Source organism: Chryseomicrobium imtechense (assembly GCF_041475995.1).
Lineage (GTDB): Bacteria > Bacillota > Bacilli > Bacillales_A > Planococcaceae > Chryseomicrobium > Chryseomicrobium aureum.
On record NZ_JBGOBM010000005.1, the window covers coordinates 115,343 to 172,799 of the forward strand.

Genomic DNA, 57,457 nt, shown 5'->3' on the forward strand with positions numbered 1-57,457 from the left:
AGATGTTTTCCATTACAGATAAACCTTCTGCACGGTTGAAGTTCGCTGTTTGTTTTGCAACGACATCTAGTTGGTCTGCTGCTACTGAGTTAAATCCTTCTCCACGCTCACGTGCTGCAGAAGAACCTGGTACACCTTCAAGCTCTGCTACTTGTGCGCCTTCACCAACTAGAGATACCAAGTATTCTCCAGCCATTTGGCCACCTGCTGCGTTATCAGATGCTACGTGTGCAACAACTTCTCCACCTTCAGCAGAACGATCAAGCGTGATTACTGGAATACCTGATGCGTTTGCAGATTCAACTGCCGCTGCTACTGCTGCAGAATCCACTGGGTTGATCAAAATAAAATCAACGCCTTGTTGAATCAAGTCTTCCACGTCAGAGGCTTGCTTCGAAGCATTGTCTTGTGCGTCTACCACTGTCATTTCCGCTCCAAGTTCTTCTGCTTTTGCTTCAGCGCCATCTGTTAACGTGACGAAGAATGGGTTATTCAATGTAGATACTGAGAAACCAATCGTTGGTGTTTCATTCGTTGATTCTGTGTCTCCTGATTCGTTCGACGATGTTGGTGAATCCAATGAACATGCTGCAAGGAATAAGACTGCTGCAAGACTTACTAGTACCCAAATTTTCTTCATAGTGTTCTCTCCCCTTAAATAAGTTTTTTGCGATCAATCAAGACCGCGAATAGTATGACAAGTCCTTTTACAACTTGCTGGAAAAAGGACGAAACCCCAATAAGATTTAACCCGTTGTTTAGAACACCAATGATCAGTGCTCCGATTAATGTACCGACGATCCAACCACGCCCGCCTGTTAGACTTGTGCCTCCAAGAACGACTGCTGCGATTGCATCAAGTTCAAACATTTGTCCGGCTGTTGGCTGTGCAGAGTTTAGACGTGACGTCAAAATAAGGGCTGCGAGTGCCGATAAGAAACCTGTTAAAGAATAAACATAAATTTTGATACGACCTGTTTTAATTCCTGATAGTTTTGATGCCTCTTCGTTTCCACCAACTGCATAGACGCGGCGACCGAATGTTGTTTTCTTTAAAATGAAGTAAAGTATTCCAAAGCTGATCAACATTGTGACGACTGGTACAGGAATTCCTAAGAAATAGCCTTTCCCAAGCATTTGGAATGTCAATGAATCACCCAATCCTGAAATTGGACGACCTTCTGTATACACAAGTGTCAACCCACGATAGATGGTCATCGTTGCAAGTGTTGCGATAAAGGGTGCGACATTCCCTTTTGCAATTAATACACCGTTCACTGCACCGAGTAGTGCACCTAGAATCAATCCGAGTAACATTGCTAAGATTGGGTCCGTTCCACCTGCCATCATTCCAGCAGTCACTGCGCCTGTTAGGGCTAAAATCGAACCGACCGATAAATCAATACCACCAGTCAAAATAACAAATGTCATCCCAAACGCGATAATCGCATTGATTGATACTTGGCGAAGAACGTTCAATAAGTTGCTCACTGACAAGAAGTCAGGATTTAAAATCGTGATAATGGTAACAATCAAAAACAGTCCAAGGAACGGAACCAATTTTTGAATCAACCCTTGTTTCGATGCGGTTGTACTAGACACGTGTTCCACCTCCTGTTGCGTAATTCATAATCGTTTCTTGCGTCAGGTCTTTGTTGTCGAGCTGCGCTGTGAGTTTGCCTTCATGCATGACGAGCACACGGTCCGCCATTCCAAGAACTTCCGGAAGTTCGGAGGAAATCATGACAATCGCGACTCCCTTTTCAGCAAGTTCATTCATAATCGAATAAATTTCTTTCTTCGCCCCGACATCCACACCTCGTGTTGGTTCATCCAAAATTAAAATAGAAGGATTCGTCCCTAACCATTTCGAGAGAACAACTTTTTGTTGGTTCCCCCCACTGAGTGACTTCACAGGCAGTTCCGGGCTTGATGTGCGAATACCCAACCGTTCTTTCATTCGATCAAACAGTGCACGCTCTTTTTTCGCCGACATCAATCCATTTGAAGAAAGGGTGGGAAAATTCGAAAGACTAATGTTTTGTTCCACGCTAAAATCGAGAATCAAGCCTTCACTTTTCCGGTCTTCAGTCACGTACGCGAGCCCGTGTCCAATTGCATCATGCGGTGTTCGAATTTTGACGGACTTGCCGTTGATTTTGACTTTTCCAGCCGTCGCTTTTTTGTAGCCAAACAAAGATTGGACGATTTCTGTGCGACCTGCTCCCATAAGACCAGCAAGTGCGACAATCTCTCCTTGTTTCACTTCAAAACTCACGTCTCTAAAATACGGATCTCGAGTCAGTCCACTTACTTCTAAAATTGTGTCACCTAGAGTTGCAGCACGTTCTGGAAAACGATCCCCTAGGGCACGGCCGACCATCATCTGAACAATTTCATCGAAGTTTGTCTCCGCAATTCGTTTCACGCCAACCCACTGGCCATCACGAAGAACTGTGATGCGGTCACAAATCGCAAAGATTTCTTCCATGCGGTGGGAGATATAGATGAATGCGACACCTTTGTCTTTTAGTGCGCGCACGGTTTTAAAGAGTTGTTCAATCTCACGGTCTGTAAGTGCTGCTGTCGGTTCATCCATGATGATGACTTCTGCATTTGAAGACAGCGCACGGGCGATTTCCACGATTTGCTGCTGACCAACGGACAATGTCGCTGCTTCAGCAGATGGATCAATGTTTAGACCGAGCTCAGCAAGACGTTGCTTCGCTTCTGTTTCCATCTTCTTCGTCTTCAAGATGCCTGTTTTCCCTAGTGTTTCTTCTTTTCCTAAAAACAAGTTTTCAGCAATGGATAGATAAGGCAAGATGTTAAGTTCTTGGTGAATAACTGCGATGCCTGCCTCTTCTGCTTCTTGAGGCGATTTGAAAGCAACTTCTTGGCCCTTCCACGTAATCGCTCCCTCATCTTTAGGGTGAATGCCTGTCAACACCTTCATCATCGTCGACTTCCCAGCCCCGTTTTCTCCCATCAGTGCGTGGATTTCTCCAGGCTCAAGGTCGAACTCGACATCTCGCAAAACGGTGTTACCGTTAAACGCTTTTGTGATTCCCTTCATGTGAAGCATACTGTTCACCTCCGCTTAAAAAATGACTCCGGACTGTAAAATGATATTGGCATACGGCGTTGCTTCGCCGGTGCGAATAATGACTTTGGCGTGTTTGGTTTGTTCTTTAAATGCTTCATGCGAAACGTATGTTAATTCAAATTGACTGTTTAGTACGTGAAATACATCCTCATTGAATTGAGGTAGCTCATTTGCCACTATGGCTTTTTCAGTTTGGAAGTCTTCAGTGACCGCTTTCACGATATCAAGAAACGCTGGTTTTCCAAGCGTGTAGGAAAGGTCAATACACTTCACACCATCTGGAATGGGTAGGCCACAGTCTGCGATAACGAGTTGATCCGTATGTCCCATCTGCGCTAACATTCCAGCTAGCTCACGGTTTAAAATTCCTTGCTTCTTCATCGTGTCATCCTTTCATCTACAGCGGCTCGTTTTGGCATTCCTGTTTGTGCACCAAGCGCTTCAACCGAAAGTGAGGCAGCTGCGTTTGCGAATTCGATGGATTTGGCGAGTTCCCAGTTTTGACTCAGTCCATATGCAAGTGCTCCATTAAACGTATCCCCTGCTCCGGTCGTATCAACCACTTCGACTGGGTAACCGGTTACATATACAGCATCCGACTCCCCAGGATACATTGCCCCGTCTTTCCCAAGTGTTACAATGACTTGGTTTTGGAAGGATTGGATTGCTTTTTTCCACTCTGCTCCCCAAATAGTTTCAGCTTCTGATTCATTTGGTGTAAGTAGAGCTCCGTACTGTAGTAAACCTTCATGAAAGACGTCAGTTGGTGCTGGGTTTAAAATCGCTTGGACGTTATGTTCTTTGCAGATAGCAAGACCTTTTTCCACCATTCCCACTGGAATCTCTAATTGGAAGACAACCACTTTGCTTTGAGGAATGATTCGTTCCATCTCTAGGACCATTTCTTGTTCCCATTCGTGATTCGCTCCAGGTACTACGATGATGCGGTTGTCTTGATCAGAAACTAAGATGTTTGCAATGCCTGTTGGCTTGTCGACACGTTTAATAGAAGCAGTATGAATACCTTCGTTTTGAAGATTCTCTGTTAGTTCCCTGCCAAATGCATCATTCCCCACAACACCGAGCATCGTTACGTCTGCTCCAAGCCTTGCTGCTGCCACTGCTTGATTCGCACCTTTCCCTCCTGGAATCGTTGCAAACAAATCACCGAGACGCGTTTCGCCTTGTTTTGGAAAATTATCTGTGCGGACAACGAGATCCATATTAATGCTTCCAATGACTGTAATCATGATGTCTCACTCCTTGTTGTTCCGCGGTGAACAATTTCAACCGGAACTTCGTAATACATTTTTTCGAGTGGTTCGTTTTCCACTTGTTTAATCAGTATCCGAGCAGCCATCGCGCCAAGTTTATAAATATCTTGTCTGACAGTCGAAAGCGGCGGGGACAACATTTCGCCCAGTTGAATACCATCAAATCCAATAATCTGAATATCCGAAGGAATGTGTAGCCCAAGTTCCGTACACGCTCGAATAGCTCCAAGTGCTGCTACATCACTACTTGTGACAATCCCATCCACTTCTTTATGCGGTGTTAGATAGGCTTTCACTTTCTCATAGGACTCATCAAAATGGAAGTTTGCTTGAATATGGTGATGCGCAACATCTGTCACACCGAGCATCGCTTCTTCAAATCCTTGTTTTCGTTCACTCGCAGATTGAATGTGGTCTGGCCCTTCTACAAAAAGAAGCTCTTTGCAACCGGAAGCAATCAAGCTTTTCGTGCTATCTTTTACTCCTTGGCGGTTACTAGAGATGACACATGGAATCGAAGCATCAATCGGGCGATCGAGTGCGACCATTGGTTTTTTTAATTTCATGTAGAGGTCACGGTTTTGCTGACTTGATGTCACAATGAAACCCGCAACATACTTTTTTTCTAGCGTTTCGATATAATTGCGTTCTTTTACTGGGTTTTCATCTGAGTTACATAATACGACTGTGTAGCCATAAGTAAGTGCAACGTCTTCTACTGCTCGCGCGAGTTCTGGGAAGAACGGGTTAGTAATGTCAGGTAAGATCAAACCAATCAGGTTGGATTGTTTTGTCGTCAAGCTTCGTGCAACCGCATTCATTTCATAGTTCAGTTCGCTGATCGCTTTTTGAACCGCTTGTGCCGTTTCGACGCTGACGTATCCTTTTGCATTTAAGTAGCGAGAAACCGTGGCGACAGATACCCCCGCATGTTTTGCTACGTCTCGTATAGTCGCCATTTGGTTGCCTCCTTCTAAAATCACTGTATGTGTAACCGGTTACACATAGAATAAAGCGTCCCATCTTACGTGTCAAGAGGAGAAAATTCTGGATATAATGGAAGTTGAACAAAGTAAGAGGACTACCTGAAGGAATCTCATGAAGTTTGAAAGGAGTTTTCATGACTAACTTACTTTTAATTAGACACTGCTCAGCAACAGGGCAACAATCTGATGCTCCACTGACTGTTGAAGGTTTTCAACAAGCAAAAGAACTTAGCCAGCATCTTGAAAGCTATTCGGTTTCGAAAATCATTTCTAGTCCGTACCTTAGAGCTGTTCAAACGATTGAACCGTTTGCGAAACATTTTGATATTCCTATTCACCTCGACGCTCGTCTACAAGAAAGAATTTTGAGCTCATCAGATTTACCAGATTGGATGGAAAAACTGGAAGAGACATTCAATAATTTTAACTTAAAATTTGAAGGCGGAGAGTCTAGTGCTGAAGCTTTAAATCGTATTGAACAATGCTTGAAGGAAATCAAAGTGGAAGATAATAGCTTCGTAGTAGTTGTTACTCACGGAAATCTAGCATCCCTCTTACTCACTTCACTCGATACGAACTTTGGTTTTGAAGGATGGCGTAATATGCCTAACCCTGCCATTTATAAACTAAGCCAAGGAAGTAGCTCTAAAGTACATTTAGCTACAAAATGAGACAACCACTGGGGTTGTCTCATCAATTCACTCTGCCCAACGAACAATGCTGGCACGTAAAAACTCCGCAGCTCCTGGTGCATGTTGATTATAATAGGAAGCAAACCGTTCATCTGCCACATACATTTCACCTAAGCCTTTATGGGCATCGGCTGTATACTGTGGCCATGTATAACTGAGCCAGGATTTGTGAAGTGCAACCAGTTCCTTTGCATCCTCAGATTCGACAGTGTGATTGTTAGCTGCTCGTTTTAGTGTCTCAAAAATCTTTTGCTCCACTGCTTGCATCTCTGCAAACGATTCTTCTGATAAGCCCATCACCTTCGCATTACTCGCATCCACCAGCTCATCGCCATACTTTTCTCGAATTTCTTCCCCATAGTGGTGTTCATTGTCTTCAAGTAAACTCTTTTTCAACCCTGTGAATTTTTCACCGTTCGTCATACTCGTTCCTCCTCGTTTCGCTTCGATTGTTTTATCAAGAGTTTCAAGCACTTCCGCGATTCTTTGCTGTTTTTTCAAAAGCAACTCCCTATGACCTTCAAATGCTGAAAGGTCATCAAACTCTGGAGAATTTACTAGCTCAGCAATCACTTGTAGCGGAAATTCAAGTTCTCGAAAAAACAGAATTTGCTGAAGGCGATCCACTTCGAAATTTGAATATAGACGATAGCCAGCTTCTGAAACCGTCGCTGGCTTTAACAACCCGTGAAACATACCAACATTAAAAGTTTTCTATACCATGGCCCTCCCACTTCAAGAACAAAAAGTCCAGGAAATGATGAACCACCTACTAAAAAACCAATTACGAACACTACCAATAAAAATAATTGCACAATAGAACTCCTCTGTTTGTGATGAAATAAATGTGTACTCTTATTCTACCGTGCGATTTCTATCTAGACCAGTATTCATATAATCAATAGACATCGTTTCTAATATGCGTCAGTGCTGGGATGTTTGTCCGTGCAGACTCAACGAGTTCCCATTTTAAGTCGGCAATCGTAACACCTTCTCCTTCGGAAGCCCTTGCCACCACTACTCCCCACGGATCGATAATCATACTATTACCAAAACACTCTTTCCCAGGATGATACGTCCCGTGCTGACCCGCCGCAATCACATAGCATTGATTTTCAATAGCGCGGGCACGAAGAAGTGGTTCCCAGTGAAGCATGCCCGTATAACGTGTGAAAGCTGCGGGAACAAACAAAATCTTTGCCCCCTGTTTCACATACTGCCGGTAAAGTTCCGGAAAACGAAGGTCATAACAGATACTTAGGCCAGCTTTGCCAAACGGAAGTTCCACAGTTTCAAGAGTTGATCCTGCCTCAAAAAAATCTGACTCTTTGTGTGTAGATACACCTGGAATATCAATATCGAACAAATGAATCTTTCGGTAACGCCTCGAAAGATCTCCGTCCGGAAAAACAACATAACTTGTATTATAGGACTTCGTATCAGAATAGGTTTCGGTTATACTGCCGACATGAATGAAAAGGTTCAACTCTTTTGCGAGCTGTTGAAACAACTGGGTTGTTTGCCCAGTAGGAATTTCTTCTGCTGGATGAATCTTTTCAGCATCTTGCCCTAAGAAATTGCAATTTTCGGGAAGAGATACGAGTTCTGCTCCAGCGGTTGCTGCTTCTCGAATGAATCTCTCAATTTTTTTTAAATTTTGTTGTTTATCTTGTCTCGAATTCAATTGGATGACTGCTACTTTCACCAACTCACACCTTTCCACTCTATTTCGTCACACTATGCCATCGGTCGGGGGGGCGAATCCCTCCAGGGTCGTAATTCTATTACAGCTTATCTTGGTTTCTCTGATAAGGCTCTGCTATTTCAATTGATTCTTCATACGGCGTTGAATGTCGTGTATCTTCAAGCGGAAATTTTTGATCCACATCGGGTTTGATGCCCATCGTGAACTCATCGACAGGTGAGAACGTGCTTGGTGGAACAGATTTTTTGATAAGAACTTTGTACAAAATATAACCGACCAGTCCAAATACTACGAGTGCATAGATAGCGCCCATTTGCCTTCTCCCCTTTACAGAATATGGTGCTTTAAGTTTACCATATTTGCTTTATGAAATAACCCCTGGGGTTGTCTCACATACCGGAATACTCATCACTGTCAGCTGTAAATAATGGCCCGTCCATATCACGGTTCGAAACGTCTTATTCTCAAGAGTGGCTTCTTCAATGTTTAACACAAGTGGCTCAGGACATGAGTTATAATGGTGCATCAAGTCATTCCTTTCACGTATCATTAGTGTAGTGTATGCAGATGCATAGTTTGTGTCAGGGCACTTGCAACATTTCACGGATTTCGTCGTCTAAATTTCACATCACGAAAAAGGAAGGTGCTTGTATTATGAATGAAAACTTGGAGTCTACTCTTAACGCGCTTTCCACAATTCAAATAACAGCCAACCCAAATAATGAGCCTGTTACAGTTCTTGGATTCGCTGAGGGCATGAGATGCATTGGCGTGGGAACAGACGCAGCTGTCTTTCATTCTTCTGAGACACCGGAATATGCGTTTAAAGTGTATGCGAACGAAAAGAGGGAAAAAATCGCGGTGGAAGCTGAGGTCTATAAACAACTTGGCGATTCTCCGTATTTTCCGACGTGCTACGCCGCTACTGCCTCTGTCTTAGTAGTAAGTTATGAACCAGGCATTACGTTTTTTGACTGTATTCTGCAAGGTATTTCGATTCCTAAAGAAGCAGTTGAGGATGTAGAGAAGGCACGAGAGTATGTTCGGAGCAAAGGTTTAAACCCTCGAGATATCCATCTTAAAAATGTTTTATTACAAGACGGCCGCGCAAAAATAATTGATGTATCGGAGTATGTGCTACCTGGTAATGACAATCGGTGGGAAGATTTGAAGCGTGGTTATGAAGACTATTATCATCTTTTTGAGGGGCGTGCAGTGCCGTTTTGGATCGTAGAGACGGTTCGAAAATGGTACAACAACCGTTCTGAAGGGTTTTCATATGAGGACTTTGCGAACAAAGTAGTGCGATTTTTTATAAAAAAATAAGTGTAGTAGAGCCTTCCATCTCGAACTTTGATGGAAGGTTTTTTCATTCATATAAAAAAGCATAGTGACAGTTAATTCAGCCTAGTGCTATACTTATCCTCGAGTTACTAATTCAATATTTTGTGGATGTTTTGTTCAGGTACTACAACATGTAGTTTAAAAGGGAAGTTAGTGAAAATCTAACGCTGTCCCCGCAACTGTGATGCTGACGAAAGCTCAATAACCACTGTGCACGTGCATGGGAAGGGAGCCAGAGGATGACGCAAGCCAGAAGACCTGCCGAACAAAACCGATTCAGACGTTTCTTCGGGGATTGGGAAATGGAGACTTTCTTCATTTCTTTTTTGTGAAACGTTTCCATTTCTCAGCTGTCTCTTCGGAGGCAGCTTTTTTGATTATAAGGAACGTCTACCCAAAATGGAAAGGAGATTTATGACCAAAACTACATCAAAAGCCCGCTACTCGTGCTATCCATTTATGCGTGAAAAGAGCTGCCTTGTTGATTACGAGATTCGTACAGACTCTCTGACAACTCGAATTGGGGAGGCTATTGCCGTCCTTCGGCTTGAAGAGCAACGCGAGGAAATCGCAATTTTAGAACGAGTCCAACCGCTTGCCTACCACCTGAACGGATCAGTTCGAGGTCGCATGGCTATCACCGAACAAGACCTTGCGTGGTTGGATGACATTTATGATCTGTATATCGAACGTCGTGATGACTGGAAGAACTTCTACCTTCCACAAGGTACACAGGGTGCCGCGCTGCTTCATGTTTGCAGAAGTGAAGCAAAAAAGTCCTATCGTGCATTGCATAAGGTGTCACAAGAACGTCCTGTCGATGAATTGTTATTTTCCTTTCTTGGATTACTCGCGAACGTCTTCTTCGTGCTAGCCGTCGCCGTAAACCAGAACCAAGGAATCGAAGAAATCGTCTTTCACTCAAAATCATATGGAAAAGGATGAATACTCACATGAAAAAATGGCTTTCTGCAGCAGCATTTCTCACACTTGTTTTAGCTGGCTGCCAACAACAAGCTTCAGATGCAACTGAAACACCAAACGAACAAACAGAGGAAACTACTGAATACACCGTGACAGATGACCGTGGCGAAGATATTATACTTCCAGAAGTACCTGAAACCATCGTCTCTCTTCAACCAAGTAATACAGAAATCCTTTTTGACCTAGGAGTTGGTGAAAAAGTGATTGGTGTAACGGAGTTTGATACATACCCGGAAGAAGCAGCAGACATCGAGCGCATCTCCGACTCGATGACGATTAATGCCGAGCGCATCATTGAAATGGATCCAGACGTTGTCATTGCGTATACAATTGGCGATGACTTGCAAATCGCTCCACTCGAAGAAGCAGGCATTCCAGTGGTTGTTATCGAAACCGCTTCTACTTTTGAAGATGTTTACGGAGACATCGAACAAATTGCAACTGTAGTGGGCGCTGAAGAACGTGGTGAAGAATTAATAGAAGAAATCAAAGCACAAATTGCAGGCGTGAAAGAAAAAGTAGCAACCCTCGACACACCAAAACGCGTGTACTTTGAAATTTCTCCTGCTCCAGATATCTGGTCAACTGGAGAAGGTTCATTCCAACAAGAGATTTTAAAAGCTGCTGGAATTGAAAACATCTTTGCAGATCAAACTGGCTGGTTCAATGTCTCGAGCGAAAGTATTATTGAAAAAGATCCAGAAGTTATTTTGACGACGGTCAACTATGTGGACGACCCAATTGGTGAATTGATGAGTCGCCCAGCATGGGAATCTATCACTGCTGTAAAGAACGAAGCCATCTATCAAGTAGATAGCGATATTATGAGTCGCCCTGCAACTCGGATCGGTGAGGCTGTTGAGCTTGCTGCCCAAACGGTGTATCCAGAGTTGTTTGCGCAATAAATTCAAGTAAGATTTCCGGAATCGTACGGTTCGTTGATCGAACTACCTGAGCAGTTGTATATAGAGGAAAATCATAGCCAGTTAGACGATAGCGACTGATGGCGACTTCAAAGCGCTCATCACCAAAAACATCTCGCCCTCCAATTTGGAGCTGTGTGATACGTTTGCTAACAGGACGTGTGATATCTACCGTATAATCGATTCCACCCCACACATCGTGTACATACGGAGCGGGTGCTAGTTCTCTGATTTCAGATGAAAAACAGGGCACACCCGTTTTTGGATGAACAGTAAATACAGCGGCACTTTCTTCAAGTAAAGTTTTGACCTGACTTCCCGTCAATTCGATGATCTGGAGAGGTGCTGCATGTGGTGTGTGACGCAAGACATCCCTGCGCGTAATAGAACCAAAGAACCCGCCATTTTCTAGATAGGGCATTTCAAATACGGTCAACTGAGCACCTGTCGCTAGTTGAAAGACTTCATGCATCAAGTCATGAAATGGGTGCCTATGCAGTCTGGATGAAAGCATTCCGGAAAACCGAGTATCCTGTGGCCACTCGGCAATGACTGTATCAAGCCATTCATCTGCTTCCGTCGGCTCGTTCAAGTTGTTTTCAATTGTACGAAACGCACTGGAGAACTGATTCGATGCAGTTTCTGTGTCAATCATCACTTCGGTATAGCCAATTGCGTGAGATCCCGGTTGAACAATGTGTACACCATTGACCTCAGTATTCATTCGCAGATGCTGATGACCTGTGATCAATAGATCAATTTCAGGGAAAGCGTGCGCGATTCGGAGCGCCTCATTTTCACTCTCAGCACCGTGAAATGGCCAGTCACTATCTGGATCTCGTTCAAAACCACCGTGATAGCTAACGATTAGTAGATCAGGTGACTCACTAGCTAAAATAGAAGGTATCCATTTTTTCAAAGCTTCCACCGGGTTACGAATGTCAAGGTGACTAAGCTCACTAGTCTCGTCCCACTCCCGAATAAGTGGCGTCGTTAGTCCAATAATCACGAGTTTTATCCCTTTGATATGTTTGACTACATAGGGTATAAAGCCAGATACGTTGGCACAAATCCACTCATAGGGCATATCATTTTGTGCTGTTTTGAATGTTCGATAGGAATGTGTGAATTCATGATTTCCAGGAACAGCAACAGAAATCAATTCTTTTGCTAGATCCAAAATTGGTGGCCGTTTCTTCATCATCTCGTAATAAAAAGCTTCCGGACTTCCATAGAAAAAGTCTCCATTGTCGATAATGAGATCCGGTTGTTTTTCTTCCAGTTCATGGGCAAGACGCTTAAACTGTCGCTCTTCACCATGTACATCACTAATCACTGCAATCTTGATCATTTCAACACCTCTTTGACGAGTAGTATACAAAACCACAGGAGGAATCTCTATGCTTATTTTTGTTTCAGGCGGCGCACGCAGTGGAAAAAGTCAGTTTGCAGAAAAACTGGCCACTTCCCTCATAACCACCTATCCCCCTCTTTATATCGCTTCTGGACAAGCAACCGACTCCGAGATGATGGAACGCATTCAACATCACCAGCGGCTCCGAACGTCAAGTGGGGTCGCATGGGAAACCATCGAAGTCCGCGATGCCCTCACGCCACTCGAGCGACCGTTTCCAACTGAACAGCCGATTTTGTGGGATTGCTTGACGACATGGCTCGGCAATTTTTGGTTTGAGAATGTCGACAAAACAACACTAGTTGCTTCATTGAAACAACAAATTTCGATGTGGAAAAAGACTGGGACCCCTGTCATTTTAGTGTCGAACGAGGTATTTGACGAGCCCACATCCGTATACCCGGAAACGGAGGAATACAGAAAGTGGCTCGGCGAACTTCATCAATGGATTGTAGCAGAGTCAGACTGCAGCATAGAAGTGACGTTTGGAATCCCAAAGGTCTGGAAGGAGCCTCAAGATGAAAGAACTACTCAGTGGCTTGCCACTTGCCTTACAGTTTTTTAGTAGCGTTCCTGTTAAAGCCACCTTGCCTATGACAAAACGGTCTATCACTTCAATGTTCGCCGTTTTTCCTCTCATCGGATTGCTTGAAGGAACACTTCTTTTCGGACTTTATACACTCTTATCGAATGAGCTTCATGTCGCACTTCTTGCAGCTTTGTTGGTTGCAGCGCATCTTGCCTTTACAGGTGGTCTCCATTTAGATGGTCTGACAGATACTGCAGACGCTTATTTTTCTTACAAAGACCAAGCAAAACGTCAGGAAATACTAAAAGATCCTCGTGTGGGAGCGTTTGGTGCGATGACAGTTGGTGTCTCGTTACTGATGCGGTTCGGAATTTACGTGCAGTTGATAAGCTTAGAGCTTTCCATACTTTACTGGCTAGTGATTCCGATTTTAATTCGGTGTGGAATGGTGTTGTATTTAGTTGGAACAAATCCATCTAAAGAACACGGCATGGCACATTTTTTCAGACAACATTTCTCATTCCTTCCCCTGACATTTATCCAACTCTTTATTCTGGCTACTTTGATTGTATTGATTCCAGTTAGCAGTGCACCTGTTGCGGTTCTTTTCATTGGGATTTGGTATTTCAAAGTTTGGACGAGAAAGCATTTTGGTGGAGCTTCCGGTGATATGTGTGGGGCATTTATAGAAGGAGGCGAGTTAGTCGTATGGCTCATCTTGTTGATCTTATTATAATGCGACATCTACCAACTTATGGAAATCAACAAAAACAGTATATCGGGTGGACAGATCAAGAAATTTTGGATGCAGAAGTTCCTTCACTCACTAATCAGGAGATTCAGGTCTATTCCAGCGACTTGATTCGATGCATTCAAACCTCAACACTTTATTTTCCAAGAAGCACAGTACATACAGATGCAAGCTTCCGGGAGTTGCATTTTGGTGACTGGGAACAAAAGACGTATGCAGATTTGCAGTTCGATACAGCTTATAGAAACTGGATTGATCAACCACTTGAATCCACACCACCAAAGGGTGAATCGTTTTGCGAGTTTGAAATACGCGTACATCAAGCTTTGTTTAATTTACTAGACACTTCAGATAGTCCATTGATTTTAGTAGTCCACGGTGGTGTGATTCGATTAATAAAGTCTTGGTTTACTCTAACGCCTTTCCAGCAAGCAGTTGCTGGGCACACCACAGTTTTTCACTTCACATTAGAAAAAAAGGAGAGCTGGTCATGCATATCGTATTCGGAGGTGCCTATCACGGCAAGCGAGCCTTTGTTCGCGCGTATCTTGAAAGAAACGATGTAACAGTTCAATGGATTCATGCAGATGAAATAGAATTCGATCATACAAAAGATGTACTTGTCTTTGATGGTATCCAAGCGGCGTTATTTCCTCTTACAAAAGAACAGAGATCCGAATGGCTAGATACCTTACAATCTGCTGCTTCGAACCAAACAATCATCTGGATTGTTGAAGATATTTCCCGGGGAATTGTCCCTTTACAAAAAGAAGATCGTGTATTGCGTGATGAATCAGGGCGAATCACACAATACCTTGTCGCAGAGGCCACTTCTGTGACACAAATCTGGTACGGACTACATGAAATGAAGAAAGGAGTGTCACTATGGGAATGACGAGAAAGCTTACACTAGCCGCACTTTTTGTGGCTCTTTGCGGAATCGGTGCACTTATTAAGTTACCTGGTCCATTTAGTAGCGTTGCCCTTGATTTGACCCCTGCACTTTTAAGTGTGGTATTTCTTGGTCCTTTATGGGCAGGAGCGATTGCAGGCATCGGTCACATCGTGTCAGCACTCAGTGGCGGCCTTCCACTTGGGCCGTTTCATTTCATCGTAGCACTCGAAATGGTAGGAATAGTCCTGATATTCGGATGGTTTGTCCGACGAAACCGACAATTACTCGGGTATATATGGGTTACGTTGGCTACAGGCCTTCTTGCGCCTCTTCCATTCTACTTTCTGATCAGTCCCGCTCTTTATAGCGCTTTGGCTCCTCTTCTTTTATTAGCTACAGCAATCAACTGCTTGCTTGCCTCTATTGCGTCACCTTTAGTAAAACGTGCAGGACGACAGGAGATGATTCGGTGAGAGATGCAATTTTTTTAGGCAACGAGTTGTGGATGGGTGTTGATAATTCTGCGGGAATTGGTGAAAAACCTGGAGATATGCTAAGTGCGAGTGAGAGTTTAGTCGCGGAAATGGCAGCAAGAGTGGCTTTATTAGAATTATGGTGTGTTGAGGCAGAAGCGCAGCGAATTGTCGTAATCAATTTTACGGGAAATGCTGCTTGGAATTTCTATAAACTCGGTATCGAACGATTATTCCAAAACATTGGGCTAGACTGCCCTCCTATTGCCGGATCAACAGAGTCGAACATGACCACATTACAGTCAGGAATTTCCGTACAAATTATAGGAAGCCGACAGAAAAAATGTTGGTATCAGACAAAGAAAAAACTGACACCTGTCGAGCAACCAGGCAACTGGTTTCTAATCGGAAAACCCTTGGTGGGACAAGCGGTTTTAAACACCCCAACTGAAGTTGTTGCACTAAAAGAGCTTTATTTGGCACGACTTTCGGATTCCATTTCGTATTGTCATCCGTGTGGTTCTTCTGGTGTCGATGCAGAACTGTCTCGTTTAGGAGTTCGTGCATCTAATCCTATTCCACCCGGAAGCGCAGGGCCATCAACCTGTGTACTTGTAAAGTCGCCATTATCTTTAGATGCGTTGCAACGACTATTCACTGCAAGTGTGATGGAGATTTGAGACAGATGAGACAACCCCTGGGGTTGTCTCATTTTTTGAGTTAACTTTATTTTGAGATAACCCCTGGGGTTGTCTCACTAACAAGTTTCACGAAATAGTTCATGAGACGGTGATCATCGGTTAATTCAGGGTGGAACGAACACCCGAGGAAGTTGCCGTCACGTACAAGCACGATACGACCGTCGTGTTCTGCTAACACTTCAACAGACTCTCCTACTTCCACAATATGAGGTGCTCGAATAAACACAGCAGGAAATGGTTCTCCAAAACCTGCGATATCAAGACCAACTTCAAAACTATCGACTTGGCGACCGAATGAATTTCTCTCGACCGTCACGTCCATCACACCCAAATGACTCTCTTGTCCTACGACATTGCGTGCCAGCAGGATTAAACCTGCACACGTGCCGAACATCGGAATACCCTCTTCCGCAAGTTTACGAATCGGCTCAAGTAATTCGTAGCGATCGAGTAACTTGCGCATTGTCGTACTTTCCCCACCTGGCAATACGAGAGCATCGAGTCCTTCGAGGTCTTCAAGCCGTTTCACTTGAACAGCAGTTGCTCCACTTTCTTCTATAGAAAGAACATGTTCACGGACGGCACCTTGTAAAGCGAGAACACCAATTCTCAACATTTCACAGCACCCGGTCCTGCATCCGGTCACTTGCTTCTAAACGACCAATCTCAATACCTTTCATCGGAACCCCTAGGTCTTTTGAAATTTCAACGAGTAGTTTGTAATCTTGGTAATGTGTCGTGGCTTCCACAATCGCGCGGGCGAAACGTTCTGGATTGTCCGATTTGAAAATACCAGAACCGACAAATACTCCGTCTGCGCCAAGTTCCATCATAAGAGCTGCATCCGCAGGTGTCGCAATGCCTCCTGCAGCAAAATTCACAACAGGTAAGCGCCCTAAATGTTTGATTTCCAGTAATACATGATAAGGTGCACCTAAGTTTTTCGCTTCCGTCATCAATTCATCGTCGTTCATATGAATGATTTTTCGAACTTGGGCATTTAATTTACGTAAGTGACGAACCGCTTCTACGATATTCCCTGTCCCCGGTTCTCCCTTTGTGCGGAGCATGGATGCGCCTTCTCCAATTCGGCGAGCCGCTTCACCTAAATCTTTATTTCCGCAAACAAACGGCACCGTGAAGTCGCTTTTGATTAAATGAAACTCTTCATCTGCTGGTGTTAATACTTCAGATTCATCGATGTAATCGACACCCATAGCCTCAAGCATCCGCGCTTCCGAAATATGACCGATGCGCGCTTTTGCCATGACCGGAATTGTCACGGCCTGCATCACTTCTTCTGTAATGCGTGGGTCAGCCATACGCGCAACGCCGCCCGCAGCACGAATATCCGATGGTACACGCTCTAACGCCATAACGGCCACAGCTCCAGCTGCTTCTGCAATGCGGGCTTGCTCTGCATTGACGACGTCCATAATGACGCCACCTTTTTGCATTTCCGCCATTCCTCGTTTCACTCGATCTGTTCCAGTAAATTGTTTCGTCATTCAATTCAACCTCCAGTACTAGTATAGATAGAGGATACTATGAATCTGACATCTACAAAATAGTCAGTTTCTTATAAATTCGAGTGGTCAGGAGAATCATTTATATCCAATTAGTTTCCATAATATGAATTCGGTAGAATAAACCCCATTTACTGTAGAAGAAATTCGAATTTGGGTTCAATAAATCGGGTTTAGTGTTCAAGAAAACGCCTCTTCGTCCGATGAACGACTGCTCAGCGCCACGAGTTGATCTCCTCCACGCCTTTGACCAGAAAAACATTTTGAAAATTAGTGAAACAAAACATCTCCTAATACGTTACCATTAATTAGATAGAAATAATTAGAAAATTTAGGGGGAACAATTGATGAAAAAAGTACTAGGTACACTCGGGCTATTCACAGTCCTTGTGTTGACAGTGCTCCTTATTCCGACCGCGGCTTTTGCGAAATCAGACATTACAATTAAAGCGACCGCGGGTTACGACAATAAGGTGCTCTATGGAAGTGGCGTGCCTATAACGCTCACACTTCAAAATAACGGAGATGACTTCTCTGGTGATATCGTGATTGATGCGCCGGAATCCTATGAAGTCGGCTCTGCTCGCGCATTACCTTTAACACTCGCTGCCGGTGAGACCAAAACCCTTACACTCCGCTTATCGGCGCTTTCAGAGGACTATATGTACTCAGGTACGAGCATGCAAATGTTTTATTTATATGAAGGCGGCTGGGAAAAAGGAAAAGAAGTCACCTATAAAGGCGACAAAGCCGTTCGCCCTAGCTTCTTCATGGGAGACTCGGTATTTGTATTCACATTGACAGAATCGACGGACCGTCTGACAGCACTTCGTAACATTAAATTCAATCAAGGCCTTCGTGCTGAAGTCATTTCATTGAATCATTTAAAAAATGGAGTTTTACCTGCTACAAAGCAAGACTGGGAAATGGCCAGCATTGTTGTGGTCGATGAATCTTCTATTGCAGACTGGCCAGACGCTCAGCAACAAGCATTAGTCGACTGGCTACACGCTGGTGGAACAGTGCTTGCAGGAGCGACTTCAAAAGGCGACGCGGAATTTGGTATGCTCGCGGACTACCTGCCTTTAAAAGCAACGAACGAAACAATGACTATCACACCTGAACAAGCGCAGGACTATGCCAAAACTTCTGACCTTCCAAACGCAATTTCCGTACAAAAAAGTACATTAGCAGAAGGTGCGACAAGTGTTTGGAGCTTAAACAACACGCCTGTAACCGCAATGAAAAAAGTAGGAAGCGGAACCATCATGCAAACTGCGTTTTCACTTGGGGATCAACCGCTCTCTGCAGAAAAAGGTTATGACGAACTGCTTTCTGTATTGATCAAAGATGCAAAAGTAATCGACACGGGCTCTCAAATTTATTACGGTGGACCATCGACTTTAGACTCTATTGGCTACGAATCTGTATCAATCAATGAATTGTTCCCGTCATTTGAAGTATCTGTTCTCGGTATTGGATTTATTATCTTTATCTACTTTTTATTAGTCGGACCACTTCTTTACTTCGCGCTCAAGCGCAAAGACAAACGGGAATATTCGTGGTGGATCATACCTTCGATTGCCATTTTAACGTCTGTTGCGATTTTCGCATATGGAGCACGTGACCGCTTGGCCAAACCACAAGTCCACCAAATGAGTTTTTATGAAATGCAGGAAGATGGCATGATGAACGGTTACTTTGTCGAGACACTCCTTTCAAACCGCAGTGGCGATTATAAGCTAGTGGCTGGTGAAGGGACCACCTTGTCTTCTTGGACAGGACAAAGTTTCTCTGGTAATCAAATGGATACTCGTATGAAAGCGATCATTGAAGGAGAGCCAGAAAACCCGACCATGACATTGCGTAACGTCGGCTATTGGTCAACAGCTAGCATTATCGGACAATCTACTGTGGAAGCGACTGGAAAGCTCCTTGTCAACATTGAAAACAATTCGGAACTGATCAGTGGAACTATCGAAAACACTTTCCCATTCCCACTGACAAATGTTCAGATTTGGACAGGTGCGAAACAAATTGATCTTGGTGATCTCGATGCAGGTGAAACCCTTCAAGTCAATGAACAGCATAAAGCAGGCATCTTGCTTCCTGCGAAATCGACTATGGGTGGTTCAGGTGGTTACTACGGTGGTACACCTACGGGGATAACTTCTGAAAAGCTTCCGGAAGAACGCAAACGTGCCATCAAACAGGCATTTGATATGTATTTAATGAATCAACCACTAAAGACACCGGTTGTTATTGCGATTTCGAAAGAGCCAATCGTGCCAATCACGGTAGAGGGTGAGCGTGCGGAACTGGATGCAACGAACTTACTCATTCAACCGTTTGAGTCCTCTACATTATTTAAAGGAGAATTCACTCTCCCGTTCGATTCATTCGAACTTGAAGTGTATTCCGATAAAGGATTGTATTCCGAACGCACACCAGGACAGGTGAATGAGTGGTATATGGAAAACGGTGAATTCATCTATCTCGCAACGATTCCGCAAAATATTACGGATGAGCCCCCTGTTTGGAAAGAACTCGCTATTAAAAATACCGTCGCAAATGTCATGACCTACGAGATTTTAAACCAAAAAACTGGTGAATTTGAGCCTGTCACAGATTCGCCTGCCTCTTTCACTGAAAACATCGCGGACTATATCTCGAAAGAACAAACGATTGAATTACGCATCAACAAACAAGACAGCACAGGCAACGATTACACAAAAGTTCCTGAAGTCGAATTGACTGGGGAGGCAGCTCAATGATTGAAATCAAAGGACTGACAAAACGATACGGTAATTTTTATGCATTGAAAGATTTGAATTTGACGATCGGAGAAGGCGTTGTATTTGGTTTTGTGGGAGCAAACGGAGCTGGGAAATCGACGACATTCTCCATCTTGTCCACTCTCCTTCAACCGACAAGTGGGGAAGCATTCATCAATGGTAAGTCTGTACGTAGACAGCCTCATGAAGTACGAAAACAGATTGGCTACATGCCGGACTTTTTCGGAGTGTATGATCAATTAAAAGCAGACGAGTACCTCGATTTCTACGGTGCGAGTTACGGAATACCTGCTGAAGAACGTGAAAAGCTAATTCCTGAACTTTTGGAACTCGTGAACTTATCCCACAAACGGTATGAATACGTGGACTTGCTATCGCGCGGGATGAAGCAGCGCCTTTGCTTGGCACGGTCACTGATCCATGATCCAGCCGTATTAATTCTCGACGAACCTGCGTCTGGACTCGATCCACGTGCACGTATCGAGATGCGCGATATTTTGAAACATTTAAAAGGCATGGGCAAGACGATTTTGATTTCGTCGCATATTCTTCCAGAGCTTGCAGAGATGTGTGATGAGATCGGTGTCTTAGACGGAGGACAATTAGTCGCCCACGGTAGCGTGGCTGACATTCATGAAAAATTGCAAAACGAGCGTCCGGTAACTGTCCACCTGCTCGGAAGCCTTCCAGAGTTTGTGGCATTTATCGAAGAACAACCGTTTGTGTCAACGGTTGAAACGGATGAGAAGCGAAACCTTGTAACATTCTCATATCGTGGTACGAATGAGCAGCAGCGTGAACTGTTAAAAACAGCAGTTTTAAAAGACCTACCGATTATCACATTCTCACAGACGGAAACAGATCTTGAAGATGTCTTCATGGAAATCACGAAAGGAGTGGAGACAGTATGAAAGCACTCCTCTACAATCCGGTACTCATTAAAGAATTAAAATTACGCTTTCGTAGTGTGAAAAGCTCTGTCGGTTTGTTGTTTTATCTATTGGCCTTAAGTGTATTTGTGTTCGGTATGATTTTCATTGCTACAAACTTTACCGGGACAGGCTTCTTCCGACCAGAAGAAAGCTATTATATGTTTATCGTATTGACGTATATCCAGCTCGGACTGATCTTATTTATCACGCCTGGTCTAACAGCTGGGACTATCAGTACGGAACGGGAGAAACAAACGTTGACCATTCTTTTAACGACCTCTCAAAAATCTTGGCAGATCATCTTTGGAAAACTGGCGTCTTCTCTTGCTTTTTTAGTGTTGATGCTGATTTCTGGTCTTCCAATTTATAGTTTAGTTTTCTTATTTGGCGGAGTTTCACCCATCCAACTCGTTCAGATTTTCTTGTTTTTCCTACTGACGGTTCTTGCAATCGGTAGTCTTGGAATCATGTTCTCGACGATTACGAAAAAGACGATTGTTTCGATGATTGCGACGTACGGTTCAATGATGTTCTTAGCAGGCGTCACAGCATTTTTCATGATTTTAGCAATCCAAGCAAGTTATGGATTCGGGATGGGAGCCCCATCTCCATCTTTCATGGCTCACTTCTGGGCAAGTATTAACCCAGGAATCATGGTGTTCTCACTTGTCAGTCCGGACGGCATGGTATTTTTAAAAGACATGACACAGGTGGACTTCCCCATCTGGATCACATACGTTAGCTTTTACATCTTATTGACTGTATTTGCATTGTTTATTGCAATCAAGAAACTGCGTGTCAACATGGGCAAAATGCGCTAAAGGAGGATTTGTATGACCCACTCTAAATGGCAACCGATGATACGACGGGCTCACCAGCGCGTCGTTCGCGTGTTTGCTGTCGAGCAATTGCAACAAGCACTGGTCGCTGCTGCCATCACATGGTTCTCTCTTCTCCTAGTATCGCGTTTCTTTGTTCTTCTTTATTTTCAGTGGATTGCAGTAGGGGCTGCGCTTTTGGTGGGAATCGGGTATTTCGTGTACTTGATGCGCAAACGGCCGACACAGCTTGAGTCATTGCGTCTATACGATGCAGCATTCCCAGAAAATGAATTTATCACAGTAGCTCAAGCTACGACCCCTTCCCCACTTCTTGAGCATTTAGAGAACAAAGTCACACCACTTGTTCCGTCTGCGACTGAGCGGTTTAAAAAAGCCGTTCGTGTGAAATGGTCCATGCGTAGCTTGCTTTTGGCACTAGTATTCCTTGTATTAGGATTTGTCAGCGTGATGATTCCATCGGATGATCAGATTGCGGCAAAAGATGCAGAAGTAGAGAAAGCAGTAGTTGCTGAGCTTGAGAAAGAAGTTAAGAAACTTGAGCAGCAAGCGAAAAAGCCAGATGTGAAAAAGAAAGTGGCAGAACTTGAGCAAGAGCTAAAGAAAGCGGATACTGCGAAAAAAGCGTGGGAAGACGTCACGAAAACGAAAAAAGAGCTTGAGCTGCAAAAAGCGAAACTTGTGAAGAAACAACAACTTGCAGAAAATGATGCAACCAAGTCTGGGCTTACAGCAGAAGAAAAAGAGAAACTTGAAGAGCTGACAGCATCGATTGAAGGACTCAATGAACAGATGAAGTCCGCCCAGGCAGCGATGGCGAAAATCGGTCAGCCGCTCTCTACACCGACGCAACTGGCAACAACGAGTCAAAATCAAACAGCTACCGGGCAAAACCAGTCTGGACAGCAAGGACAAGGACAAGGGCAAGGACAAGGACAGGGGCAAGGACAGGGGCAAGGACAAGGTCAAGGTCAAGGCCAAGGTCAAGGTCAAGGCCAGGGGCAAGGACAAGGTCAAGGCCAAGGACAAGGCCAAGGCCAAGGGCAAGGCCAAGGGCAAGGTCAAGGGCAAGGGCAAGGTTCGGGGCAAGGCGGTGGTCAAGGCGGTACACAAGGTGGAAAAGGCCAAGGTGACCGCTCTCTTATCGCTACACCTAAACGAATCGGCACGCCGGGTGCTTCCACAACAGATGGTGGTCAACTTGGCGAGGGGCAAGCGATTGGAGAACAGACCGGCGAGACGCCTGTAACAAAAGGTACCGTTCGACCGTATCAAGATGCTGTTGGCGACTATGCTCCGCTCTATCGTGACAGCGTCGACCGACTGCAACTCCCTTCTGACCTGCAAAACTATGTACAGTCTTATTTTTCATCCATCCAAACAACAGATTAGTGGAGGCATTATGAACTATACACCAGAACATTTCGAACAGATGAGTGCAAAATTTGCACAAGCAAAACAAGAGATCAGCACGTTTATCGTCGGGCAGCATGAAGCTATCGATTACACCCTTCTTGCAATGGTTGCAGGGGGGCACACACTTCTCGAAGGACTTCCAGGTCTCGGGAAGACGATGCTCATCCGCACGATCGGAGAAGTATGTGATTTGTCATTTTCTCGTATTCAATTCACACCGGACTTGATGCCTGCTGATATTACAGGAACGAGCATGATTGAGCGCAGTGAAGACGGAAAGACCGATTTTGTGTTTAAAAAAGGACCGATCTTCCATCAGCTTGTACTTGCCGATGAGATCAACCGCGCGACTCCGAAGACGCAAAGTGCGTTACTCGAAGCGATGGGTGAACACACGGTAACCGTGCTCGGTGAAACACGCAAAATGGAAGAACCGTTCTTCGTTCTAGCAACGCAAAACCCGATTGAAATGGAAGGAACGTATCCTCTTCCTGAGGCACAAGTTGACCGTTTCTTATGTAAAGTCGTGTTACCGTATCCTTCGAAATCTGAACTGAAAGAAATCATGGTGCGTACGACAGGTACCACTTCGCATGACTTACAACAAGTCCTTTCCGCACAGGAAATTCGCGAAGCGCAGGCGATGGTGAAACATGTGTTAGTGGCAGATGATTTGATGGACTACGCAATCACGTTGATTACGTCCACGCATCCCGAGAGCTCAACACTCGAACCAATTACACGCTTCGTTCAGTTCGGAAGTGGTCCACGTGGGTTGCAGAGTTTGATTCGAATCGCTAAAGCGCGGGCATTTTTAGCAGGTCGCCTGCATGTATCGATTGCAGATTTAAAACAGTCTGTTAAACCCGTACTCCGTCACCGCATTCGCCTAAACTACGAAGCGGAAGCACTTGGCTACACACCAGACTATGTACTCGACTTGATGATCGAAGAACTTGCAAAAGCGTAAGGAGGAAACACTATGCCGTTACTGACGACATCGACTATGAATAAACTTGCCAACTACCGCATCGTCAGTCGCAAGCGGCAAGCAAACGGTCGGCGTGGTACACATGCTTCCCAACGTTTTGGCTCATCGCTTGATTTCTCTGACTTTCGTGTGTACGAACCAGGAGATGATGTACGACAGATCGACTGGAACGTGTATGCTCGAACGGATAAACTATTTATCAAGCGCTTCTTAGACGAACAAGAGATGCGTGTACATATTGCGCTCGATACGACGCCGTCTATGAACGACGGGGACAAATGGCTTCACGCGCAACAAGTAGCCGCTCTCTTCGGCTACCTCGTACTGACGCATGACGACTCATTGTCGTTTACTGCCAAGCAACCCGAGCGACTCCATACATTTCGTAAAAAAGGGGCCATGTACCGGCACGTATTCCAAGCCAAAGTCGAAGAACTCGAGACGACGAAAGCCGATGAACCATTTCTAAGCACCATCGCTTCACAGATTCCAAAAGACGCAAACAGCGTGTTCGTTGTAACTGACGGGCTTGAAGCACTAAGTGAATTTGAAAAAACGTGTCAACTTTTAGCTCGGCGTCCACGAGACATTCGGTTCATCATTGTCTCGTCCGAACAAGAAGAGAACCCCGATTACTTCGGAGATTATTTGCTTGTCGATCGGGAATCGTCCGAAAGTTTAAATGTGACCGTTACACCCGCTATGATCAAACGATATGAAACAACACGGAAACACCATTTTGAACAACTGGAGAACCTTGCAGCCCGCTATGGCCACAGCCTCGTCTTCGTGCCGAGCCAGCCGGATTTCTTAAGTGCCGCTCTTCACCAGTTCGTTCGTTTTCAATGGATACGATGAGGTGAGTAGATGAGTTTTTTACAATGGACAAACAGTTGGACGCTTATCTTCCCTCTTGCTGTCCTTCTTTATTATTTTTTCCGCAAACGCTATACACCAATGACGATTTCCTCCACACTGTTTTGGGAATCGTTCATGAACGAAACGAAAGCTTCTCCGTATTTTGAGAAGCTCCAAAAGAACGCTTTACTTTTCTTGCAATTACTCGCCCTCTTTTTATTTGTACTACTTGTTATGAAGCCCTACTCTCCGGCGACGACTGCTACAGGACAAGACATTTGGCTCGTAATAGATACGTCCGCTTCAATGGAAACACGTGAAGGCGATACTACATGGTTTGAAACACAAAAAGCGCGTATGAGGGCCCTAGTCGATTCACATGAAGGCGCAACATTCACTGTGGTCACGACTGGGGATACGCCCACGTTTGTTGTACAGAATAGTACGAACGCATCTGCAGTGAACGCTGCCATCACAGCGATTCCTCTTCAGTATGAAGCGGAGCAATTGAAGAAGACGGTGGAGTTTGTGAAGGCCGGTCTTCCGAAATCTGGTGCACATGTGTATGTTTTGACGGATGCTGCCCCTCGAGACTTGATTACATTTGATCAAGAGAATGTCGCATGGCGCGTCGAGAACCGCCCAACTGAGCTCGGCAACATTGCCATCAAGCAATTCGGGGTCTCACAACTAGAAGACGAGACAAATGCGATTGTTGAGATTCAAAACGACACAAAAGAAGTGGCAACTGGCACACTGGAATTTCTTGATTTGGACGGACAGTCGTTAGGTACAACAGAGTACGAAGTGCCTGCAAACGAACGCCAAGTAGTTTCTGCTAAACTTCCAGCGACAGGTTCGTTCTACGAAGCTGTATTGTCGAGTGAGGATGCGTTTGAAGCCGACAACCGGATGACCGCAACCCTCTACCGTCCGGTGTTGAAAGTCGCAGTCGATGATCAGATTCACCCTACGATCCAAAAAGCGTTAACGGCAATTGGTGCGGACGTCGTCACTGTTCCAACGGATGACCTAGCCCTTCGACCAGAAGGAGAATTATTGATTACAAGCAATGAAAAATTGCTTGATGATACAGCACACCCAATTTTATTGGTTGGGCGTGGTGAGAACGAACAACTTGAAGCTGCAGGCGTTATTGAACAAAAAAAGCCGTTTTCCAATTACGTCGATTTATCCGACGTGTATGTTCAAGCGGTGTATGAACCGTTTCCTGAAGCCACGACGATTGCAGCAATCGGCGAGCAACCGTTCATCCAGCAATTCGCAAACGGCAATCTAGCCGTTCTTGCCAGTATCGATCAGACGGACTGGCCGCTCCACCCTTCCTATCCACTGTTCTTATGGGCAGCGATGGAACAGTTCTCAGAAGATGCGGAGACTACAGGTAGCTATTTTCCGAACGACCGTGTAACCCTAGCAAGTCAATATGGAGAGTGGAGCATCTATGACCGAGATGGCGAATTCATTTCGGACGTGGCATCCGACAGTACGATGACGGCTCCGCCTGCCCCTGGCTTTTATCAGCTAACAGACGGGGACGCATCCAAACACTTTACAGTCATGCTCGAACAACAAGAAAAACAACTCGGTTTTGAGAAGAGCTATGAAATCGGTACGTATGAAGCAGAAGGCACTGCAGAAGTAGATCGTTCACTCGTGCCGATTGGTGCTGTGCTGTTACTACTAGTGTTACTTACAGAATGGGAGGTGCAACGACGTCGTGGATTTACAACTTGAGAACCCCCTATGGCTTCTACTCGGCTTGTTGCCCCTCGTCTATTTTTTGTGGGCACGAAACCAATCAAAAGCACCAAAATCAGCCACTGAAAAAACGGCGTTTGTGCTGCGTATTGTTGCAGTTTTCTCCCTCTTGCTCGCCCTTGCTTCCCCGCGCCTCTTGTGGCCGGTCAATGATGAACAGATTTTATTTCTCGTTGATCAGTCGGCGTCGATGCAAAATCAGTGGGACGCACAACAAACTATTTTGCGTGAAGCAATTGGCTCAAAAAAAGCAAATCAATCCGTTGGAATTTATTCGTTTTCGAATGGCTTCCAAACCGATCAAGTCCTTTCCAATACGGTGGATGCGGTTCCTGAAATTTCACAGATGGCAAGTGGGGATCAGACAGACATTGAAAATGCGGTAAAACTTGCGCTTGGTTTGTCGGATTCGGACGTGGCGACGCGCGTGGTTGTCTTGACAGATGGCAATGAGACGAACGGCTCGCTGAAGTCGTTCGAGACAGAATTGCGTGACCGTGGAGTGGAACTCGATACGGTCCTTCTTTCCGGTCAGGATGAAAAAGATGTAGCGATCGTCGACTTTCAAACGCCTACGACTGCATTTGAAGGCGAGTCGCATACGCTCCAAGTGACCGTGCAATCTGCTGTAGAAGGACCTGCAACCCTTTCCATTCAGTTGAATGACACGCAAATTCTTTCAGAAGACGTGACACTCACGGAAGGTGACAATGTATTCTCGTTCGCAAACCCAACGGAAGAAAAAGGTCCACTCGTCTACGAAGCTACGATCCAGCGTGCAAATGACGCGGTCATTCAAAACAATGCACTGACCAGTTTGACGATGGTCGAAGATACACCACACGTACTCATCGTGTCACCTGAAGGCGATAGCCCTGTGCCGACATTCATCGATCAAGCAGGCCTTGTCGTCGACTCGATTGATGCGGCTTCCCTTCCAAGTGAACTGGCTTCTTACGCTGGCTACAACGCCATCATTTTTGATAACGTTCCAGGCCATATCGTCGGTGAAGCAAAAATGGCGATCATCGAGCAAGCCGTCAAACAGTTTGGGACCGGCTTTATGATGGTTGGAGGCGAGACGAGTTTTGGACTCGGAGGCTATTTCCAGACACCAATCGAAAAATTGCTTCCGGTTGAAATGGATGTGAAAGGCAAGCATCAATTACCTTCTCTTGCGCTCATGATTGTTTTAGACCGCTCGGGAAGTATGATGGGTGGCAAGATGGAACTGGCAAAAGAAGCAGCTGCCCGTTCGATTGAGATGCTTCGGCCAGAAGACCAGTTTGGTTTGATTGCCTTTGACGACCGACCGTGGGAAATCATCGAACCCGGTGTCATCGAAGACCGTGATGAAACGATCAATAAAGTACTCAGCATCACGCCGGGTGGTGGAACTGAAATCTATTCCAGCCTAAACACAGCGTATAACAAGCTTGAAAAAATCGGTGTACAACGCAAACATATCATCCTCCTCACAGATGGCCAGTCGTCAACGTCGAGTGATTACGAGTCGCTGATTGCAGATGGTTTGAAGGACAACATCACCTTGTCCACGGTCTCAATTGGAGACGACGCGGATAAGGCGCTGCTCGAATCTTTAGCAGAGTTCGGAACTGGACGCTTCTATGATGTAGTCGATGAGACTGCGATTCCGTCGATTCTATCTCGTGAGACTGCGATGACGACGAAAACGTATATCGAAGACGAACCATTCTTTCCAACAGTATACTCCGCTCCAGGTTGGGATCCTGTCTTTAACGAAGGCGTCCCTCAGTTGAACGCATACATCGCAACGACATTGAAACCGCAAGCGACTCTGGTGGCCGAGAGCACAAAAGAAGATCCGGTACTTGCGGAGTGGATGTACGGCTTAGGTCGAACGATTGCGTATACGTCTGATTCTCGAGGAGCATGGAGCGGTGACTTTGCCCTTTATGAGAAGTGGCCGCTCTTTTGGAACACGGTAATCAATCGACTCCTTCCTTCTATTGAAACGGAACCTTTTTCAGTGGAACGTGAAGAAGAAGGTGTATATATCTTATCGGACCCTAGTGGCAACTCGCAGTTCTTTGATGTGCAAGCTACGACAAATAGCGGCGAGGAATTGGTTGTAGAATCAGAACCGATCGAACCAGGAAAAGCCCGCGTTACACTCGACACAGATCCAGGCATCGTATTCTTTTCCGTACAAAATGATCAACAAAGTGTATTCCAAGCAGGCGTATCCATCCCGTACTCACAAGAGTATGCGAAACTTGGAAGTAATCAAGAATTGATGGCCAGTGTGTCAGAGACGACGGGTGGACAAGTCATTGAATCGGGCAGCGACGCAATGCGCGGATTGGCGTCTGGCAGTTGGAACCAACAAAGTTTTGTGTTCCCGCTGATTTGGCTAGCTTTGATCTTGTTCTTCCTCGACATTACCATTCGCCGCTTCGGCTTGCCGTCACGCCGCCGTTTGCAATCGTTGTTTTCGCGACGTGAAGCGGCTCCTGCTGGAACTTCTAGCACGTCCATCTCCTCGATGCTCGAGAAGACGCGGACGAAGCGGGAGAATTAGAAAAGAAAAAAAGAAAAAAAGGTGACAGGCACCAAATGGGAGCTACTCCCAAATGGTGCCTGTCACCTTTTTTTATATCTGAATAACTCCAAGCAATACAGCAATCACTAACAACGTGATGCTCAGCCCCCACATCCAAAAGAACGAGAAGCGTAGATGTTTGCCCATTTCAAGTCCTGACAAACCTAAAGCGAGCCAAACTGCTGGTGCTAGTGGTGATACAAACGTGCCCACGATATTCCCGATAATCATCGCATACGCTGTCGACATCGATTCAATGCCATATGTCAACGCGATTTGATCCACGACTGGGAACAGAGCAAAGTAGTAAGCATCTGTACTTAGTAATAAATCAAACGGCACACCGAGCACTCCGATAATGATATGTAAATACTGCGCCATAAACGCTGGCAAGACATTAACCGCATTCCCTGCAATCGCTGTTAGCATACCAGTTCCGTTCAAAATTCCAAGAAACAATCCCGCAGCGATGATGATTGACGCCATCGTCAGTGCGTTCGAAGCATGGGCTTGAATACGTCCCATCTGCTCTTTTGGTGTGCGGTAGTTGAGAGGCAAAGCAATCGCTACACCAATCAAGAACGCAAGTCCCGCCGGAAGCAGACCTGACATTAAAATACCGATGACCCCGATTGCTAAAATAGCATTTGCCCATAGGAGTTTCGGACGTTTCAAGGACTCGTCCACGTCATTGTTTAAAATACTGTTGCTCAAATCATACTTTAACGGATTCCCTTCCTCTGCACGTTTTGCAATCAAACGTTTTTCCCGGAAGCCCATGAACACAGCAATTAGTAACATCAATCCAATGCCGATAATCTGGATCTTGATCAAAGGATGCCATAACTCTGTGACATCCGTGCTTAATACGGACGCTACACGCCCAAGTGGCCCTGCCCACGGAAGCATATTCATAATGGCAGCGGTTCCACTTATGAGTAAAAGTAGTAAATACGGATTCATTCCAAGTCGCACATAAAGAGGCAACAGCGCTGTAATCGTAATCAAGAATGTTGAAGCTCCGGATCCGTCGAGTTGGGCGATTCCCGCAACTGCTACAGTCACAAGGGCTACAAGCACCACATTCCCTTTTGATAGCGCTACCATTTTATTGATGACTGGTTCAAATAGTCCGACGTCCTGCATAATACCAAAGAAAATAATCGCAAAAATAAACATGACAGCGACACTGATGACCGAGCTGATACCATCTGAGAAGAACGTGCCTAGGTCATCAAATGAAAATCCTGCTATAAACATCGCTACGATTGGCGGAATTACCATTGCGACAAGCGGTGATACCCGGCCACTGATCAATAATCCGACAATCACAAAAATCGTCACAATTCCAATAATACTTAACATACCGATGTCCCCCTTGTTGAAGCTTGTCCTAATAGTAAGACAATTCACAACACGGAGGAAGAATACGGTCATTCGTTCAGTAAGCTACATTAAATCAATTTTGTTCATAAGTTTCACGAATCACATAACTACGCTCCGGCCGCCCCACAGTTCCGTAGAGAAGCTTCGTCTCCAACCTGCCTGCTTCCACAAGATGCTCCAAATATCTCCGAGCTGTCGAGCGGCTCGTTCCAATGAGTTCACTGACTTCTGTCGCTGTCAATGTCGAATGTCCTTGCCCTCCAAATAACTGCATCACCTTATCTAAAGTTAACGCATCAATGCCTTTAGGAAATTCTTTTTCCCCCGAAGAAGAAGTGGCTGAAACGAACAGGGCATCTAACGTATTTTGAGAAACACTCGATTCCCCTTCTAAAGCCTTTTCAATTCGCTCGAATTTTTGGAATGTGAGCTTTAGTCTTGCCTCATCAAATGGTTTCACGATGTAATCGAACACGCCGTACGAATAAAGTGTCGTGACGTCACGGTGGGCGTTCGCAGCAGTTACCATGACCACCCGAACCTCTGGAAAGTTTGTTCGAATCTCGCGCACGAGCGTGTACCCTTCCACGTCAGGAATATAAAGGTCCATGAATAAAATATGGGGCTGTTCAAAGCGAAGCGCATCTAGCAGGCTTGCCCCATTCAAAAATTGGCGCATGTCTGCCTCCGGTTTGAGTGACTGGATATAGTCTGCATGTAAAGCTGCAATCCGGAAATCATCTTCAAGTATCCAAGTCTTCATTTGTTCACGTCCTTTTAAGAGTTAGTAGGAAACATGCACCACCCAGATGGCTCTCTTCTACTAAAATGGTGCCGCCCTCTTTTTGAAGTGCTTGCATACTCAACGCGAGGCCATATCCATGGTCGTAGCCATCCTTTGTTGTATACCCGAGTGTAAAAATATGCGCGGCCGTCTCCTCGTCGATTCCCGGTCCGTTATCATGCACTTCCATGAGCAACTCGTGCTTGTACTGCTGGATGACAACATGGATTTTTTTGTCTGTTTGCTCCACTTTTTGCAATACATCGATTGCATTTTGCATGACATTCCCGAGTGCTGTCACAAGGGCGTCCACTTGTTGTTCCGGATACTGATCAAGCTCGTTCTCAGCATCCACTGTGACCACGATTCCCCGTTCTTTTGCTTCCGAAATCTTCCCTTCTAAAAGTGCTTGAATGAGAACCGGCGCTTGTTTGCCAAGCATCGTCAGTTCTGCCGTTGAGTCGTGCTGCTCATCTCGAATAAAAGAAATGGCTTGTTCTACTTGCTTACGTTTCAACAGACCGAGCAACACGTGCAGTTTGTTTGAAAACTCATGGGTCTTCGCGCGCTGCATCTGCGCTTGTTGTTTGACGCGATTGAGTTCGTTCGTGAGCGCTTCGTACTCGAGCTTTGTTCGTAAAATGTACAAGTATCCTAATTTCTTGTCCCGTTCCAACGGGGCTTTCGACAAGATGATGTCTTGGTTTTGGAGAGGGATTTCAAGAGCTCGGATGGCCTCTTCTCTTACCAGCTTTTCTGGAAGAACGTGCTGAAGCAGTACGCCCTCTTTCAGTTGGGGAATCAACTCGTGTGCACGCGCATTCGCAATGACTACTTTATGCGTCTCGGAAGCGAGCACAATGCCATCCGACGTTTCTTCTAAAATCGTATGGTACGCCGAGTACAATCCTGCGATTTCGGTTGGTTGCATACCAAGAAGTTGGCGCTTTACATATATGGCTACTAGGAATGCCGCTCCAATACCTACAGCAGCAACTAGGAGCGTCAGCTGAAGCCAACTCTGGAATACAGCATCGATTGACTGTTGCACTTCTTCTGTCAAATAGCCGACCGAAATGATGCCGACCACTTCCCCGTCGACCATCACCGGTACTTTCCCGCGTATCGATTCACCAAGGGATCCGGTCGTGATGGACACAATCGCCTCCCCGTTCACAAGCGCGGAATCGTTGTCGCCACCTACCATGGACTGCCCAATTTTTTCTGGGTCCGGATGCGTGTAGCGAATTCCTTGAGCATTTCCAATAACGACAAATGTCGCTTGTGTATCTTTGCGTATCTCTTCAGCAATCGGTTGCAATCGCTCGGAAGGATTCGGTTCAAAAAAAGCTGCTTGCACGTCGGGACGATCAGCAATTAAATAGGCACTGGTAAGCGCTTTTTCTCCCATCTCTTCGACAATCGAGTCTTGGAGGTAGTGATTGATCAAAATGAGAAACAGTACACAGATGGTGAATATAATTATGCTCATCGTCACTAGTAATCGTGCTGTCAGGGAGTGTCTGAATCGTTGCACACGGCGTCCTCCTTCCGAATCGAAAAAAGCCCTTACAGTTGCAAGGGCACGAACATCTCTCTACTTTAAGTGTAGCATGAAAAAAGGATGGGTGACAGGCACCAAATGGGAACTGGTGGAAAATGGTGACCAGATGCACAACTTAGAAAAAAATCCCACCACCATGATTCACAAAAATAGGAAATTCGGATAAACTGAAATTACCAGAGGACGTATGTCTAAACTGTGCTTAATAAGGAGGACAAGATGTGGAGTTTCTGATTTCTTTTGCAACTTTGGTTGGCTATTTCGTGTCAATTGCACTTGTCTATTCGCTAGCAGAAAAAACTTTGAAAAATCGTGCAGATACGTTCGTACGTGTTATTCCAGTCGTTATTTATATGCTTCTGACTAGCTATTTCTTAAATCAACTGACGGGCTCAAAAGTAATTTATGGATCTATCGCATTTATTGCCGGTATTCATCTGCTTTATCTCATTGCACTTACTACTGTTTATAAACACCTTCGTCCTGACAAGTATGCAAAACTAGTAGAGAAAAATAGTATATACTAACAGCCACCCTCATTTGAGAGCGGCTGTTTTTTTCATATTAATCCAGTAACGCCTCGTCAACTCACCGTCACCTGGATCTACGCGCTTATCTTCTAGAACACCTCCATTTTTCTCGATGACACCGGCAGATCCTAAGTTGTCATCTGTACAAGTGATGAGCACTCGCTCAATTCCAAATTTCTCAGCATCTCTTAAAGCAAGGCGCAACATCTCACTCCCAAGCCCTTCTCTTCTACGTAAAGGCGAAATTGAATACCCAATGTGGCCAGCGTAGTTATATAAGTACTCATTCAAAGCTTTTCTGAAATTCAACATACCCACAACTTCGCCGGTCCTTGAATCGACTGCAACATATTGTTCGGCATGGACCCAACCTTTTTGGACTGTTTCCTCATAGCGATCTTTCTCCACTTGGTCGAGCCATAGCTCTAAACTTTCTGCTTTGACAAGTTGCGAACTCCCATGAATACCGTTCGGACTCTCTGGAAAGAGGTCGCGAAATGCTTCAATTGCAGGAATATGTTCTATTGTAGGAATTATTAACTCAATGGTCATTGGCACTCTCTCTTTCTGGGAAAAATAGATTTTTACTAGTTTATCAGTAGTCAGGTGATGTGTCACTAGAGGTTTTTTCTATTATCTGGTAGCTGATTTCCATTTGGTGCCTGTCACCATTTACCATCTGTTTCCATATGGTGCCTGTCACCCTGTTAGTCACCCTGTTATTTCACAGAATAGTTTGTATATATCATCTGAATACGCTACACTTTAATTGGAATCATTTGGTTCCACTATCCCCTACACTGGCGAACTCCTTCCCCTAAACCACTTAGAAAGAAGGAATCCCATGTTGACCTCACTAGCTTCATCCACTGCAAATGACGAAGAACTTCGTATGATTTTGCGCGCCTTTCGTTACCACTTCGCCCAACAAGATGCCCGTAAAGTCACTCGCGTTTATTCGAATGCCACTCTGGAATACCTTACAATTCACAAACCGAAAACACTCCTCGAACTTTTGCGTGTTCCTGGCATCACTCTGAACAAAGCCGAAGAATTTGGAGAAGACTTGTTGGAAGTCATTCATCGGCATATGACCGGGCAACTTCCTCTCATTGATCTGACGCATATCCCACGGACAGCTTCCTTTTCATCACCACTCCTCGAGACAGTGTTGGACGAAACGAGTGAAAATGTGAAGCGCGTTTTACGTGAGTTTCGTTATAGGGAATCAAAAGCGAATGGCCAGCCTGCATACATTATTTTCACTAATCAAACACTTATAGACATTGCCATTCAAAAGCCCACGACACTAGAGGAATTAGGAACTATTTATGGCATCGGACCACGAAAAATTCAGGATTTTGGTGAAGCGATTTTAGCCATTGTTCAAAAAGCAGCGACGGAGTCAGAAGTAGAACATGTAAAAGCCTAGCAAGCAACCCATCCCTTGAATGATTCAGGGATGGGTTTTCTACTTTTCAAGAAACTTGATGGTGCCTAGAAGGTGCCTGTCACCATTTACCAGCAGTTCCCATTTGGTGCCTGTCACCCCTATAGACTCAGAAATCAAAAATGCGTTATTCCCAATTGATTCCATACTGTGGTAATGTGAATGTATTCTATTTGAAAGGAGTGGCTATATGCCTCGAAAAAAAAGAGCATTTCAACCCAATCATTTTTATCATTGTATTATGCGCGGAAACAACCGCCACAACGTTTATCCAACAGACCTGGATATGCTGGAGCTCACTCGATCCTTTGAACTTGCACATGAACGTTATCCTTTTCAAATTGTTGCATACTGTTTCATGTCAAATCATTACCACATTCTGATTCGTGAAGAACACGGCAATCTCTCTAAAATAATGGCGCTTGTCAATAAACGCTATAGCGATCATTACCGAAAACGCTATGACTTTATCGGTCGTATTTATCAGCAAAGGTTTTGGGCGTTTGCAGTGCGTACTCCTCGCAAAGTTTTAGAAACTAGTGCATACATTCACCGAAATCCGATTCAGACCCAAGTACCAATGGTTGAGGATTTGAAAGACTATCCCCATAGCAGTTTTCCTCATTATGTTTCTTCAGAAAAGAATCCCCCTACCTTCTTAGACCTTATCTACTTACCGAACTTACTGTATTATCCTTTTGAAAAGACAACTACTAGTTATGTTGATTTTGTTTTACATCGAACCTTTTTTGCAATCGAAAATGGAATGGAATTAGAAGAATATGATTCTCGTCAACTACTTCCTTTTGTTAGTTTAGAGAAAAAGTAACTAGGTGACAGGCACCATTTACCATCAGTTTCCATTTGGTGCCTGTCACCATATCTTCAACACCAAAACTGTATCTTATAACCCATTTTTACTGTATAATTCTTTAGACATATATAGTTCTATAAACAACCAGAAAGATTCCATATACCTCCATTTAAATTGATTTTTGAACTGTTTGTCTGACGGAAAGGATGATTGATGATGAACCCTGACATGCAAGATTGGAACAGTGGCCTTATTATTTTGATCAGTATAAGTATACTTTTACTCGTTGCACTTATTTTTAGTTTAAAACATCAACGGAAGCTACATAATCAACTCGTCGATTCGGAAGTTCGCTTTCAAGCTCTGATTGAATCGGCCCACGACGCCATTATCGTCACGGACATAGATGGGGCGGTTGTACAATGGAACAGAGGTGCTGAACGACTTTTCGGTTACACAAAGTCCACGATGATTGGCACACCCATTTTCACTGTCGTCCCGAAACAAATTCAACCTTCCTACAAACAAGCCATCACAGAATTTTTAAAGCTCGAAGACTCATCAAATTTTGATCGTATCATTGAAACACTTGGCCTCACAAATAAAGGGCGGGAGTTTCCCATTGAGGTCAGTATCGGAACATGGACCATTCGAGAAGGTCGTTTTATCAGTTTCATCTTAAGAGATATCACGGATCGCAAGCTTGAAGAAGCACAGTTAAAGGACCTCATTTATTTGGACGATCTGACAGGGCTTCCTAACCGCCGTATGTTCACAAATCGCTTGCACTCCTTATTAGCGCGTTCGGAAAAACGGAACACTTCATTTGCTCTCCTGTATTTGGATTTAGACAACTTTAAACAAGTGAACGATCAACATGGTCATCTTCTTGGTGACGAACTTCTTATTCAACTCAGCACGCGTATTTACAAAAAGCTCGGTCTATATGACACGCTCGCTCGGACCGGGGGCGATGAGTTCCTATTTCTTCTAGCGGATAAAGATGAACAGGAAACCAAACAATTTGTTGAGTGGCTTAGTTCAAGTTTTGAAACACCTTTCGAAGTGGAGGGTAAGCATTTTACAATCACCTGCTCGATTGGTATAAGCATGTACCCTAAAGACGGGATTGATGCAGACCGACTTCTTCGCAATGCAGACACGGCACTTTATCAAGTGAAAGCAAAAGATAAAAATGGTTATCGATTTTATTCGAGAGCAAATTAGACGAATGAAAAGGAAACCTCTCGTCCTGAGAACCGGAAACCGGAACATGTGACTGGGTGACAGGCACCATCTGGGAACTGGTGGAAAATGGTGACAGGCACCGCACAAAACTCAAAATAAAAACCGTATCCAAAACCTTTCAAAGGTTTCGGATACGGCTTTTTTATTTCTTCGGCAAATTCATGTATTTGTTTTCAATCCACGTATCGAACTTCTCTCCATGCTCGTAGTGCATCGTGTCATACATTTCAGGGTTTGCGGATTGGAAAGCTTCTTTGAAGGCATCGAGTTCAAACTCTTCCATTTCCGTTTCACGCTTCACCTGATGGAACACTTTTGTGAAATCACTATTTTTGTATTTTGTGTTCTTTTTGGAAAGTGTGATCTTCTGGCCATCTTTTTTCAAGTTTAAGCGGTTTGCGATGTTCACTGCTTCTTCTTTCACCGCATAAACGCGGTCATGTAGCGCTAAGCTGATAATTGTATCGTGCGCTTTTGGTGTGTCATATTTCTCTAATTCTTTCACTGCGTTCAGACGTGTTTCCCAGCTCGAGCGGTCGCGTGCTTGGCCAATCCATTCAGAAACAGTTTGTTCATTGGTGTTTTCAGTCATGGTAATCTCTCCTCATTCGAAACTGGAAGGGGTTTTTTCTCGATCCCAGTAGTGTCCATTAAGTATAGTCGTTTGCAGCGTTTGATACAAATGACTGAAAATAGTGTGATTGATGATTGGGTTTCACTTCCAAATAGGGACAGGCACTATTTGGAAGCAGGTGAAAAATAGGGCCAGCCACCATTTGGATATTGCCCCGCAAAAAAAGCTGAAATCAAATTGATTTCAACTCCTCGTTTATTTAGGCAAACTGCTTTGAATTCTCTTTCGCACTCGCAACTTTACGCTCATTTTGACGAGACAATTCTCGGATTGTTTCGGCTAGAAGTAACGTTCGTTCTGGTAGGGATTCAACTAAAACATTTTCGCCCTCGTTGTGCATTTTGTCTCCAATAGGGCCCATCCCATCGATCGTCGCTACACCAAGGTAAGACGGGAATGAAGCGTCTGAGCCACCACCCGTATGTGTATCCGTCACTGTGATACCGTGTTTTTCTCCAACACTTTTTACAATGGCCAATAGCTCTTGGTTTTTCTCATCGAATTCCATAGGTGGACGATTGATTCCGCCTTCTAAATCGATGCTCGTACCTTCCACATCCGATTCCGCACAAATGGTCTCAATCTGTTCCGTGACATCGCGCCCCTGCTTTTTGTTCCGAACGCGCACATCCACGTACCCCACCGCAGAGTCTGGAATGACACTTGTGGAGCGCCCACCTTCAATCTTCCCAACGTTAATCGAAACCCCATTGTCATGGTCAGAAAGCTGGTGGAGTTTTGTAATTTTGTAGGCAAGTTCTTGAATCGCACTTACGCCTTCTTTTGGCGCAACACCGGAATGGGCCGCTTTTCCGCGTACGCGCATAATGTAGCGCCCCCCACCTCGGCGTGACGACACAACTGAACCATCTTTTCGAGCGGGTTCCATAACAAGCGCATAATCAACTAGTCGACTGTAGTGTTCGATTAATTTACGTGACGCGCGAGAGCCGATCTCTTCATCCGCATTTAAGATGATGACGACATTTTTTAAAGCATCCGGGTCCAAAGACTGCAGATATTTCATTGCGTATAAAAGGCTGATTTGGCTTGCTTTCATATCAGCAACTCCAGGACCATAGGCATATCCATTTTCAATCCGGAATGGGCGTTCTTTTGCTGTACCTTCTGGGAACACCGTGTCCATATGGGCAATAACTAAAATTTTTGGGTCTTTTACAGATTTGTGTTTCAACACCAAGTTGTTACCCAGTGTTTTATTTTCATGAATCTTTACTGTGAAACCAATCTTTTTGTATTCACGGGCTAGGCGGTCGCCCACTTCATCGACTCCAGCTTTAAACCTGGAACCACTATCAATATTTACGATTTCTTCGAGTTTAGTGAGCATCTCTGGCAACTGTGTCCTGAAATAATGCATCCTTTATCTCTCCTTGTTTTGGTAAATCTATAATCTCTAGCTTAACATATAAACGAATTCTTATTTCTTTATGTTCCCAGATTTTACTCCAAAAAACTTTTTTTGATACTTTTTTGTTCTTTATGGTAGTAAGAAGGGGTGACAGGCACCAAATGGGAGCTACTTCCAAATGGTGACAGGCACCAAAACTAATCATTTAATGATAACATAGTAGTTATTGAATTTAATGATTACCTAATTAGTGGAGGGAATGTATGAGGAAGAATCAAGAGCTTTATGAATTTATTCGTGATCGCGCGGACGATCTGACCGAAAACTGGTACAATTCGCTCGATAAGGACCGAAATGGCGTGTATGGCACTCAAAACCCCGATGAAATCAAGTTATTGAAAGCTCAAAACAAGTCTTTTCATCTATTATTTGCAAAGTTATTTGATCCTGAAATGATAAATTATGACGAAGAAGTGCATCGGTGGGTAGACAGTATTTCCAAAGATACAGCCCATCAAATGACACCGCTAGAAGACATCATCGCGGAATTTTTCCGAATCGAGACGCAATACATGCAGTTGATTGAGAAATATGTCATAGCCAACGCGGACCAATTTTCTGCAATCGAGGTCATGAAGTGGTCGAAAGGTGTAACAGACTCTGTAAACGGAATTATTTTAGAGTTCACACATAAGCATACGGAAGCTGCAGAAAAGCGCTTGAATGCGCAACAAGAAATGATTGTGGAAATGAGTGCGCCTGTCATCCGGTTGACTGACAACATCGGCTTACTCCCATTAATCGGAGAAATCACAACATATCGTGCGCAAGTCATTTTCGAGAAAGCATTGACGCAATGTGCGGAAAAGAAATTCGAGCGACTGTTCATTGATTTATCAGGCGTACCTATTATCGATACAATGGTTGCCCATCAAATCTTCCAACTGATCAAGGGACTGCGCTTGATCGGTGTGCAGACCTCACTTTCTGGAATGAGCCCTGAAATTGCGCAGACCGCTGTACACCTAGGGTTGGATTTCAAAGACATCAAAATGCACAGTTCACTTTCACGTGCGTTAGAGTTATATATACACGATTAAATGAAACTAGAGTAGCCAACTGAGGTTGCTCTAGTTTTTTTGGAATGTATCCCCAATTGGTGGAAAATGGTGACAGGCACCCCCAAAAAGTTTCATTCAACTATTCAAACTCTAAAAACTCACCTCTTGTAGATAACCTTCTAAATGCCAAAAGCACCTCCGCCACAGCGGAGGTGCTTCCTTGACTCTAAAATTGGATGTAATATCCCAGATAGTGCCTGTCACTAAATGGGAGTGATTCCCATTTGGTGACAGGCACCCATTAAGTACTCTAATCATTTACGATTTGCTCATCAATACACTACGGATTGCCTGTGCCTCGATCCGTGGGGTATTGTTAGCAGTTATACCGCTCCCAACTATTGCTACATCAATGCGTGTAGCGTCCAAATAGTGAACACGCTCTAAGTTGATACCCCCTGCGATGTAGATGGTTACGCTATCTAAACCACTCACTAAATTGATGTGTGTAAGAACGGAAGTGTCCCCTTTTGATTGCATATCTTTGCCGATATGAAGACAGAAATGACGTGCACCGAGCTCATAAAGTGCTCGAACTCTGGCGGGATCCGAACAATTTAAAAGGTCGATCACGATCTCGCCCTCAAACTCTTTCGCAACTAGTAACATATCTTGAATCGTTTGATCCGCGGCAAATGCCATTGCAGTAACGTAGCTAGCACCCGCTCCAAAAGCTTGATAGGCTTCGTGTCTACCTGCATCACACGTTTTCATGTCAACAAAAAGAGATTTATCCGGAAATTGCTTATGAATGTCCCGCACAATTGCCATACCGTATTCTTTGATGACGCCGGTGCCGATTTCCACAATGTCGACGACCTCCGCTGTTTCTTGAATCAATGCAAAACACTTCTCTTGCGTGAGGCGATCAAGCGCTAGTTGAAGTTTCATGGTCACACACCCGAATAGGCCATGAAGCCGCCATCGACCGGTACAGTGACGCCTGTGACGAAGCCAGAATAAGACTCATCGACAAGCCAGAGCATTGTTCCAATCAAATCTTCAGGGTTACCAAACCGGCGCATCGGTGTGTGCGTCATGATTTTATGCGAGCGGTCTGTCAAACTTCCATCTTCATGTGTGAGTAGCTTACGGTTTTGCTCGGTCAAGAAGAATCCTGGTGCAAGGGCGTTGACGCGCAGGCCAGCTTCCGCGAAATGAACCGCCATCCACATCGTGAAATTGTTAATAGATGCTTTTGCAGCACTGTAAGCAGGAACTTTGGTCATCGGCGAATAAGCACTCATCGATGAAATATTCAAAATGACAGGATTCTTAGATTTCAATAACTCTTTTCCAAACACTTGAGACGTCAAAAATGTCCCGGTGAAATTCAAATCGAATACTTTCGAGAACGCGAGAGCGTCCATATCGAAGAAAGTCTGCGTGGCATCGCCTTCTCCAAATACCTCGTTCGTCGTAGTAGCGGCCGGTTGATTCCCGCCTGCTCCTGTAATCAAAATATCTACTTGTCCAAACGCAGAGATCACTTGGTCGCGAACAGCTTCAAGCGATGCCCGGTCCAAAACGTCTGCAGAGTAAGCAACCGCTTCCCCACCCGACGCTCGAATCTCATCTACGATGATTTGACCTTTTTCAAGTGTGCGATTGATGAGTGCGACACGTACGCCCTGTTTTGCTAATTCCTTTGCCATAGCGGAACACAATACGCCACTTCCACCTGTTATGACAGCAGTGCGGCCTCTTAAATTTTCATGGGTGTACATGGTTAGACCTCCTGCTTCCGTGCTTGATACGCATCCCATAAACCATTCAAATACATGACGCCAAGCGCGCGGTCATATAAGCCGTAGCCTGGGCGACCTTCTTCATTCCAAAGATGACGCCCGTGGTCAGGACGAACGTATCCCGTAAATCCTTGATCCGCCATCTCACGCACGACATTCGTCAAATCGACAGAGCCGTCTGACGTAAAATGAGACGTCTCAATGAAATCTCCGTTCTCAAAAATTTTGACGTTGCGGAGATGCGAGAATGGTGAACGCGCCAAAAATTGATGGGCAAGTGCTACCATGTCATTGGATGGATTTGCACCAAGAGAACCTGTACAGAACGTGATCCCATTGGCTTTTGAATCGGAAATCTCGAGTAAACGCTTCAAGCTGTCGCCGCTCGTCATGATGCGTGGCAATCCGAAAATCGACCACGGTGGATCGTCTGGGTGAATCGCCATTTGAATGTCTTGTTCTTCACAAACTGGAAGAATTGCGCTTAGGAAATACGCAAGATTTTCCCATAAATCGTCTTCAGTGACGTCTGCATACGCATCAAATAGTTCCTGAATTTTAGCAAGTCGCTCCGGTTCCCACCCCGGCATAGTCATCGTAGTCGAACTTGCAATCTTTTCTATCAGTTCTGCAGGTTCGATATCATGTACTTTGCTCTTTTCATAAAAGAGCGCTGTAGATCCGTCCGGAAGGGGGTGATACAAATCCGTACGCGTCCAGTCAAACACTGGCATGAAGTTGTAGCAGATGACTTTTACGCCAACCTGTCCTAGATGACGAATCGTCTGTTTGTAGTTTTCGATATACGTATCTCGGTCCGGAGAACCAATCTTGATCGCATCATGAATATTTACACTTTCCACTACATCAGCATGAAATCCGTGCGAGCGAATGTAGTCAACTTCACTTTTGATTTCTTCAAGTGGCCATACTTCTCCAGCCGCTTTACCATGAAGTGCCCACACAATGCCTTTTACGTTTGGAATTTGTTTGATGTGCTCTAAAGTGATCTGATCGTTACCACGACCATACCAGCGCCATGTCATATTCATCGTGTCAATCACTCTCCTTTGAAGTTGCTGCCATGTACTCTTTTGCTAGGTCGGTAACGGCCTGTGCACCACCTGATCGATAAGCTTTTGTTAAGTCACTTCCAACCCCTACAGCAAAAGCTCCTGCATCTAGCCATGAGCGCGCGGTTGCTAAGTTGACGCCACCTGTCGGCATAATCTGTAAGTGTGGAAGTGGACCGTTAACAGCACCAATAAAAGAAGGCTCGAAATTATTTGCTGGGAACAGCTTGATGACATCATGTCCACACTCAGCTGCTTCCACCATTTCTTTGATTGTTAGGCAACCAGGCAAATAAGGGATTGCATACCGGTTACAGACTGTACTAATTTCGGGGTTAAAATGAGGACTCACCACAAACTGTGCACCATGGAGGATCGCATGGCGTGCCGTTTCAGAATCCAGCACAGTACCTGCACCAATCAAACAGTCCTCTTTTTGAAGAGCTCGAAATGCTTCAGCTACTTCAGGTGTTGTATATGTCACTTCAATTGCTTTTAAACCACCTGCTATGGCTGCGCGTGATACATCGATTGCTTCTTGATACGATGCACCTCGAATTACGGCAACAACTCTCAACTCTTGTAATCTTATTAATGTCTCATACTTTGTTGTCATGGTCTGCCCCTTTCCTTACGAAAATTCAATCAAAGCTTTTCGAACTGTATCTGGATTCTGTTCTACAAAGGTGAATGCCTCTTGCGCTTGGTCGATTGTAAATCGATGTGTAATTAATCCATTTTCTTTCAGTTTGCCTTCATTTAATAATTGAACCACTTTAGCGAATTGGTTTGTCTGCAAACGAGACCCAACAATCGTCAATTCTTTCTTCGTAATCGGTAGTTGCGGAATCTGAGAAAAACGTTCATCAAATCCTAAAATTACAATCGTCCCCGCTACCGATGCCATCTGAATAGACTGTTCGAAAGTTTGTGGTAAACAAACAGCATCAATGACGACGTTTGCTCCTTCTCCGTTTGTCACATCTAGTAATTTCGACAGAACATCTTCTTCTAGTGGGGAGACCACAAAATCCGCACCGTTCGCTTTTGCAAACGCAAGACGTTCTGGTTTAAGATCAGACATCATGACAGTCGCACCTGCAAGCTTTGCCATCTTTAAAATACAAATCCCAATTGGTCCGCATCCATGGATGAAGACAAAGTCACCACTCTCGACTTTGCCTCTCCAGACGGCCTGAGCTCCGATTGAATACGGCTCGGCAAGAACAACTTCTTCCCACGGCAAGCCTGCATTCACTTTATGGAGCTGGCGGGCAGGAAGGACGAAAAACTCGCGCATCCCACCGTCTTCATGGACACCAAACACCGACAACTCCTTACACACATTCGGACGTCCTTTGCGGCAAGCATAGCATGTTCCGCAATAACGGATCGGCTCAACGACTACGTGGTCACCAGCAACTAATCCAGCTACATCTGACCCTACTTCGACGACTTCCCCAGCAATTTCATGACCTAAAATACGTGGATATGTAGCAAGCGGGTTTGTTCCGTGATAAATATGCATATCCGACCCACAAATCCCAGCTAGTTTCACTTTCACTACAACATCAGTTGGATTTTTTAATGTAGGCATTTCTAATTGCGCTACGCGAAGATCATGCGCTTCTTTTACTTGAATAGCGTTCATACGCGAGTATCCTCCTTATTCAAATAGACCTGGCAAGAACAACGTGACTTGCGGTACAAATGCCACAATTAATAACACAATGACGCTGACTAAGAGGAATGGCAATAACTCCCGTGTGGCATGTCCCATCGAGACGTTTCCTATCTGGGATGCGACAAACAGACAGACCCCTACTGGTGGCGTCACTACTCCAATTATCATTGCAAGAACCATTGTAACCCCGAACTGGATCGGGTCCATTCCAACTTCCATGGCAACAGGTAGTAATACCGGGAACAAGATGACAAGACCTGCAATCGTCTCCATGAAAGTCCCTACAAACAACAGCAAGACGATGATTAGAAGAATTACGACTACACCATTTGTAGAGATACCTAGAATCGCGTCTGCGACCATTTGTGGAATCCGTTCAGCAACCATGATCCACCCAAAGAGATTGGCAAATCCAACGAGTAGCATGATGGCAGCTGTCGAAGTCATCGTCGACAACATGATTTCTGGAATCTTTTTGATTGGCAATTCTTTGTAAACAAAGATACCGATAATGAATGCATAAATTACTGCAACAATTGCTGCTTCAGTCGGTGTGAAGTACCCACCTAAGATCCCCCATAAAATAATGAAGGTCATAAATAGAGCCCAAAATGCACCTGTAAAGCTTTTCCATACTTCTTTGAATGACTTTTTCTCACCCTTTGGATAATTGCGTTTCACCGAGATTATGTACGTTGGAATCATTAAACCTAATCCAAGTAAAATTCCAGGAATCGTTCCAGCTAAGAATAAATCTCCGATTGATAAAGAAGCAAGTGTACCAACGATAATCATTGGGAGTGATGGTGGAATAATCGCACCAATTGTTGAGGAAGAAGCTGTGACAGCCACTGAGAACCCAGCTCCGTAGCCTTGCTTTTTCATCGCAGGAATTAAAATCGATCCGATACTCGCCGTGTCTGCAAGTGCTGTACCTGAAATTCCGGCAAAGCCCATAGAAGCACCAACGTTTGCAAGACCAAGACCACCACGAACGCGACCAAGTAAGTTGTCAGCAAACCCGATGATACGGTCTGTGATTCCACCTGCATTCATCAAGTTCCCTGCCAAGATAAACCCTGGGATACAGAGAAGAACGAATGAGTTCAATCCGCCGAACATACGCTGCGGAAGGATTGTGAGTGGAATGTCCGCGACAATCAAATAGATGACAGAGGAGAGCCCTAAACTAAAAGCAATCGGTACACCTAGGAATATTAAAATGATAAAACTACCAAATAACAACAATGCCATTACAGCTCACCTCCATATGTCGTTTCATATGGATTTTTCTTGTTTTTGAAGAGAAATCCGATGCGAACAAGTGACATAACTAATAAAAAGATACCCATGATAAACAACGAGGCATGAATGACAGACATCCGGATCGGCATCGTCGCAGACATTTGCGCGCGGCCAATCTCAACAAATGTCCATCCCTCTTTGATTAAAAGTGCACTGATCAATGCAATGGTTACATAAACGCCGATGTCATAGTACCGGCGGAACGTCTCTGAGAATCGGGTAACAATCAGATCGACGTTGATGTATTCGTTGCGAAGTAGAGCGAGCGGTGCTGCAAATGCAATGGCATATAAGAACAAGTAGCGTGTAAGTTCTTCCGTCCACACGTAGGATAAAGGCAAATAGCGAGATAAAATCTGCAATGAAACTACAATAATCAACCCTGTGAGACAGAGTACAGCAAGTAATCCTAGTATGCGAGTGATCCATTTTAATACGCCCATAGGGGAGTACCTCCTTAAAATATATAGGGAAAGGCACAGGACAATCGTCCAAAGTGCCTTTAGATTCCCTATTATTCAGTTTCTAAAATTCGGTTGTATAAATCAAGTTGTCCTTCATCTAAGAAGCTCTCTACTGCTGGAATCATTGCTTCACGGAATGCATCTTGGTCGACATCCACAAATTCCATTCCCTCTTCTTCTAGAGCTGCCTCAATTTTCGAGATTTCTTCTGTATATAACTCTTCACCAAATGCTTGTGCTTCAGCAGCTGCTTCTTCGACTGCTGCACGTTGCTCATCTGAAATTGCTTCCCACTGTGCATTCCCAACAAGTACATAGATCCAAGAGTAAACGTGCTCTGTGCGGTTTACAAAGTTTTGTACTTCATAAAGTGCTCCACTTTGAATCAAATCAACTGGATTTTCTTGACCTTTAATGACGCCTTGCTGAATGCCTGTGAATACTTCATTGAAATCCATTACTTGTGGCTTTGCCCCAGCTGCTTCCCAAGCATTCAAGAATAAAGGAACGTTTGGAACACGCATTGAGAATCCAGCCAAATCTGCAGGCGTTTCAATTTTTTCAGTTGAAGTCAAGTTACGTGGTGCACGTGTATGGTAGTAAAGTGGTGTTAAACCCGCTTTTTCATTGATTTCATCTGCAATTTCTTGTCCGATTTCCCCTTCAACTACTGCTTGCACGTGCTCTAAGTCGCGGAATGCATAAGGTGTCGCCATTAACGCTGCTTTAGGCGCCCAGTTTTGTAGTGTTTCACCAGAGATGACCATATCTGCTGTTCCTGCAGAAATAGCATTGATTGTATCAGTTTCTCCACCTAATGAGTTACTTGGGTAGATATTGATTGTGATTGATCCGTCTGTCTTCTCTTCTACTAAAGAAGCAAACTCTTCAGCTGTCTTGTGCCAAATATGATTCTCATCGGCTAAGTGACCAAGTTTCCATGTTACAGATTCTACTCCTTCTTCCCCTGAAGAACTGCTGTCTGATCCACAAGCCCCTAAAAATAGTGCAGAAGCTGCGAGTACGGATACCCAACGTAATTTTTTCATGTGTAAATCCCCCTTAAAGTGTAAGTTATATACTAAAATCTTTAGTACCGTTAGTTAAGGCGTTGCTAAAAACTTGTAAACTGAAGATGCAATCGTAATACCTTCTTGTAAACTCCGCTCTTCATTTTGTTGCTCAATTTCTCCTGGGACAAGAACTTGTGAAAAGCCTGCTGCCGGTTCCACTTGACGAAGCTCATCCATCATCTGATCCATAGAGTCAAGGAAGCCATCAAGTGATGTGAAGAAGGATGGATTGATTACACAGACATAATGGCCGAGTTTACGTGGCTGGTCCAACCCTTCATACATTGGTGCGATGTGCGGACCGAATGCAGCGCCGGCAAGTAAGCCAGAAAAGATATCGACAATGACCGATAATCCGTAGCCTTTTGGACCGCCAAATGGTGTCAATGCTTTCACCGCATGAGGATCTGTCACTGCATTCCCTTGTTCATCAACACCCCAACCGACGGGAATTTCTTTTCCAAGCTCTCGATGTTGAAGAATTTTTCCGAGCGCCACTGTGGACGTTGCCATGTCAAGAATGAATGGTTTGTTGTCTCGTGCCGGAATACCGTAAGCGATTGGGTTTGTCCCTAAGAACGCTTCTCGGCCACCAAAAGGCACCATGATTTTATCGGTATGGGTCATAGCCATCCCAATCAAGTTTTCCTTTGCGGCTTTTTCCACAAAATAGCTAAGTGCGCCGCAGTGACTGCTATTATTGACCGTCACCATGCCCACTCCAGCTGTTTTCGCCATGTTGATTGCGTGGTCCATGGCGATGTCTGCGTTGACATGCCCGAATCCATCATTGCCGTCGACTGTCCCTGTAACAGGGCCAGAAGCGGTAAAGAGTGGTTTGGCCGACGGATTTATGCCGCCTGCTTTGATTCGGTTGACATAGTGCTCGGTGCGCAACACACCGTGCGAGTTGACACCTCGGAGGTCGGCATGAATCAATACGTCCGCTACTTTTTCAGCATGCTCGGCAGAAACACCTGCTGCTACGAATTTAGAAATCGCTAGCTCCTTCACTTCTTGATGCGGTTTAGTTACGGTTGTCATATGTTGTCTCTCCTATTCCAGATTCGCATGGTTGTCTTTTAGCGAATCGTAAGATGTTCCTTCAATTGCATCGATAATGGCAGCATCTAAAAGTAAGTGTGCTGCTTGGTCAAACTGGTTGCCTAATGGTTGGATCGTTTTACGATGTGCGTGTTTTTTAGACTTGGTTGCAGCCGGGAGTACGAGACCTTGAAGAAAAGGTGCTGTTCCTAGTACATCTTCATCTGCCGTTACTAAAAACACGGTGGCTCCAGAATTGCTGGCTTGAGTGGCACTATGGACACTTGATGAGGTAGTGCCGGAACCTGATAACACAATAAGTGCATCTCCAGTCCGAATCGCAGGAGTAATCGTTTCACCCACGACATACACTTGTTTCTCAGCATGCATCATCCGCATCGCAACCGCTTTCATAATAAATCCAGAACGACCTTCTCCTGTAAAAAAGAAGCGTCTGTCTTGCTGTAATAGTTCGACTAGTTGGTGATACTGCTGTGAGTGAACCTCAGAAAGGACTTTTTTCATTTCATCAACAATGGTCTGGATCGTCTTCATGTAAACACCTACCGTTCAATTGCCGATTCATTTTTAATAAACCGGTTTAGTTCAGCCAGATAAGGGAGTCCCTCATTATCTCCTGACACAGTTGTAACTAGCGCTCCGGCACCATTTGCCACTCGGAGTCTTTCAGATGCGGGAATATTTTGCAGAGAGGCATAAATATAGGCTGCATCAAATCCGTCCCCTGCGCCGACTGTATCGATTGGTGTAACAGGAAATGCTTCTGCAGTTACCCATTTCCCTTCTGAATAAAGAAGTGAACCGTTTGCTCCGTCTTTGATCACGAAATCTTGAATATGGTGTTGGTCACTGAAAGTCGCTAAACTTCCTTGGTCACTGTAACCGAGCACTAATTCGATTTCATCTAATCCCGTCAAGACAATATCTATGTATGGCCATAAAAGTGTAAAAGCTTCTCTTGCTTCTTCAATCGTCCAAAGCTTTAAACGCAGATTTGGATCGAATGACACCGTCACTCCCCACTCTTTCGCAAGTTTCACAAGGTGTTGGATCAGTAGTACATTCTGTGGGTCGATCGCCATGAATACGCCTGAAATATGGAAGACGTCGATCCCTGCAAACAACTCTTTTGTAAACTGCTCTTTTGTGAAAGTCAGTACAGGTGAGTTCGTGCGGTAATAAAATGTCTTCCCAGAGCCGTCTTCACGAATCTCTTTGAAGTTTACGGATGTCGGATGACCTTCAACAAATTCCACATGCGACATTTGTACGCCTTCTCCTCGTGCAAAGTTGTAGATGACACGGCCAAACTCATCATTTCCTAAACGACTGACCCATGTTGTATCTACCCCAAGGCGTGCACAGCCGATTGCAAAGTTTAACTCTGCACCACCGACTTTTCGCTCGAACGTCGACACATACCGTAGTGGTCCGGTCGTTTTTGGGTTCATCGTAATCATTGCGTCCCCAATCGTGAGGACTTTCTTTTCCTTTGGCATTTACATTCGCTCCATTTGAATGGATTCCCGTTTAATCAGCGTTGGCGCATAGCGTTTCGCGTCATACTCTTCTTTGAAAATCGGGTGTTTGATTAATTTTAGTAAGAACGTTGCTGCTTCTTTGCCCATCTCAAAAGTGGGCTGCTTGACTACTGTGATAGACGGCGTGAATGCATCGAGGTACGGGGAATCATCGATTGTCACTACACGCAAGTCTTCTGGTATTCGTAAATTCTTTTGTTTTGTAAACTTTAATAATTCGATAAGTGAAAGATCATTTCCTGTGAAAAACGCATCTGGAAAGTTTCCTGCTTCGAAAAGTGCAACGAGTTGATGCCGGATGTCTTCTCCCTTACCTTGGACAATCCATTGTTCATTGACTTCTAATCCATTCAACATCAAAGTGTGGCGATACCCTTCCAGTCGCTCCATCCGAGGAGTTACTTGAGGAAGAATTGTGGAACTAATAAATCCGATTTTTTTGCTGCCTGCTTGAATTAATTGTGACACTGCCATGTCTGCTGCTGCATGGTTATCAAGCAGTAGTGTCGGATACAATGTCGGGTGAATCTTTCTATCCATAAAGACAATTGGAAAATTCATTTTTTTTAGCGAGCAGTACAAATCGATATTGTCACCTGTCGGTAAAATGATAAGACCATCGACTTGCTTTGCAAGAAGCATCTCGATATAGTCTTTTTCTTTTTCCGGATTGTCATCCGCGTTACAGACAAATACATGCACATTGTGTTCTCCAGCAACATCTTCAATTGCACGGATAATTTCTGTAGAGAACGCATGTAAGATATTTGCAACAATGACGCCAATTGTAGATGTCTTTTTTTGTTTCAGGCTTTTGGCAATGAAGTTTGGAATGTAGCCCAGGTCTTTGATTGCTTGTTCGATACGTTCTCTTGTTTCCTGAGACATGTATTCATAGCGATTGTTTATATATTGCGAAACCGTACTTTTGGATACGCCTGCTTCTTTTGCTACATCCATCATTGTGACTTTCTTCATGTGCGCCTTCCTCCAATTAGACTAAAACGATTTACTAAACCGGTTTAGTTACTTGCTTAATTGCTAGTATAAATGAAAGGGTTTTCATTTTGCAAGAGTTTTTTAAAAATTTGTTTTATTTAATTTAAAAGGTGACAGGCACCAAATGGAAGTTGATGGTAAAAGGTGACAGGCACCAAATAGGAGCAACCTCCTAAATGGTGCCTGTCACCTTTTAAAACAACCGCAACTGACTCTTCTCCTTCTTCGCTTCCTCAACTGTTGAATAGCCAAGTGATTTGTACCCTTTCAAGCGCTTTTCGTACATCTTCAAGAACGCTTCATCTTTATGATCTACATAATCGTATACTTCTACAGATTCCTTGCCTTCGTATGCTCGGTGGAGTCGGCCAACGTATTGCGCAAGTGTACCTTTCCAAGAAACTGGCATCGTTAAGAAAATGGTGTCTAAGCGCGGATGGTCAAAGCCTTCCCCAGCATATTTACCCGTAGCGAGAATGATACGTTCTTCGTGATCCGGTAGTTGATCAAGCTTTTCAAATTGCTGCTTAAGTTCTTTTTTACTCAGTGCACCTGTTAGAATAATGACATTTTTCGTAAAAGACTTTAGTTTTTCTTTTAGGATATGAAGATGTTCAACTCGTTCTGTCAGAACTAGAGGATTTCGTTTTTGATCCAGCGCCTTCAGAATGTCATTGAAAATCATGTCGTTGCGGCCTTCATCGTGTACTAACTGTTCCAAAATATCCTTTCCTTCTACAGCCTTAAAGTTCGTCATTTTCGGATGAAGAATATGATGGAACTGACGGATGGTCGCTTGTTGTTTTGCATCGATTTTATATACTATCTGCCCACATTGCATGTACATTAAAGCGTGCAATTTATCTTTTCGCGTTGGTGTCGCGGTCAACCCGTGAACGTATGCACTTCGCTGTCTCTTTAAGATTTCTTCGAATGAATAGGCGGAAATATGATGACACTCGTCCACAATAATCTGGCCATATGGATATTCAAGCCCTCTCGTGCGAATGCTTTGAATGGTGGCAATATCGATTTGTCCCGTCGGCTTACTTTTCCCACCGCCAATTTGGCCAATTTCTTTACTCTCAATAGAAAGAAATGCTGTGAGTGCCGTCTTCCATTGTTCAATCAGCTGGTTACGATGCACTAAAATCAGAGTGCTCACTTTGCGTTCTGCGATAAGAGCTGCTGCTACAACCGTCTTTCCAAATCCAGTCGTTGCTGATAAAACGCCGCAGTTCATTTCTTTAAGGTGGTCAAGTGCTTCATGCTGTTGCGGAAATAGGTTTGCGAGTAATTCTACTTCTAAGGGATTTCCGTATTCTCTCAAGTCTTTTACGGTCACTTGCATCTCGATTTCTTTTAGAATTTCATCCACCTTTCCTCTTGGAAACACGAATGTAGTTGGACTTTCCATATACGCTTTGATACTTGAGGGAATTCGGTCTGTCGGTAATCGTTGAGACTTCGCTTTGAAATACTCCGGGTTGCTGACAGTGCATAGTGTCGTCAACTTTTCGGTAAGTGTTGTTGTTAGGAAATGTTTCGGGATATGTAATCCTTCACGGAGGACTAGTTCTGTATTCTCTTGAATTATTTCCGGTTGATTTGTGGGAAGTTGTTGATTTAGTATGTTTTGGATTTGTTGTTGGGAATAGCAGGTGATTTGTTCTAGCTGCCGCCACTGGTTTTCAATGATTTGAAAGTACTTGTCTACAAAAACAGTTTTCCCCGTTTTGCGTTTTTCACCTTGTAAAGGAAGGGCAATGAGATTCCCAAGGCCATTTTCAGTTAGCACATCTTGAGTTGGAAACATTCTATCAAACGATGAAAGGGAAGTCTTCTGCCTTAGAAAAGCTGCTTCCTTAAGCAACTTGCCCCCTAACTTGCGAGCAAGTGTTGCTGGAACTCGTTCGGAAAAGAATAGCCAGATATGACAACCTTGTCCTGATTGAGAGATTTCAACTAAAGTATGTAATTGGTAATTCCTCGTTACTTGTATGAATGATATGACATCCTCTTTCCAGTCTTTCTTATCAAAATCAAACGCCAGAAAGAAACAACTGTTGTCTGGAAGCATCGGATAAATGCCGACTGTCAGTTTGCCTGAAAGATGGTCATAAAGCACATCTTTTGTTAGGGGTAAGAGCTGTCCCTTTGAACTCTTCGCCGGAGAATAGCCGGCTTTTCCAGCTCCAATCCAACGCAGGGCGAATACGTCTTGACGTCCTCTAAATAGTTTTTGATAGATAGCGAGACGTTGGGTGATGACCTCATGTTTGGACAGAGTGGTAGTGGACTCATGGCTGTTGATTTTAGTTACAGTATCGATAGACAACAAATTGTTTTGTTGTAAGATCTGCCTGTACTGTTCGAGTTGTAGTTTCAATTGTTTATTTTCTTTAAGAAGGGCTTGATACTTTTTTTCATAGTCCATTGTGTCACCTCGTGTCTGAGGATTTGTTGTGAATAGTATACCTATTGAGTTCGCAAAAGCCAGTACATAAAAGAGTTCATATTCAGCAGGAAATCTTGAAAGTGCAGTAGAAAATTATAAAAGTACAGCAGGTGGAAGGTGACAGGCACCAATTGGAAACTGATGGTAAATGGTGCCTGTCACCTTTTAATATTTTCTTACCTCCCTACCCACCTCCGCCAAAACCCCCTTAGCGGTTTCTCTCCGATAAAGTCCATAAAGATTTTTTTGTCGAGAATCAGTACAGTATTGTCTTCTAGGATGCTCTCTGTTGGTAAATAGTTATTGATTTCTTCTCGCTCACGCTTTGTTTTCTTTCCTAATACCTCCGTGCGGACGTAGATGGTATTGTCGTTTCGGACATCAAAGGCATCTCGGTTGCTGATAAAAAGTTCTCTCCAGATTTTTTTACCACGCTCGTTGTAATCATCGAAACGATGTTCTGAAAACCATTTTGGAATCTCGAGGTTGCATTCTGTGTGATAGTCCCGGAAGATTTCACGTGCGACTTTTAAGTAGTCGTCAGGTGAATAGAATTCTTCGTCGTGTTGTATTCGCTCAGATATACGCAGTGTAAAATCTTGATACAAGGTGGTCTCTCACCTTCCACATATGGGAAGACATAAATGTATACAAGATGGCCTCAAAGATACGCATTTGTGTCTTATTCGAGCTTTGTATCGTAAAGGCGTTATACGCATCGATAAATTGGTGAATCAGGAGGAGCTGATTTTTAATCTCTTCAGGGGTTGCTCGATTTGAAAACAGAAACATAGTCTCTTCATCCGATTTTTTATAAAGCATATGATTGGATTCGTTATATTCAACAAACACTCGTGTATCTACTTCTTCTGTCTTTTTATTCAGGCGCGACAATTTACTTTTGATTGACTGTGTCTTCTTTTCTAGTTGAGCTTTGGGCAATAAGATGCGATTTCCTGTCTTTTTATCGAGTCTTGTCACGATTTCAATGATTTGCTTCACTTGTTCGACAGTTTCTTTTTGTGAGTGAGTTTTTTGAGCGGCCTCATTCAACTCTTCCATTTGTGCTTGTGTAAACTCTGCAGCAAACTTTCCAGAATATATCTCTTCTTTCAACACTTCTGTTAACTGTTCGGAATCTGCGATATTAATCTTCTCTCCAAGAAGTGTCCTCTTGAACGCTTCTGGAACGAAATCAACGGTTTCTGAATAGATCTCATTGAACCGACTCTGATAAATATCAAACAGTGGATCGTTATCCATCACTATGAGTTCTTCATATTGTTTTCGTTCAGTGAACGCTTGTTCCGTGAAGTTTGCGGAGCCAATCATAACTCGCGTATCTTCTTTGCCATCCAGCAAATAGATTTTCGAATGTATAGGATCATTTCTTTTGGAATAGCGAATTTGGTATTTCTCTGTTTTGATTCGTTCTTGTATGGCTTCAGGAAGGTTTTGAACGAGCTGAATGCGTTCATCAATCGCAACTATTGATTGCAGACCAGCTGTAAATGCTCCTGCCACATGCCCGTCTTCAATACCGAACACCAGGTGTACTTCATCGAATTCTTTTGTCATAGTGAAAACGAATTTGGGAGATGCGACAAATGAAACCACACGAAGTCTAGAGAACCTTGTTGCATCAAATAATTCTTTTGGTGTTGAGTCTTTTACAACACCATTATGAACGACATGCAAATACCGTGCTGCTTGTTCTTCATCAGTAGCAAATAAATTGATTTGTTCATCTGGTTGCATTTGGGCACCTCCGTTTTTAGGTTCATGAATACGAATTCTTTCACCGTAAAATTGTAGCCCTAAATATTCCATCTCTTTAGCAGATATATTCAAGGTACATGTTATAAAATCCTTTATTTATAAGTTGTCAATGTAGGAAAATTAAATGGAAGCGACTTCCAAAAGGTACCTGGACCCCACACAATTTCAACACACTTTATGATTATCCATTTTCGAACGAAGAAATGCGGGTTCCCAGTGCATGCCCAGTGAATAGTCATGAATGTCTGAATTGTGTTTGGGACAGGTACTTAAAAGTAACAGGCACCATTTGGATTCTACTTCCAAATGGTGCCTGTCACCTACAAATAACTTTGCTATACTAAGTAAAAAACAGTGGGGGATTACAGAATGCTTAGAATGGAAAGTACAGAACACCATGTAGGGATTAGGTTGGCTGGGGATTATGACGAGCTAGAGCGACTCTATGAAGCGCTGCATGCTGTGGTGGGAACCGAATTTGAGTACGATGATTATGAGGCGAGTAGGCTCCGTGTGTTAGGGGTGTGTTATGATCTGCGCCATGCGATGATGGGCGATCGAGGGGCAGTGGCGCTCCCGAATGGGTACAGTCGCGACATTGGAAAATTTTTGAATAAGATTGGTCCGGATAAGAATATGTACTTTACATGTGAAATGCTATGGCCGGAAGCGATCTTTATTATGTTAGTTCTGGACGATTTTATTCATCTGTACGAAAGAAAGATGAAAACCCATGTTTGGGATTTGACGGTGATGACAGTCCGGTCGTTCCAAAGCGCTATTGCGAACTGTTTAGAAAAAACAATTCCTGCAACTAAGTTCAACAATGCCAAACGGTATTTCAAGTCGTATGCACCAGGAAAATACAATCGATTCACGACCATGTATGTGGATGATTTGAATATCACACATTTAGAAATGACACCTGAGAAACGCGTCAATCAGTTGAGCATCCTTGTCAAACGACTAGCAGATTTCCCTGACGAGTATTATCACTTGCACCATCAGGTTCTCGAGTCGGCCAGAAGACATAACTGTCACCCTACTGACTTGCGTTATAATCGGGAGTATCCGGAAGATTGGGAGTGGTGAATCTAAAGATATCCGGTATTCGTAAAAGCTGGATATGGAAGGAGTTCCCAAAAGGTACCTGGACCCCACACAATTTCAACACACTTTATTTTTATCCAGTTTTTAACACAGGAATGCGGGTTCAATTTGTATATTTAATGAATAATCTTCATTGTCCGAATTGTGTTTGGGACAGGTACTTAGAAGAGAAAAAAAGTAAAATCACTTCAAAGTCCACACAAAAATCCCTCACCGCGGCTTGGTGAGGGATTTGTTTAGGTAGTATTTTTGATTCGGACTTGTCGGTTTGTCCGGTAGTGTAAGATGCAGGACTTGTTTTTGTACGAGCGGCTTAAGGACGTGTTCCCGTAAATAGCGCGGGCTTTTGATGTTTGTGAAGTTTTGGATTTCCGCCCTTGTCCTTGGTGTTCGGCAATAGTCTGCTACTTTTTGTTGCACGGGTGTCAGACCTGCTAGGTATCCTTCTTTTTGTTCGTTGGCATAGTCACTAGCTTGGTCACCCTCTTGGTCACTAGCTTGGTCACTCTTTGGTTTTTACAACGGAATGATGGTCTGGAAGATGTCGTCTTCAATTTTGAGATCTGTCGGGAAAGAACGAGTCAATTTCACACCTCCACTTCCCCACCTTCTTCCGCGACATTGGAGTCTGTTGCGACGGGCATGAGTGTGCGGTAGTGGATGGCAAATGCGATGGCTCGGTCGGACAGGTGGTCGATGCCCTCGAGGTCAGAGATGGTACGGGCGATGCGGATGAGTTTGAGCTGGGTGCGATT

At 44.2% G+C, this 57,457-nt stretch carries 60 protein-coding genes and 1 riboswitch (2 of these 61 cut by a window edge); of the genes, 24 read left to right on the top strand and 36 right to left on the bottom strand.

Annotation, left to right across the window (positions count from 1 at the left end; all coding sequences use genetic code 11):
- The 6 genes in view from rbsB to AB5N96_RS06765 are tightly spaced (at most 15 nt apart) and all read right to left on the bottom strand, a layout consistent with a single transcriptional unit that may run on beyond the window.
- A protein-coding gene (gene rbsB, locus AB5N96_RS06740; RefSeq protein ID WP_499705017.1) for a ribose ABC transporter substrate-binding protein RbsB crosses the window boundary here: on the bottom strand, positions 1–640 show its 5' portion. It extends 284 nt beyond the left edge of the window; 640 of the gene's 924 nt are visible here — the first part of the coding sequence; the start codon lies at positions 638–640; its stop codon lies beyond the left edge, outside the window.
- 14 nt (positions 641–654) lie between these two features.
- Entirely contained in the window at positions 655–1,602 is a 948-nt protein-coding gene (locus AB5N96_RS06745; RefSeq protein WP_338032430.1) for an ABC transporter permease subunit, read from the bottom strand.
- Entirely contained in the window at positions 1,595–3,085 is a 1,491-nt protein-coding gene (locus AB5N96_RS06750) for a sugar ABC transporter ATP-binding protein (protein WP_204589638.1), read from the bottom strand. The genes AB5N96_RS06745 and AB5N96_RS06750 overlap by 8 nt, the downstream gene beginning before the upstream one ends.
- Before the next feature lie 15 nt (positions 3,086–3,100).
- Positions 3,101–3,487, bottom strand: coding sequence for a D-ribose pyranase (gene rbsD / locus AB5N96_RS06755; RefSeq protein ID WP_204589639.1), 387 nt, complete (start codon positions 3,485–3,487; stop codon positions 3,101–3,103).
- Complete coding sequence (gene rbsK / locus AB5N96_RS06760) at positions 3,484–4,356, bottom strand: ribokinase (RefSeq protein WP_499705018.1); 873 nt, start codon at positions 4,354–4,356, stop codon at positions 3,484–3,486. The genes rbsD and rbsK overlap by 4 nt, the downstream gene beginning before the upstream one ends.
- The gene (locus AB5N96_RS06765; protein ID WP_204589641.1) at positions 4,353–5,339 is read right to left on the bottom strand and encodes a LacI family DNA-binding transcriptional regulator; all 987 of its coding nucleotides are present in this window, start codon (positions 5,337–5,339) and stop codon (positions 4,353–4,355) included. The genes rbsK and AB5N96_RS06765 overlap by 4 nt, the downstream gene beginning before the upstream one ends.
- A gap of 161 nt (positions 5,340–5,500) precedes the next feature.
- Between AB5N96_RS06765 and AB5N96_RS06770 the strand changes: the two genes are divergently transcribed.
- Positions 5,501–6,037: a histidine phosphatase family protein gene (locus AB5N96_RS06770; RefSeq protein ID WP_204589642.1), complete on the top strand. Its 537-nt coding sequence runs from the start codon at positions 5,501–5,503 to the stop codon at positions 6,035–6,037.
- 27 nt (positions 6,038–6,064) lie between these two features.
- Here AB5N96_RS06770 and AB5N96_RS06775 read toward each other — a convergent pair whose 3' ends face one another.
- The 4 genes from AB5N96_RS06775 to AB5N96_RS06790 form a co-directional block, all read right to left on the bottom strand.
- Complete coding sequence (locus AB5N96_RS06775) at positions 6,065–6,742, bottom strand: MerR family transcriptional regulator (RefSeq protein ID WP_499705019.1); 678 nt, start codon at positions 6,740–6,742, stop codon at positions 6,065–6,067.
- 214 nt (positions 6,743–6,956) lie between these two features.
- Positions 6,957–7,763, bottom strand: coding sequence for a carbon-nitrogen hydrolase family protein (locus AB5N96_RS06780; protein WP_499705020.1), 807 nt, complete (start codon positions 7,761–7,763; stop codon positions 6,957–6,959).
- A gap of 79 nt (positions 7,764–7,842) precedes the next feature.
- Entirely contained in the window at positions 7,843–8,076 is a 234-nt protein-coding gene (locus AB5N96_RS06785) for a hypothetical protein (protein WP_204589645.1), read from the bottom strand.
- Between the two features lie 51 nt (positions 8,077–8,127).
- The gene (locus AB5N96_RS06790) at positions 8,128–8,289 is read right to left on the bottom strand and encodes a hypothetical protein (protein ID WP_499705021.1); all 162 of its coding nucleotides are present in this window, start codon (positions 8,287–8,289) and stop codon (positions 8,128–8,130) included.
- Between the two features lie 128 nt (positions 8,290–8,417).
- Here AB5N96_RS06790 and AB5N96_RS06795 point away from each other — a divergent pair, with 128 nt between their 5' ends.
- The 3 genes from AB5N96_RS06795 to AB5N96_RS06805 all read left to right on the top strand — a co-directional run bounded on the left by AB5N96_RS06795 (position 8,418) and on the right by AB5N96_RS06805 (position 10,996).
- Positions 8,418–9,089: a serine/threonine protein kinase gene (locus AB5N96_RS06795; RefSeq protein WP_499705022.1), complete on the top strand. Its 672-nt coding sequence runs from the start codon at positions 8,418–8,420 to the stop codon at positions 9,087–9,089.
- Between the two features lie 119 nt (positions 9,090–9,208).
- Positions 9,209–9,387, top strand: a riboswitch (cobalamin riboswitch).
- A gap of 134 nt (positions 9,388–9,521) precedes the next feature.
- Positions 9,522–10,052, top strand: coding sequence for a cobalamin adenosyltransferase family protein (locus AB5N96_RS06800; RefSeq protein ID WP_499705023.1), 531 nt, complete (start codon positions 9,522–9,524; stop codon positions 10,050–10,052).
- Positions 10,053–10,060: 8 nt separating this feature from the next.
- Positions 10,061–10,996: an ABC transporter substrate-binding protein gene (locus AB5N96_RS06805; protein ID WP_392454510.1), complete on the top strand. Its 936-nt coding sequence runs from the start codon at positions 10,061–10,063 to the stop codon at positions 10,994–10,996.
- Here AB5N96_RS06805 and AB5N96_RS06810 read toward each other — a convergent pair.
- Entirely contained in the window at positions 10,914–12,365 is a 1,452-nt protein-coding gene (locus AB5N96_RS06810; RefSeq protein WP_499705024.1) for a bifunctional metallophosphatase/5'-nucleotidase, read from the bottom strand. The two genes, AB5N96_RS06805 and AB5N96_RS06810, sit on opposite strands and share 83 nt — an antisense overlap.
- A gap of 49 nt (positions 12,366–12,414) precedes the next feature.
- Here AB5N96_RS06810 and AB5N96_RS06815 point away from each other — a divergent pair, with 49 nt between their 5' ends.
- Genes AB5N96_RS06815 through AB5N96_RS06840 form a run of 6 tightly spaced genes read left to right on the top strand, consistent with a single transcriptional unit; the run spans position 12,415 to position 15,756 of the window.
- Positions 12,415–12,993 carry a bifunctional adenosylcobinamide kinase/adenosylcobinamide-phosphate guanylyltransferase gene (locus tag AB5N96_RS06815; RefSeq protein ID WP_499705025.1) on the top strand — a complete coding sequence of 193 codons (579 nt, stop codon included), beginning with the start codon at positions 12,415–12,417 and terminating at the stop codon, positions 12,991–12,993.
- Positions 12,947–13,693, top strand: a complete 747-nt coding sequence (gene cobS, locus AB5N96_RS06820; RefSeq protein ID WP_499705026.1) for an adenosylcobinamide-GDP ribazoletransferase — start codon at positions 12,947–12,949, stop codon at positions 13,691–13,693. The genes AB5N96_RS06815 and cobS overlap by 47 nt, the downstream gene beginning before the upstream one ends.
- A complete protein-coding gene (locus AB5N96_RS06825; protein WP_499705027.1) occupies positions 13,666–14,274 on the top strand; it encodes a histidine phosphatase family protein in 609 nt (202 codons plus the stop codon). The genes cobS and AB5N96_RS06825 overlap by 28 nt, the downstream gene beginning before the upstream one ends.
- A complete protein-coding gene (locus AB5N96_RS06830; RefSeq protein WP_499705028.1) occupies positions 14,199–14,603 on the top strand; it encodes a bifunctional adenosylcobinamide kinase/adenosylcobinamide-phosphate guanylyltransferase in 405 nt (134 codons plus the stop codon). The genes AB5N96_RS06825 and AB5N96_RS06830 overlap by 76 nt, the downstream gene beginning before the upstream one ends.
- Positions 14,600–15,076: an ECF transporter S component gene (locus AB5N96_RS06835; protein ID WP_499705029.1), complete on the top strand. Its 477-nt coding sequence runs from the start codon at positions 14,600–14,602 to the stop codon at positions 15,074–15,076. The genes AB5N96_RS06830 and AB5N96_RS06835 overlap by 4 nt, the downstream gene beginning before the upstream one ends.
- On the top strand, positions 15,073–15,756 hold the full coding sequence (locus tag AB5N96_RS06840) for a hypothetical protein (protein WP_499705030.1): 684 nt from the start codon (positions 15,073–15,075) through the stop codon (positions 15,754–15,756). The genes AB5N96_RS06835 and AB5N96_RS06840 overlap by 4 nt, the downstream gene beginning before the upstream one ends.
- 46 nt (positions 15,757–15,802) lie before the next feature.
- Here AB5N96_RS06840 and pdxT read toward each other — a convergent pair whose 3' ends face one another.
- Together pdxT and pdxS are read right to left on the bottom strand one after the other, a co-directional pair.
- A complete protein-coding gene (gene pdxT / locus AB5N96_RS06845) occupies positions 15,803–16,393 on the bottom strand; it encodes a pyridoxal 5'-phosphate synthase glutaminase subunit PdxT (RefSeq protein WP_499705031.1) in 591 nt (196 codons plus the stop codon).
- A gap of 1 nt (position 16,394) precedes the next feature.
- A complete protein-coding gene (pdxS, locus tag AB5N96_RS06850; RefSeq protein WP_204589658.1) occupies positions 16,395–17,285 on the bottom strand; it encodes a pyridoxal 5'-phosphate synthase lyase subunit PdxS in 891 nt (296 codons plus the stop codon).
- A gap of 365 nt (positions 17,286–17,650) precedes the next feature.
- Here pdxS and AB5N96_RS06855 point away from each other — a divergent pair, with 365 nt between their 5' ends.
- From AB5N96_RS06855 to AB5N96_RS06890, 8 genes are read left to right on the top strand one after another with little or no spacing between them, the layout of a single operon-like run.
- Positions 17,651–20,077 (top strand): DUF8725 domain-containing protein, encoded by a 2,427-nt coding sequence (locus tag AB5N96_RS06855; RefSeq protein WP_204589659.1) that lies wholly within the window; start codon positions 17,651–17,653, stop codon positions 20,075–20,077.
- The gene (locus AB5N96_RS06860; RefSeq protein WP_204589660.1) at positions 20,074–21,009 is read left to right on the top strand and encodes an ABC transporter ATP-binding protein; all 936 of its coding nucleotides are present in this window, start codon (positions 20,074–20,076) and stop codon (positions 21,007–21,009) included. Before AB5N96_RS06855 ends, AB5N96_RS06860 begins: the two co-directional genes overlap by 4 nt.
- A complete protein-coding gene (locus AB5N96_RS06865; RefSeq protein ID WP_499705032.1) occupies positions 21,006–21,851 on the top strand; it encodes an ABC transporter permease in 846 nt (281 codons plus the stop codon). Before AB5N96_RS06860 ends, AB5N96_RS06865 begins: the two co-directional genes overlap by 4 nt.
- Positions 21,852–21,863: 12 nt before the next feature.
- Positions 21,864–23,261, top strand: a complete 1,398-nt coding sequence (locus tag AB5N96_RS06870) for a DUF8809 domain-containing protein (protein ID WP_499705033.1) — start codon at positions 21,864–21,866, stop codon at positions 23,259–23,261.
- Positions 23,262–23,271: 10 nt separating this feature from the next.
- Positions 23,272–24,255 carry an AAA family ATPase gene (locus tag AB5N96_RS06875; RefSeq protein ID WP_204589663.1) on the top strand — a complete coding sequence of 328 codons (984 nt, stop codon included), beginning with the start codon at positions 23,272–23,274 and terminating at the stop codon, positions 24,253–24,255.
- Positions 24,256–24,267: 12 nt separating this feature from the next.
- A complete protein-coding gene (locus AB5N96_RS06880) occupies positions 24,268–25,134 on the top strand; it encodes a DUF58 domain-containing protein (protein ID WP_499705034.1) in 867 nt (288 codons plus the stop codon).
- Between the two features lie 9 nt (positions 25,135–25,143).
- Positions 25,144–26,892: a vWA domain-containing protein gene (locus AB5N96_RS06885; RefSeq protein WP_499705035.1), complete on the top strand. Its 1,749-nt coding sequence runs from the start codon at positions 25,144–25,146 to the stop codon at positions 26,890–26,892.
- Positions 26,876–29,479: a VWA domain-containing protein gene (locus tag AB5N96_RS06890; RefSeq protein WP_499705036.1), complete on the top strand. Its 2,604-nt coding sequence runs from the start codon at positions 26,876–26,878 to the stop codon at positions 29,477–29,479. The genes AB5N96_RS06885 and AB5N96_RS06890 overlap by 17 nt, the downstream gene beginning before the upstream one ends.
- A 72-nt stretch (positions 29,480–29,551) precedes the next feature.
- On the opposite strand, the gene AB5N96_RS06895 is transcribed toward AB5N96_RS06890, so the two are convergent.
- From AB5N96_RS06895 to AB5N96_RS06905, 3 genes are all read right to left on the bottom strand, one after another.
- On the bottom strand, positions 29,552–30,865 hold the full coding sequence (locus tag AB5N96_RS06895; RefSeq protein WP_499705037.1) for a CitMHS family transporter: 1,314 nt from the start codon (positions 30,863–30,865) through the stop codon (positions 29,552–29,554).
- A gap of 94 nt (positions 30,866–30,959) precedes the next feature.
- Entirely contained in the window at positions 30,960–31,649 is a 690-nt protein-coding gene (locus tag AB5N96_RS06900; RefSeq protein ID WP_499705038.1) for a response regulator, read from the bottom strand.
- 4 nt (positions 31,650–31,653) lie between these two features.
- The gene (locus AB5N96_RS06905; RefSeq protein WP_499705039.1) at positions 31,654–33,207 is read right to left on the bottom strand and encodes an ATP-binding protein; all 1,554 of its coding nucleotides are present in this window, start codon (positions 33,205–33,207) and stop codon (positions 31,654–31,656) included.
- Between the two features lie 248 nt (positions 33,208–33,455).
- On the opposite strand from AB5N96_RS06905, the gene AB5N96_RS06910 reads away from it, so the two are divergent.
- Positions 33,456–33,761: a hypothetical protein gene (locus AB5N96_RS06910; protein WP_204589670.1), complete on the top strand. Its 306-nt coding sequence runs from the start codon at positions 33,456–33,458 to the stop codon at positions 33,759–33,761.
- A 9-nt stretch (positions 33,762–33,770) separates the two neighbouring features.
- On the opposite strand, the gene AB5N96_RS06915 is transcribed toward AB5N96_RS06910, so the two are convergent.
- Positions 33,771–34,316, bottom strand: a complete 546-nt coding sequence (locus tag AB5N96_RS06915) for a GNAT family N-acetyltransferase (RefSeq protein ID WP_499705040.1) — start codon at positions 34,314–34,316, stop codon at positions 33,771–33,773.
- Positions 34,317–34,608: 292 nt separating this feature from the next.
- Here AB5N96_RS06915 and AB5N96_RS06920 point away from each other — a divergent pair, with 292 nt between their 5' ends.
- The 3 genes from AB5N96_RS06920 (at position 34,609) to AB5N96_RS06930 (ending at position 37,255) form a co-directional block, all read left to right on the top strand.
- Positions 34,609–35,196: an HRDC domain-containing protein gene (locus tag AB5N96_RS06920; protein ID WP_499705041.1), complete on the top strand. Its 588-nt coding sequence runs from the start codon at positions 34,609–34,611 to the stop codon at positions 35,194–35,196.
- Between the two features lie 208 nt (positions 35,197–35,404).
- Positions 35,405–36,043 carry a transposase gene (locus tag AB5N96_RS06925; protein ID WP_499705042.1) on the top strand — a complete coding sequence of 213 codons (639 nt, stop codon included), beginning with the start codon at positions 35,405–35,407 and terminating at the stop codon, positions 36,041–36,043.
- A gap of 201 nt (positions 36,044–36,244) precedes the next feature.
- Entirely contained in the window at positions 36,245–37,255 is a 1,011-nt protein-coding gene (locus tag AB5N96_RS06930) for a diguanylate cyclase domain-containing protein (RefSeq protein ID WP_499705043.1), read from the top strand.
- Positions 37,256–37,418: 163 nt separating this feature from the next.
- On the opposite strand, the gene AB5N96_RS06935 is transcribed toward AB5N96_RS06930, so the two are convergent.
- Together AB5N96_RS06935 and AB5N96_RS06940 are read right to left on the bottom strand one after the other, a co-directional pair.
- On the bottom strand, positions 37,419–37,868 hold the full coding sequence (locus AB5N96_RS06935; protein ID WP_499705044.1) for a hypothetical protein: 450 nt from the start codon (positions 37,866–37,868) through the stop codon (positions 37,419–37,421).
- A 241-nt stretch (positions 37,869–38,109) separates the two neighbouring features.
- Positions 38,110–39,291 (bottom strand): M20 family metallopeptidase, encoded by a 1,182-nt coding sequence (locus AB5N96_RS06940; RefSeq protein ID WP_204589675.1) that lies wholly within the window; start codon positions 39,289–39,291, stop codon positions 38,110–38,112.
- 254 nt (positions 39,292–39,545) lie between these two features.
- On the opposite strand from AB5N96_RS06940, the gene AB5N96_RS06945 reads away from it, so the two are divergent.
- The gene (locus tag AB5N96_RS06945; RefSeq protein ID WP_204589676.1) at positions 39,546–40,382 is read left to right on the top strand and encodes an STAS domain-containing protein; all 837 of its coding nucleotides are present in this window, start codon (positions 39,546–39,548) and stop codon (positions 40,380–40,382) included.
- Positions 40,383–40,661: 279 nt separating this feature from the next.
- Here the strand turns inward: AB5N96_RS06945 and hxlA are convergent, their stop codons facing one another.
- From hxlA to AB5N96_RS07020, 15 genes are all read right to left on the bottom strand, one after another.
- The gene (gene hxlA, locus AB5N96_RS06950) at positions 40,662–41,294 is read right to left on the bottom strand and encodes a 3-hexulose-6-phosphate synthase (protein WP_499705045.1); all 633 of its coding nucleotides are present in this window, start codon (positions 41,292–41,294) and stop codon (positions 40,662–40,664) included.
- Between the two features lie 2 nt (positions 41,295–41,296).
- On the bottom strand, positions 41,297–42,130 hold the full coding sequence (locus AB5N96_RS06955; RefSeq protein ID WP_499705046.1) for an SDR family oxidoreductase: 834 nt from the start codon (positions 42,128–42,130) through the stop codon (positions 41,297–41,299).
- A 2-nt stretch (positions 42,131–42,132) separates the two neighbouring features.
- Positions 42,133–43,203, bottom strand: coding sequence for a mannonate dehydratase (uxuA, locus tag AB5N96_RS06960; RefSeq protein WP_499705047.1), 1,071 nt, complete (start codon positions 43,201–43,203; stop codon positions 42,133–42,135).
- A gap of 4 nt (positions 43,204–43,207) precedes the next feature.
- Positions 43,208–43,840 carry a bifunctional 2-keto-4-hydroxyglutarate aldolase/2-keto-3-deoxy-6-phosphogluconate aldolase gene (locus AB5N96_RS06965; protein WP_499705048.1) on the bottom strand — a complete coding sequence of 211 codons (633 nt, stop codon included), beginning with the start codon at positions 43,838–43,840 and terminating at the stop codon, positions 43,208–43,210.
- A 15-nt stretch (positions 43,841–43,855) separates the two neighbouring features.
- Positions 43,856–44,875: a zinc-binding alcohol dehydrogenase family protein gene (locus AB5N96_RS06970; protein ID WP_204589681.1), complete on the bottom strand. Its 1,020-nt coding sequence runs from the start codon at positions 44,873–44,875 to the stop codon at positions 43,856–43,858.
- Positions 44,876–44,890: 15 nt separating this feature from the next.
- Positions 44,891–46,162 carry a TRAP transporter large permease gene (locus AB5N96_RS06975; protein ID WP_499705049.1) on the bottom strand — a complete coding sequence of 424 codons (1,272 nt, stop codon included), beginning with the start codon at positions 46,160–46,162 and terminating at the stop codon, positions 44,891–44,893.
- A complete protein-coding gene (locus AB5N96_RS06980; RefSeq protein ID WP_499705050.1) occupies positions 46,162–46,656 on the bottom strand; it encodes a TRAP transporter small permease in 495 nt (164 codons plus the stop codon). The genes AB5N96_RS06975 and AB5N96_RS06980 overlap by 1 nt, the downstream gene beginning before the upstream one ends.
- A gap of 71 nt (positions 46,657–46,727) precedes the next feature.
- Positions 46,728–47,726, bottom strand: coding sequence for a TRAP transporter substrate-binding protein (locus AB5N96_RS06985; protein ID WP_499705051.1), 999 nt, complete (start codon positions 47,724–47,726; stop codon positions 46,728–46,730).
- 54 nt (positions 47,727–47,780) lie between these two features.
- On the bottom strand, positions 47,781–48,794 hold the full coding sequence (gene allD, locus AB5N96_RS06990) for an ureidoglycolate dehydrogenase (RefSeq protein ID WP_204589685.1): 1,014 nt from the start codon (positions 48,792–48,794) through the stop codon (positions 47,781–47,783).
- A gap of 12 nt (positions 48,795–48,806) precedes the next feature.
- A complete protein-coding gene (gene hxlB, locus AB5N96_RS06995; protein WP_204589686.1) occupies positions 48,807–49,349 on the bottom strand; it encodes a 6-phospho-3-hexuloisomerase in 543 nt (180 codons plus the stop codon).
- 8 nt (positions 49,350–49,357) lie between these two features.
- Positions 49,358–50,314, bottom strand: a complete 957-nt coding sequence (locus tag AB5N96_RS07000; protein WP_499705052.1) for a sugar kinase — start codon at positions 50,312–50,314, stop codon at positions 49,358–49,360.
- Positions 50,315–51,334: a LacI family DNA-binding transcriptional regulator gene (locus AB5N96_RS07005; RefSeq protein ID WP_499705053.1), complete on the bottom strand. Its 1,020-nt coding sequence runs from the start codon at positions 51,332–51,334 to the stop codon at positions 50,315–50,317.
- Positions 51,335–51,548: 214 nt separating this feature from the next.
- A complete protein-coding gene (locus tag AB5N96_RS07010) occupies positions 51,549–53,792 on the bottom strand; it encodes a TOTE conflict system archaeo-eukaryotic primase domain-containing protein (RefSeq protein ID WP_499705054.1) in 2,244 nt (747 codons plus the stop codon).
- Positions 53,793–53,989: 197 nt separating this feature from the next.
- Positions 53,990–54,421, bottom strand: coding sequence for a hypothetical protein (locus AB5N96_RS07015; RefSeq protein WP_204589690.1), 432 nt, complete (start codon positions 54,419–54,421; stop codon positions 53,990–53,992).
- Complete coding sequence (locus AB5N96_RS07020; RefSeq protein ID WP_499705055.1) at positions 54,390–55,571, bottom strand: phospholipase D family protein; 1,182 nt, start codon at positions 55,569–55,571, stop codon at positions 54,390–54,392. The genes AB5N96_RS07015 and AB5N96_RS07020 overlap by 32 nt, the downstream gene beginning before the upstream one ends.
- A gap of 390 nt (positions 55,572–55,961) precedes the next feature.
- Between AB5N96_RS07020 and AB5N96_RS07025 the strand changes: the two genes are divergently transcribed.
- The gene (locus AB5N96_RS07025; RefSeq protein WP_499705056.1) at positions 55,962–56,684 is read left to right on the top strand and encodes a DUF6904 family protein; all 723 of its coding nucleotides are present in this window, start codon (positions 55,962–55,964) and stop codon (positions 56,682–56,684) included.
- Positions 56,685–56,912: 228 nt separating this feature from the next.
- On the opposite strand, the gene AB5N96_RS07030 is transcribed toward AB5N96_RS07025, so the two are convergent.
- Positions 56,913–57,122: a Fic family protein gene (locus tag AB5N96_RS07030; RefSeq protein WP_499705057.1), complete on the bottom strand. Its 210-nt coding sequence runs from the start codon at positions 57,120–57,122 to the stop codon at positions 56,913–56,915.
- A 167-nt stretch (positions 57,123–57,289) separates the two neighbouring features.
- Positions 57,290–57,457, bottom strand: partial view of a YifB family Mg chelatase-like AAA ATPase gene (locus AB5N96_RS07035; protein WP_499705058.1) — the 3' end only. 1,374 nt of this gene lie beyond the right edge of the window; 168 of the gene's 1,542 nt are visible here — the last part of the coding sequence; the start codon falls outside the window, past its right edge — the gene reads right to left on this strand; the stop codon is at positions 57,290–57,292.

Coding starts and splice junctions, on each gene's coding strand:
- AB5N96_RS06750 (WP_204589638.1), bottom strand. CDS start 3,085: ATGCTTCACATGAAGGGAATCACAAAAGCGTTTAACGGTAACACCGTT.
- rbsD (WP_204589639.1), bottom strand. CDS start 3,487: ATGAAGAAGCAAGGAATTTTAAACCGTGAGCTAGCTGGAATGTTAGCG.
- rbsK (WP_499705018.1), bottom strand. CDS start 4,356: ATGATTACAGTCATTGGAAGCATTAATATGGATCTCGTTGTCCGCACA.
- AB5N96_RS06765 (WP_204589641.1), bottom strand. CDS start 5,339: ATGGCGACTATACGAGACGTAGCAAAACATGCGGGGGTATCTGTCGCC.
- AB5N96_RS06770 (WP_204589642.1), top strand. CDS start 5,501: ATGACTAACTTACTTTTAATTAGACACTGCTCAGCAACAGGGCAACAA.
- AB5N96_RS06785 (WP_204589645.1), bottom strand. CDS start 8,076: ATGGGCGCTATCTATGCACTCGTAGTATTTGGACTGGTCGGTTATATT.
- AB5N96_RS06790 (WP_499705021.1), bottom strand. CDS start 8,289: ATGCACCATTATAACTCATGTCCTGAGCCACTTGTGTTAAACATTGAA.
- AB5N96_RS06795 (WP_499705022.1), top strand. CDS start 8,418: ATGAATGAAAACTTGGAGTCTACTCTTAACGCGCTTTCCACAATTCAA.
- AB5N96_RS06800 (WP_499705023.1), top strand. CDS start 9,522: ATGACCAAAACTACATCAAAAGCCCGCTACTCGTGCTATCCATTTATG.
- AB5N96_RS06805 (WP_392454510.1), top strand. CDS start 10,061: ATGAAAAAATGGCTTTCTGCAGCAGCATTTCTCACACTTGTTTTAGCT.
- AB5N96_RS06810 (WP_499705024.1), bottom strand. CDS start 12,365: ATGATCAAGATTGCAGTGATTAGTGATGTACATGGTGAAGAGCGACAG.
- AB5N96_RS06815 (WP_499705025.1), top strand. CDS start 12,415: ATGCTTATTTTTGTTTCAGGCGGCGCACGCAGTGGAAAAAGTCAGTTT.
- cobS (WP_499705026.1), top strand. CDS start 12,947: ATGAAAGAACTACTCAGTGGCTTGCCACTTGCCTTACAGTTTTTTAGT.
- AB5N96_RS06825 (WP_499705027.1), top strand. CDS start 13,666: ATGGCTCATCTTGTTGATCTTATTATAATGCGACATCTACCAACTTAT.
- AB5N96_RS06830 (WP_499705028.1), top strand. CDS start 14,199: ATGCATATCGTATTCGGAGGTGCCTATCACGGCAAGCGAGCCTTTGTT.
- AB5N96_RS06835 (WP_499705029.1), top strand. CDS start 14,600: ATGACGAGAAAGCTTACACTAGCCGCACTTTTTGTGGCTCTTTGCGGA.
- pdxT (WP_499705031.1), bottom strand. CDS start 16,393: ATGTTGAGAATTGGTGTTCTCGCTTTACAAGGTGCCGTCCGTGAACAT.
- pdxS (WP_204589658.1), bottom strand. CDS start 17,285: ATGACGAAACAATTTACTGGAACAGATCGAGTGAAACGAGGAATGGCG.
- AB5N96_RS06855 (WP_204589659.1), top strand. CDS start 17,651: ATGAAAAAAGTACTAGGTACACTCGGGCTATTCACAGTCCTTGTGTTG.
- AB5N96_RS06860 (WP_204589660.1), top strand. CDS start 20,074: ATGATTGAAATCAAAGGACTGACAAAACGATACGGTAATTTTTATGCA.
- AB5N96_RS06865 (WP_499705032.1), top strand. CDS start 21,006: ATGAAAGCACTCCTCTACAATCCGGTACTCATTAAAGAATTAAAATTA.
- AB5N96_RS06870 (WP_499705033.1), top strand. CDS start 21,864: ATGACCCACTCTAAATGGCAACCGATGATACGACGGGCTCACCAGCGC.
- AB5N96_RS06875 (WP_204589663.1), top strand. CDS start 23,272: ATGAACTATACACCAGAACATTTCGAACAGATGAGTGCAAAATTTGCA.
- AB5N96_RS06880 (WP_499705034.1), top strand. CDS start 24,268: ATGCCGTTACTGACGACATCGACTATGAATAAACTTGCCAACTACCGC.
- AB5N96_RS06885 (WP_499705035.1), top strand. CDS start 25,144: ATGAGTTTTTTACAATGGACAAACAGTTGGACGCTTATCTTCCCTCTT.
- AB5N96_RS06895 (WP_499705037.1), bottom strand. CDS start 30,865: ATGTTAAGTATTATTGGAATTGTGACGATTTTTGTGATTGTCGGATTA.
- AB5N96_RS06900 (WP_499705038.1), bottom strand. CDS start 31,649: ATGAAGACTTGGATACTTGAAGATGATTTCCGGATTGCAGCTTTACAT.
- AB5N96_RS06915 (WP_499705040.1), bottom strand. CDS start 34,316: ATGACCATTGAGTTAATAATTCCTACAATAGAACATATTCCTGCAATT.
- AB5N96_RS06920 (WP_499705041.1), top strand. CDS start 34,609: ATGTTGACCTCACTAGCTTCATCCACTGCAAATGACGAAGAACTTCGT.
- AB5N96_RS06925 (WP_499705042.1), top strand. CDS start 35,405: ATGCCTCGAAAAAAAAGAGCATTTCAACCCAATCATTTTTATCATTGT.
- AB5N96_RS06930 (WP_499705043.1), top strand. CDS start 36,245: ATGAACCCTGACATGCAAGATTGGAACAGTGGCCTTATTATTTTGATC.
- AB5N96_RS06935 (WP_499705044.1), bottom strand. CDS start 37,868: ATGACTGAAAACACCAATGAACAAACTGTTTCTGAATGGATTGGCCAA.
- AB5N96_RS06940 (WP_204589675.1), bottom strand. CDS start 39,291: ATGCATTATTTCAGGACACAGTTGCCAGAGATGCTCACTAAACTCGAA.
- AB5N96_RS06945 (WP_204589676.1), top strand. CDS start 39,546: ATGAGGAAGAATCAAGAGCTTTATGAATTTATTCGTGATCGCGCGGAC.
- hxlA (WP_499705045.1), bottom strand. CDS start 41,294: ATGAAACTTCAACTAGCGCTTGATCGCCTCACGCAAGAGAAGTGTTTT.
- AB5N96_RS06955 (WP_499705046.1), bottom strand. CDS start 42,130: ATGTACACCCATGAAAATTTAAGAGGCCGCACTGCTGTCATAACAGGT.
- uxuA (WP_499705047.1), bottom strand. CDS start 43,203: ATGAATATGACATGGCGCTGGTATGGTCGTGGTAACGATCAGATCACT.
- AB5N96_RS06965 (WP_499705048.1), bottom strand. CDS start 43,840: ATGACAACAAAGTATGAGACATTAATAAGATTACAAGAGTTGAGAGTT.
- AB5N96_RS06970 (WP_204589681.1), bottom strand. CDS start 44,875: ATGAACGCTATTCAAGTAAAAGAAGCGCATGATCTTCGCGTAGCGCAA.
- AB5N96_RS06975 (WP_499705049.1), bottom strand. CDS start 46,162: ATGGCATTGTTGTTATTTGGTAGTTTTATCATTTTAATATTCCTAGGT.
- AB5N96_RS06980 (WP_499705050.1), bottom strand. CDS start 46,656: ATGGGCGTATTAAAATGGATCACTCGCATACTAGGATTACTTGCTGTA.
- AB5N96_RS06985 (WP_499705051.1), bottom strand. CDS start 47,726: ATGAAAAAATTACGTTGGGTATCCGTACTCGCAGCTTCTGCACTATTT.
- allD (WP_204589685.1), bottom strand. CDS start 48,794: ATGACAACCGTAACTAAACCGCATCAAGAAGTGAAGGAGCTAGCGATT.
- hxlB (WP_204589686.1), bottom strand. CDS start 49,349: ATGAAGACGATCCAGACCATTGTTGATGAAATGAAAAAAGTCCTTTCT.
- AB5N96_RS07000 (WP_499705052.1), bottom strand. CDS start 50,314: ATGCCAAAGGAAAAGAAAGTCCTCACGATTGGGGACGCAATGATTACG.
- AB5N96_RS07005 (WP_499705053.1), bottom strand. CDS start 51,334: ATGAAGAAAGTCACAATGATGGATGTAGCAAAAGAAGCAGGCGTATCC.
- AB5N96_RS07010 (WP_499705054.1), bottom strand. CDS start 53,792: ATGGACTATGAAAAAAAGTATCAAGCCCTTCTTAAAGAAAATAAACAA.
- AB5N96_RS07020 (WP_499705055.1), bottom strand. CDS start 55,571: ATGCAACCAGATGAACAAATCAATTTATTTGCTACTGATGAAGAACAA.
- AB5N96_RS07025 (WP_499705056.1), top strand. CDS start 55,962: ATGCTTAGAATGGAAAGTACAGAACACCATGTAGGGATTAGGTTGGCT.